This window comes from Streptosporangium sp. NPDC006930, assembly GCF_040635605.1.
Classification (GTDB): domain Bacteria; phylum Actinomycetota; class Actinomycetes; order Streptosporangiales; family Streptosporangiaceae; genus Streptosporangium.
This window is the reverse complement of the sequence record NZ_JBEYID010000021.1, coordinates 69,192-125,813: the sequence shown is the minus strand read 5'-3', so window position 1 is coordinate 125,813 and position 56,622 is coordinate 69,192. Positions and strand designations below refer to the sequence as shown.

Genomic DNA, 56,622 nt, shown 5'->3' with positions numbered 1-56,622 from the left:
GCCGCGGGCAGCGTCCTGGCGTGCGTGCTCGCCGCGGCGGCCGCGCTCGCCTTTCCCGAGCGTCGCGTACGCCCCGAGGAGGAACGCGGGGAACGCGAGGAGGCCGACGATGAGGAGACACCGGCCGGTGGCTACGCCGCGATCCTGCGCGAAGGGTTGCGGGCCGCGCGCGTCGACCGGCCGACGCGCCGGGCGCTGCTGCTGGTACCGGCCGTGACGGCCCTGTGGGGTTCGCTGGAGGAGTACACCCCGCTGCTCGCGGTCGGCACCGGCGTCGCCACGCACGTCGTGCCGCTCCTGGTGCTTCTGGTCTCCGTGGGTGTCGCGGCAGGTGGCGTGCTCGCGGCGGCCGGGCGGAGCTTCACCGACCGGGAGTTCGCCGCGCTTCTCGCGTTCGGTGCGCTCGCGCTCGGCGCGGGCGCGCTCAGCGGCGTCGCGGCGGGGTTCGTCGCTCTCGCGGTGGCCTTCTGCGTCTTCCAGATGGCGACCGTGCTGGCAGACGTGCGGCTCCAGGAGAGCATCGCGGGCCCGGCGCGCGCCACCGTCACCTCGCTGGCCGGGCTGGGCACAGAGCTGGGCGCCGTCCTCGTCTACGGCGCGTACGCCGCGGCCTCGGCGCTCGTCGGCCATGCCGCGATCTTCACCGCCTCCGCGGTGCCGTACGCCGTCCTCGCCCTGCTTCTGTTCCTCGGCGGGTCTCGTTCGAGGAACGCGGTGACCACCCGGCCCCCGCTCGGCGGTCCATGAGGCGGGCCGCTCCTGTCGGATCGGCCGGGATCGGCATCCATGAGGCGGGCCGGTCTCGTCCGATCGGCCGGGACCGGCGATCCTCGCCGGTGAGGATCGCCGGTCCGTGCCGGTGCCGCTCGGTGCGGACGGCCCCGTCGGATCCCGGTCTGGCGAGTTGGGCCGAGGTCAGCGCTTGGTGAAGCGGGGCAGGCCCAGCTCGGCGAAGACCGGACGATGGTCGGTGTGCGGGAGGTGGTGGACGCCGAAGGTCCTGATCGCCATGCGTGAGTCGGCGAGCACGTGGTCGATCGTCACCCCGGGGACGGGCTCCCAGCCCTGCCGCGGCCAGGTGGGCGTCAGGCCGTGCCCGGTGACGTCGGCCGCGTCGCGGTAACCGCTGTCGAGCAGGTCGCGTACCGGCCGGTGGTCGAGGGTGGCGTTGAAGTCTCCGGCGAGCACCCGCAGCTCGCCGCCCGCCCTGGGCAGCGCCCGCAGTCCCTGCTCCCAGCACGGCACCCTGTCGCCGTACCGGGGCGCGCAGGGGTGGACCGAGACGACTTCGATCTCGTGGCCGCTCGGGTGCTTGATCACCCCTCGCGCCTGCCGGAACCTGCCCAGCGCGATCAGCGGCTTCTCGGTGATGGGGTTCTTGGAGTAGATGCCCGAGCCCCACACTCCGTCGACCGCGCGGTCCACGACGTGGGGCATGTACCGGCGCAGCCCGGCCGCCTCCAGACGGTCGCGCGCGGCCGGGGTGACCTCCTGGAGGGCGAGTACGTCGGGGCCGAGGGAGCCCACCAGCCTCATCAGGACGTCGGTGTCGCCCGCGCCGACGGCGAGGTTCGCGGCGAGCACCCGGAGCCGTCCTCCGTCGGCCGAGGGCTGGTCGTCGTCGCCGAAGTGGCGGGGGAGCACGACCGTCGCCAGCGTCGCGCTCGTGACCAGGGCGAGGGCCGCGGCCGCCCAGCGGCGCAGTCCCAGGGCGAGGAGCAGCGGGATCGCCGAGGCCGCCGCCACGTACGGGGTGAACGCCACCAGGGCCACCCACTGCCAGACCGGGGTCCAGCCGCCGGCCCTGAGCAACGCCCAGGCCGCGAAGGGCAGCACCGCCAGCCAGACCAGCGGGCCCACCCATCTCGATCTGATCATGCTCCCGGAGCGTAACGGCCTTCTGTGCAGTTTCGGTGGAGATTGAGGTCTTTACCGGCGCAGATACGCAAAAACCAGGCGATGCGCGTGCTCCGCGCCCCAGCCTGGTCAGGAGCCGCCGATGAGGTCGTACGCCTGCGCGATGAGCTCGTAGGAGCGGATCCGGGCGGCGGAGTCGTGGACCATCGTGGTGATCATCAACTCGTCGGCCTCGGTGCGCTTGCGAAGATCCTCGAGCCCCTGCCGCGCTCCGGCGGCGTCCCCCAGCACCAGCTTGGACAGGTAGTCGTCGAGGAAGTCGCGCTCCATCGGGCTGTACGGGTGGTTCTCCGCCTCCTCGGGCGTGGGGATCGGCTGCGGGGCCCCACGGCGCAGCCGCAGCATGGACAGCCCGCCGGAGCGGGCCAGGCGCAGTGCCTGCTCGGGGGTGTCGGCGGCGACCGCGGAGACGCCGATCATCGCGTACGGCCGGTCGAGGACGGCGGAGGGCTCGAAGGACGACCGGTACAGCTCCAGAGCGGGGATGGTGTTCTCACCGCTGAAGTGGTGCGCGAACGCGAACGGCAGGCCGAGCCTCCCGGCGAGCCGCGCGCTGAAGCCGCTGGAGCCGAGCAGCCAGATCGGCGGGCGGCCCGACTCGGGGGAGCGGGGCACCGCGACGACCCGCTCCAGAGGGTGGCCGTGCGGGAACGCGCCGTCCAGGAAGGCCGTCAGCTCGGCCAGCTGCTCGGGAAAGTCGTCGGCGTCCAGGCCGTGCCGCCCGCGCAGGGCCCTCGCCGTGGCGGGGTCGGTGCCGGGGGCCCGGCCGAGCCCGAGGTCGATGCGGCCCGGATGCAGCGCGTGCAGGGTGCCGAACTGCTCGGCGACGACGAGCGGGGCGTGGTTGGGCAGCATGACACCGCCGGACCCCAGCCGGATGCTTCTGGTCGCGGCGGCGAGATGGGCGATCAACACGGCGGGCGAGGAACTGGCCACGGACGGCATACCGTGGTGCTCGGCCACCCAGATCCGGTGATAACCCCACTTCTCCGCACGCCTGGCCAGTTCGGTGCTCGCTCGCAGGGTCTCGGTGGGTGTCACGCCGGAACCGACGGTCGCCAGCTCCAGGATCGACAGGGGCACCTCGGAAGAGCCGCGGGCCGTCCCGCGGATGTCGTCATCAGCCATGTAGGCGGCAACCGGGCGAGGCGGAGGTTTATTTCTGCCGGTCATCCGGCATTGCCGCCAGGTTCCGCCGGTCGGCTCGTCTCATCGCACCACGGGATCGCCTACCGCACCTGGGATGACCGTCCCTCGGGCAGGCCCAGCGAAACCGATCGTCCGGGGGCGGGGGAGACGAGCAGGTGGCCGAGACCGGCCTCGGAGAAGGCGGCGAGCACGTCCGACTGGTTCTCGGTGAAGTGGGTCCAGCCCTCGACGTGGAGCGGCACGACCTGCCGGGCTTCCAGCAGGCGCGCGGCGGTCACCATCTCGGCGGCGTTCAGGGTGAGGCGATCGTCGATCATGGGCGTGCGGACGGCGCCGCCGAACAGCAGGGCGACGTCGACGGCGGGAAACCGCCCGGCGATGAGTTCCACGCACTCCAGCGACGCGTTGTCCCCGCTGACGTAGACGGTGGGCAGCCCGTCGCCGTTGAGCACGAAGCCGGTGACCTGACCGACGAAGGGCTCGCATCCCGGCGGGCCGTGCAGGGCGGGAACGGCGGTGACGCGGAGGCGGCCGACATCGTGGTGCTGCCAGGGGCGCAGCGGGGTGACCCCGGTGCGCTCGGCGGCCTCGGGCGTGCTCAGGGTCAGCGGCGCCGCGGACATCACCTGACGGCCCAGCCTGTCCAGGTTGTCGGGATGCTGATCGTGACTGAGCAGCACCAGGTCCACCCGGCCGACGTCGGCGGGGGAGAGGGCCGGGCCGATGGTCTTGGTGAGCGTGAGCGGCCCGACGGGGTGGTCTCCCGGCGGATCGAAGGTCGGATCGGTGAGAATGCGCAGCCCGCCGAACTCCAGCAGGGCCGTGGGGCCACCGATCACGGTGATGGTGGTCGTCATGGCGCTCCGTTCGTCGCGCGGCCGGGCATCGTCTCGATCACAGCCCCGATCACGCGGGCCGAACGGGACGCGGGCCGATCTCCGATCAAGCGTATCTCCCAGGGCGCGGCCTTCCCAGCAGGAAGGCCGCGAGGATCTCGCGTGTCCCGCACCCGCCGGCCATGGCCGCCGCCCGGCGACCATGACCTCCCACCTTCACTCTCCGGCACTCTCGCGGGGCCACATCGCGCTCGCGACCCCGCAGAGGGTCAGACGGGCAGGACCCGCAGGGCGGGGTAGCGGGGCGAGTTCAGGTACAGCTTGTCGGTGCCGTGCTCCTTCTCCAGCTCCAGGACGAATCGGTAGCGGTAGAGGCCCGGCCGGGCTTCGCTCATCACCGCCCCGGCCCAGTAGTAGTAGACGGCGGTGTACTGGTCGCGCATCCGGTCGGGGGCGCCGTAGACCTTGAGCTCGGTCATGATCCGGCGTTCGGCGACGTCGTCCTCGTCACCCTTCTCGATATCGAGGAAGACCAAGTTGTTGATCTTCGGCATCGGAGGCCAGGTGCCGTCCGCGCGGCGGTGCATGTCGATGGGGCGGATGATCCAGTTGACCACCTGCCCCTGCTTGCAGATGGTCTCCAGGTGATCGGTGCCCTGCCCGACCCCGCCGACGCTGTTGTCCATCATGTAGAGACAGCCGTCCAGGGACTTCGTCGCGGCGGCCCTCTCCATGTCGACGAGGGTCACCACGTTCAGCTGGACGGAGTTGAGCTGGCCACGATCGGTGAAGTCGGTGGCCGCGTACGCCTGGGTCATCGGCCCTCCTTTTCCTCGGTGACGGGACCGGCCAGGGCCGGTCGGGCGGTGGCGGTGAACGGTGTGCTGACGGTGCCAAGCAGGAACAGGAGCCGGTACGGGACCGGTTCGGTGAGGTCCTGCTTCACCTCGGCGGTCCAGAACACGATGTCGGTGCCGGGATACACCTTCTGCGTGGGTTCGGCGACCCGCGGGTCGATCTCGATGCCGGCGAGGGAGACGTAGGTCTCGCACTCCAGCGGGATCACGTTCCACAGCAGGGTGTCGCCCTTGCGCACCCGGCTGTGCAGCTCGGGGGTGCCGAAACCGGTGGATCCCGCGGTCTTGTTGGTGTCGTAGAAGTAGAGGCTGTCGTCGAGGCTCTCCGACGCCAGCGCGGCCACGGGGTCGACCACCGCGGTGATCGTCACGGGCCGGGTGGGCTTGGCGGTCCGGCTTTCTGGCTGCTTGTTCCTCGGGGGCATGCGGTTCCTCCGCTCGAAGGTGTTCCGACTCGGACAGGTCAGCCGGCGGCGGGGACGGGCGGCAGGGGGAGCGCGCCCAGTCCGGCGCCGGTGAACCCGTTGCGCTTCGGATCGTTGATGATCTTGAGGCTGGACTCGCAGGTCAGGTCCACCGACTCCCAGACCATCTCGCCGCCCCGCTCGACCAGCTCGTGCAGCTGGATGTGCATCGTGTACGGATAGACCCCGGGCCGGCTCGTGTCCACGGTCGCGGCCCAGTACCAGCCGTCGTAGATCATGTCGGGGGACCCGTACTGGGCCGGATACATGATCTTCTCGCTCACGGCCTGGCCGGTGATGTCGGTGATCACCGGGGCAGGGTAGTTGTAGGCGCCGGAGCCGCTCGTGGTCTTGCCGGTGACGTCCAGCAGCTTGGCGTCGGTGAGGCCGCGCCCGCCGCCGCGCTTTTCTGCGTGCTTGCCGACCCGCCGCTGCAGCCGCTTGAGATCGCCCTCGCTCACGCCGCCCTCGGCGTTGAGCGAGGCGAGCTCGTTCAGCGTGCGCTGGTCGTCGGCGCGCTCCTGCTCGGCGAGGTAGTTGCGTGGCACCGTCGGCGGGATCGAACCCAGCGCCGCGGGCAACCAGTTGAGCACCTGCTCGGTCGCCTGCGACCCGTCGAGGAAATGGGTGCCGGGCACGATCGTCACCAGCCGCTCGGTGCCCACCCCGGTCGAGCCGAACAGCTTCATGTTGTCGAACCAGTACGTGTTGCCGTCGAGCGATCGCGTCTTGAGCGCGTTCTCGACGTCGAAGAGCACGATGATCCCGTGTTGCTGGGCCATGAGACCGCCTTTCGCGAAACGTGGCTCACACGCGCAGCAGCGCGGGCGAGTCGATGGACAGCACGCTGTTGGGTCCTTCGTGGAGCCTGACGGAGAGCCGGTAGCGGTACGGGACACCGGGCGTCATGTCGTAGGGCACGACGCCCTCCCACACCAGCAGGTCGTGGTTCTCGTATCCGTTGGAGCCCATGGCGTCGACCGCCGCCCCGGACACGACACCGGGTGCCGGAACGACGGAGTGCCCCACCGGGTGCGGTGACGCGGCCTGGCCGGCCGCGGGCGGGGCCGGGGCACCGGACAGGAACTCGATGGCCTGGATCTCGACCGGGGTCTGCACGTCCACGTGGATGGGCGTCCACTGGACGATCTGCCCCGGGGTGACCACCGTGACGAGGTCGGGGGTCCCCTTGTGCCTGCTTCCCGCCGCGCTGTCGTCGATGAGCGAGATATTGCCGTTGTGCAGCGTCCGGTCGGACAACGCCCCGACGGCGTCGACCATCACGACGATGCTGATCCTGTCTTGCATCGATCCTCCCTTGTCGGATGTGATTGCGGTCTGCGGGCCACCACTCAGCCCCGGTCCCTGACCAGCGGTGTCTTGCCGACGGTGGTCCGCTCGATCTGTGGTGAGGAGCGGGGCACGAACACCAGCCGGAACCCGTATCCGGTCTGCTCGATCGCCGCCGCGGTCGCCTCCCGGTCGTTGAAGAGCGACAGGGAGCTCGGCAGAGCCTGGGTGAACAGCTGCCGCGTCCCGCTCGGGCCGAGGGCGTGCTCGACGGCGGCGGCCGTCCCCTCGGCGTCGTCCACCGCGACCAGCAGGGTGAGGGTCCGGTCCTCGCGGTGGTTGTGGAACTGGACCTCGTGCGCGACCAGGTCCAGGTCGACACCGGTCGTCGAGCGCAGCCGCCCGCGCAGGGCCGCGTACGCGAGCGTCGCCGAGTACTGGCTGTCGTTGAGGTGCAGCACGTCGGCGGTGCGCCCGGCGAACTCGAACCGCTCGGTGCGCAGCCCCGGCCCGTTCAGGGCGGGGCGGCGGATCATCCGATCGCCGAGCTTGAGCCGGAGCAGCGGCGTCTCGTCGGAGTGCAGCCGGGTGACGACCAGCTCGCCCTCCTCGCCCTCGGCGACGGCACGGCCGTGCTCGTCCACGATCTCCACCAGGTGCAGCCCCGGCACGGCGGAGAGCGCCGGTGAGGCGTGGTCGAGCTGGAGCCCGACGCACTCGGCCTGGGTCGCGGCGAAGTAGCTGAGGATCGACACGTTGGGGAAGAACGCCTGCAACTCGTCGCGCTTGCGCTGGGGCAGGGAGCCACTGCCATACATCGCGACCCGGAAGCTCGCCCTGGCCTGCGGGGACAGGCCCGCGCCCAGCTCGGGCAGGAGCGCGATGCCCGCGGTGATGCCCATCAGCGCCTTGTGGCCCGGGTAGGAGAACATGTGCTCCAGCACCGGCGCGCTCACCGGACCCGCACCGATGTAGTTGACCTCGGGGACGTGGGACAGGACGCCGCCGACCATGGTCCCGCTGCTCCACATCTGGTAGTCGGCCAGCGTGGTGAACAGCCAGCGCGGCGCGGGGCCACGCAGGTAGCGGCCGAGCTGGTAGGCGCCCATGAACGCCCCGGAGATGCGGTAGGTGTCGCGCAGCTCCCGCAGGGAGTACACGATCTCCAGGGGCATGCCGTCACCGGTGCCGCCGCTGGCCACCACCTCGAACCCGCCGCGGTCGAGCGGCACGACCATCCCGGCCCGCGCGCCCATGAACATGTCACGCTGCACGGTCTTGTCCGACAGGGGGATCCGCTCCCACTCGGACATGTCGGCGGGGGCGTCGCGGATCCCGAAGTAGTGCAGCCGCTCGCGCCACAGCGGGTTGAGCAGGGCGATGCCGACGAGCTGCTGAAGCCGGCGGAACACCAGCGCGTTCTGGAGGTCGAGCGGGGACTCGCAGTACGGGGCTCCGGTGAGCCGCCCGCACTCCTCCAGCTTGCCCGCGAACGACGGCAGCCCGATGACGTCGTCCACCGAGCGGGGCCGCAGCTCCTCCTCGGGGATCAGCCGTGCCGCCAGCTCCACCGAGCTGGCGAGGTCCACATCCGTCATGGTCATGAATGGCTCCTGTTCCGCTGGTCGTCGCGGGTCGCGGTGCTCGCACGCAGCACCCGTTGCCCGATGTCCCTGATCTCGTCGATGAGCATGGTCAGGTGGCCCGTGTCGATCAGGTGGTTCATCACCACCACGCGCAGCGCCGCCACCTTGTCGATGTCGACCTTGGAGATGAAGAAGCGCCCGCCGCCCCGGATCCGGTTGCGGATCTCCAGCTGCAGCCGGTGCGCGGTCGCCGGTTCCAGGTCGTCCGGCAGGTATCGGAAGCACAGGATGTTGGACTCCGGCTCGTGCGCCACGGCGAAGTCCGGTTCGGCGGCGAGCATCCGGTGCGCCTGCCGGGTCACCTCGCACAGCCGGTCGATCCGCTGTGCGAACAGCGCCGGGCCGTAGACCGACCAGACCGTCCAGAGCGGCATGATCATCGGGCGTTTCGTGCACTCGAGGTTCTTGTCCGCGCTGTCGTAGGCGCTGTAGACGTCGGGCTCCTCGTCGAAGACGTAGCTGGCCCGCTGCCGGAACGCGCCGCGCGCCGCCGCGCCGTCGCGGTAGAAGAGCAGCGTGCACGGCGACGGCATGAACAGCATCTTGTGGGCGTCCCAGGTCAGGGAGTCGGCCTGCTCGATGCCGCGCAGCCGGTGCCTGTGCCGGTCCGACAGCAGCAGGCTCGCCCCGTGCGCCCCGTCCACGTGGAGCCAGAGCCCATGCCGGCGCGCCACGGCGGCGAGCTCCTCCAGCGGATCGAAGGCGCCCACCGAGGTGGTCCCGGCCGAGGCCACCAGGCAGAACGGCCGCAGACCGCGCCGGTAGGCCTCGTCCAGCGCCGGGCCGGCCAGCTCCGGGCGGATCCGCCCGGCCTGATCGACGGGGAGACGGATGATCTGTCCTTCTCCGATGCCGAGGACCCCTGCCGCCCGGGTCACGCTGTAGTGGGCCTCCTCACTGACCGCGATGGCCGGGGGACCCGGCAGGGCGCCCACACCGCGGGTCCAGATCTGCGGGAAGGCGCGGTTGCGGGCGGCGAGCAGCGCGGTCAGGTTGGCGAGGGAGCCCCCCGAGGTCGTCACCATGGCGAACCGGTCACGGTCCCAGCCGATGAACCCGTTGAGCTCCTCGGCCATGAGCCGCTCGGCGACGCTGGGGAGCTGCCCTGCCTCGTAGAAGGAGGAGGGCTGGTTGACCACCGAGCCGACCAGGTCGATGAGGCTGGCCAGCGGCACCACGCCGGAGAACTGCCGTCCCATGTAGCCGGGTGAGTAGACGGGGATGCCGGTCCCCGTGTACAGGTCGACGATCTGGTTCACCCGCTCGGCGTCGAAGTCGGCGATGCGCCGCCGTTCCGGGGTCATCAGCCCCCGCGCGGCCTTCAGCAGCACCGCGGGATCGAGGAGATCGAGTCCTCGGACCGACCGGTCGCCCAGATACGTCGTCAGACGGCCGACGATGTCCATGGCGCCGTCGTGGAAACGCTCGGGGTCGAAGGCCGCGGTGAGGCCGGGCATGGGTGAACGGGAGCCTTCGCCGGTCGCCGGCTCAGGAGCCGACGGCTCGGGAAAGGAACTCTGGACATCGGAAAGCGAACTCGTCATGGAGGGGCCTCCAAATGACCCGAGGTCGAGAACACCTAAATGTTCGTGCTGAATGAGAGTTCGGAGACGGTGAATTGAACTCCCGGGCGATCACGCACGTGAGGGTTCTCGCGAATAAACGCGTGGTCTTCGGTGATGCGTCGATCGAGAAAGAGGTCCTCGACGTCCGGGGACGCGAGGCGGCATTCGTGCCGTCACCGGCCGTTCCCGATCGATGGAACGGTCCAATATCGAGGGATGTCGATGAGTGATGGTGGGAGATGGTGCGAGAACGCCTCGCCACCCCTGATCAAGTGGTTGAGGTCGGTCTGGCGATCAGGGTCTGGAGGAGGGTCGTCGTGGACGAGTCGCGGCTAATTCGCCCTGAATTTCAATCGCCGTATATGTTGGCACGCCCTTCATGTAAGCGACCTAATCATTGTTCACGGCAGGGGCGCAAGACCTCGGATGCAGGTGGAGTGGCAGATTGCGGCCACGGTTAACGCGCGTGGTGATCGGTGTGAGGAGATGGTCGGCGATTCTCGACTGTTTTGGGTCTTATAGGTTTTTTCTCATTAAATTCCATTTAACTCGGCATTCGGGACATCCGCCCCCGTGAGTCGTGCAGCGTCGTGTTGCGCCGTGTCGGGTGGGTTCGTGCCGTACGGTCCCGGGCGGCCGTCGTCTCGACGCCCCCCTTCGCACACTCGTGACCCGGCGGAAAGGCGAGGCGGGCGGGCGCGAGAAAACCCGGGAGGCGTTCCACAGGCCGAAGGGGGAGGCGTGCGGGGTGTTCACGAGCCGCTCGCGGAGGCGTGCGCGGGTGCGGGGACATGGAGGTCCTGGCCAAAGGAGGAGTCGAGCCGTCGGGCGGTGGCGGTGAGCCGGGCGGTCAACTCCGGGAGCCGGTCGTCACCCAGCCGTACGGCCGGGCCCTGGATGGCGAGCGCGGCCAGCATGTTGCCGAGGGCGTCGCGGACCGGGACGGCCACGGCCCGGACCCCGGCGACGCGTTCCTCGAAGTTGACGGCCGCACCCCGGGCACGTATGCGGTCGAGTTCGCTCTCCAGGCCGGCGCGGGTGGTGATCGTGGTGTCGGTGTAGCGGGCGAAGGGCTCCTCCATGCCCACCCTCGGATCCCCGAAGGCGAGCAGGGCCTTGCCCATCGCGCACACGTGGATCGGGTTGCGCTGGCCGGGCTCCTGCTCGTAGCGGAGCGGCTGTCTTGAGGGGACCTGGAGCAGCACGGCCACCTCGTCGCCGATGCGCACCCCCAGATTGACGGCCTCTCCCGTCAGGTCGCGCAGGGACTCGAGCTCGGGGAGCATCGTGGTCGCGCCGAGGCGTTCCAGGGCGAGGCGGCCCAGCGTGGCGGTGGTGATCCCGAGGTGGTAGCGCTCGGTCACCGGGTCCTGGCCGAGCATGCCCGCCGCGTGCAGGGCGCGGACGATGCGATGGGCGGTGCTGACCGGCAGGTGAAGCCGCTGCGCCACCTCGGTGGGGGAGAGGGTCGTCGACCGCTCGAACGCGCGCAGCACCGCGATGGCGCGTTCGATCGCCTGGGTACCCCTGCGGGCGGCGTCTTCAAGCTTCGGCTTCATCGGGTCCACCGTTCCAGCTTAGGGCGGAGAGCTATTTCCTACACTCTTGACGGGTTTTTAGGGAATTACTACTATGTGGAATGAAGATCTTGCCATGTGGGATCTGGCTCGTTTCCCTGAGAGGACCCCCGTCATGCCTGTCCGTCGGCTTCTGCGACCACTGGCCCTGCTCATCTCGGTCGTTCTCGCGTTGACCGCCTGTGGCGGCGGCACCCAGTCGGTGGGCACCGCCTCCGGCGCGGAGGGAGGCACCCTCAAGTGGGGCTGGAGCCTTCCCACAACGTGGGATCCCGTCACCTCCAGCGCCGGTAACGACGTCAACGCCCTGTCCCTCGTCTACAGCGCCGTCACCCGCCTGGACGACAGGGGCGACGCCGTCCCCGGCCTGGCCACCGCCTGGAAGTACGCCGACGGCGGCAAGAGGGTCACCTTCACCCTCAGGGCCGGGCTGACCTTCCCCGACGGCTCCCCGCTCGACGCCGAGGCCGTACGCAGGAACCTCCTGCGCGGCCGGGACCAGAAGGACTCGCTCATCGCCTCCCAGCTGCGCGGGGTGAAGGACGTCGAGGTCGTCTCGCCGACCGAGTTCGGGATCCTGCTCGACCGGCCCGACCACCAGATCCCCAACCTGCTCGCGGGAAAGACCGGGATGATCGTCAACCCCCGGGCCTTCGAGGCGGACGCCAAGGCCGTCAGCGCCAAGCCCGCGGGCGCGGGGCCCTTCACCCTCACCCAGCTCGTTCCCGGCTCGCACGCCAACCTGGACCGCAACCCGTCCTACTACGACGTCGCCAACATCCACCTGGCCAAGTTCGAGCTGAAGACCGTCTCCGAGCCCGCCACCGTCGTCGCCGGACTCCAGTCCGGCCAGTTCGACGTCGCGATACTGCCCGCCGCCCAGATCGACGCGGCCAAGGCGGCCGGGCTGAAGGTCGACCTCATCCCGTCGCTCATGGTCCGGGTCCTGGACGTCAACAACAAGATCGCGCCGTTCGACAACCCCAAGGTCACCGAGGCGCTGAAGTACGCGGTCGACCGTGAGGCCCTGCTGGAGACCTCGGGCTTCGGCGTCGGCGAGGTGAACACGCAGCCGTTCCCCAAGGGCCACCTCGGCTACAACCCCGAGCTGGAGAACCTCTACCCGCACGACCCCGCCAAGGCCAGGAGGCTTCTCGCCGAGGCGGGGTTCCCCGACGGCATCGACGTCCCGCTGACCACCTCCACCCCCGAGGGCCTGCCCGAGCAGGTCCAGGAGCAGCTCAAGGCCGCGGGGATCAGGACCACGATCAAGCTCATCGCCCCGGCGCAGCACACCCAGCTCGTCTACGTCCAGCACAACGTGGCTCTCGCCCCCGACGCCTTCGTCGGCCGCGAGTCGCCGCTGCAGGCGCTCGGCGTCGTCTATGGGCCGGAGGGCCTGATGAACCCCGGCCGCAACACTCCCAAGGCGCTGCTGGAGCAGTTCGACAGGATCCGCGTCACGCCGCCGGACGACCCCGGGTACGCCAAGGCCGTCCAGGACGCGGTCGCCATCGGGGTCAGGGAACTGCCCAACGTCTGGCTGTTCTCCACGCCGCGCATCTTCGCCCGCAGCCCCGGGGTCTCCGAGCTTCCCACCAACCTCGCGGTGCAGCGCTTCGACGGCGTACGGGTGACGAACCCGTGACCGCGCTGGGATCACGCGCCCCCGCGTCCGCGCGGGGAGCGGGGGAAGACGGGGAAACCGGGGGAGCCGGGAAGGGCGGAGGGGACGAAGAGGTCGGCCGGTCCGTCGTGACCGCGCCCTCGGCAAGACCCTCCCGGGTCCGCCGGAGCGCGGGGACCGCCCGGTGGCGCGCGGTGGCGCGCGGATCGGCCGCCCTGGTGGTCGTGGCGCTCGTCTCCACCTTCATCACCTACGGGCTGGGCGCGCTGGGCGACGCCAATCCGGCGGCGGCAGTGCTGGGGGAGACCGCGACCCCCGAGGACATCGCCAGGATGAGCCACGAGTTCGGGCTCGACCGCCCCTTCCTTGAGCAGTACGTCACCTGGCTGGGCAACGCGCTCACCGGAGACCTGGGCCGCTCCTGGTTCACCCAGCTCCCGGTCGCCGAGAGCATCGCGCAGCGCCTGCCCGTCGACCTGTCGATCACCGGCCTCGCGGTGCTCATCGCGATCCTCGCCGGGGGCGCGGCGGGCGTCGGCGCGGCGGTGAGCAACGGCGGCAGGTTCGACCGGATCGTGACCGCCGTCTGCGCTGTCGCCTCCACCCTGCCCGCGTTCGTCGTCGGCATCGGACTGATCGTGCTCTTCGCCGTGATCGTCCCGGTCTTTCCCTCGGGCGGGTACGTGCCGCTCACCCAGGATCCCGTCCAGTGGCTGAGGCTGATCACCCTCCCGGCGATCGCGCTCAGCCTCGACGCCGCCGCCGACCTCGCCAGGCAGCTCCGTACCGGCCTGGTGGCCGCCCTGCGGGAGAACTACGTGACCGGCGCGGTGGTCCGCGGGCTCCCGGCGCGGCGGGTGCTGTTCCGGCACGCGTTGCGCAACGCCGCGGGCCCGGCGCTCACCGTGCTCGGGATGCACATCCCGCGCCTGATCGGCGGCGCGGTGGTCACCGAGGCGGTGTTCGCCCTGCCGGGTCTCGGCCAGCTCACCGGCGAGGCGGCGCTCAAGCACGACGTCCCGGTGATCCAGGGCGCGTTGCTCGCCACCATCGCGCTGGTGCTCGTCTCCAACGTCACCGTCAACGTGGCCGTCGCCAGGCTGCGGGGTGCGCGATGAGCTCCTTCCGCAGGGCGTGGCGGCTGCCCTCCGTCAAGCTGTCCGTGGCGATCCTCACCGTCGTGCTCCTCGTCGCGGTGTTCGGCGGCCTGCTCGCCCCGCACGACCCTCTCGCGCAGAACCCCCGTCTGCGCCTGCTCGGGCCGTCGGGAGAGCACCTCCTCGGCACCGACTACCTCGGCCGCGACGTGCTCAGCCGGCTGCTCGCCGGGACCGGTCTCTCGATCGCCGCGGCGACGGAGGCGGTCGCCATCGGGCTGCTCCTGGGCGCGATCCCCGGCCTGGCCTCGGTGTTCTTCGGCAGGGTCTTCGAGTGGACGACGATGCGGCTGGTGGACGCGCTGCTCACGCTGCCGTTCGTCATCTTCGCCATCGCCGTCGCCGGGATCCTCGGCAACGGCCCGCACCAGGCGATGGCCGCCATCGGACTGCTGCTCGCGCCGGTCTTCTACCGGGTCACCCGCACGGCCGCGCTGGGTTTCACCCGCGCACAGTACGTCGAGGCGGCCGAACTGCTCGGCGCGTCCCGTTCCCGGATCCTGCGCACCCACATCGCGGGCAAGGTGCTGCCGACGGTCGCGGTGACCGCGGCGGGGGCGTCCGCCGCGGCGCTGCTGGTGGTCTCCTCACTCGCCTTCCTCGGCATCGGTGTCGAACCCCCCGCCCCCACCTGGGGCGGGATGCTCGCCAGCGACCTGGGCTACCTCCACCAGCGGCCACTCGCCCCGCTCGCGCCCGCCATCGTGATCATGCTGACCGTCGGCGCGCTCAACGCCCTCGCCGACGCCGTACGCGACACCACCGGCCTGCACACCGACGGCCACCGTATCGACGAGAGCGAGGAAGTCCATGCCCGCTGAAGCGCTGTTGAGCGTGCGCGACCTGCGCGTGACCGTCTCCGGAGGCCGGGCCGAGGCCGTGCGCGGGGTCTCCTTCGAGGTCGCCCCCGGTGAGGCCGTCGGCCTGGTCGGCGAGTCGGGCAGCGGCAAGACCCTCACCTGCCGCGCGGTCCTCGGCGTCCTCGCCCCCGGCTGCTCGGTGAGCTCCGGCGAGATCGAGTTCGGCGGCCACGACCTGACGGGGGCGAGCCGCGGACAGTGGCTCGGGATCCGCGGGAGCAGGATCGGCGCGGTCTTCCAGGACCCCGCCTCCTACCTGAACCCGTCCCTGCCGGTCGGCGACCAGCTCGCCGAGGTGCTGCGGGTCAAACTCGGCCTGCGGCGGCACGCCGCCCGCGAGCGCGCCGTGGAGCTGCTGGGCACGATGGGCCTGCACGATCCGGCCCGGGTCCACGGCCAGTACCCGCACGAGCTGTCCGGCGGCATGCTCCAGCGCGTCCTCATCGCCATCGCCGTCTCCTGCGATCCCGAACTGCTGATCGCCGACGAGGCCACCACCGCCCTCGACGTGACCGTCCAGGCCGAGGTGCTCGAACTCCTCGCCCGGCTGCGCGCCGAGCGCGGCCTGTCGGTCGTCTGCGTCTCCCATGACCTGGCGGTCATCGCGACGCTCTGCGACCGGATCGTCGTCTTCTACGGCGGCGAGATCGTCGAGTCGGGGCCGACGAGGGAGGTTCTGGAGCGGCCGGCGCACCCCTACACCGAGGCTCTGCTGCGGGTCGCCTCGGTCGGGGACTGGGGCAGGCGGACGCTGGAGGTCATCCCCGGCCAGCCGCCGCCCGCGGGTGCCTCGCTGCCGGGCTGCCGCTTCGCCGGCCGCTGTTCCTTCGCCCAGGAGGCCTGCTCGGCGGCTCCCGTTCCCCTCGCCGCACATCCCCGAGGGCGCGAGGTTCGCTGCCTGCGACCGCAGTCGGCGGGGCGCGACGCGGTGAGCGTCGGTGCCGGAGCGCGGGGGAGTGACCTGTGAGCGGCCCCGAGAGCACCCCCGCGACCGGTTCCGCGCGGACTCCCGCGACCGCGGACGGTCCCGCGAACACCTCCGCGACGGGTACGGCGACCGCGGACGGCTCCCTCACCGGCCCAGCGGGGGCGCCGCTGCTGGCCGTGCGGGGCCTGAACGTGTCGCTCGGCAGACCCGCCGTGCGGATCCTCAGCGAGGTCGACCTCACCGTCAGGGCCGGGGAGATCGTCGGGATCGTGGGGGAGACCGGTTCGGGCAAGACGACCCTGGCCAGGACCGTCGTCGGCCTGGTCAGCCCCGACTCCGGTTCGGTCGAGGTGGAGGGTGTCGAGATCTCCTCGCTGAGGGGCAAGGCGCTGCGGGCGCATCGCCGTACGGGAAAGGTGCGGTTCGTCTTCCAGGACCCGCTCCGCTCGCTCGACCCCGACCACAGTGTGGGAACCGTCGTCGGCGAAGGGCTGGCCGTACGGCGCGTGCCCCCGGCCGAACGCGCGGCCAGGGTGCGGGCGGCGCTGGAACTGGTCGGCCTGGACCCCGCCCTCGCGGCCAGGACGCCCGGCCAGATCTCCGGCGGGCAGCGGCAGCGCGTCTCGATCGCCCGCGCGATCGTCGCGGAGCCGTCGCTGCTGATCTGCGACGAGCCGGTCAGCGCGCTGGACGCCTCCAACCGCAACCACATCCTGCGCCTCCTGGACGATCTGCGCGGCCGGCTCGGCGCCGGTGTCGTCGTCATCTCCCACGACCTCAGCTCCCTGGCGGGCGTCGCCGACCGGGTCGCGGTCCTCTACCGGGGCCGGATCGTCGAGGAGGGCCCGATCGGCGAGGTCTTCGACGACCCCCGCCACCCCTACACCGCGCTGCTCGTCGCCTCGGCCCCACGCGTCGCCGGCGCCGCCCGCCACAGCCTGGAGCGGCTGCGGGCGACGCCCACAGGCGCGGCCGGCGCGGCCGGCGCGGCCGGCGCCATCGGCGGCTGCGTCTTCGCTCACCGCTGCCCGTTCGCCACCGAGACCTGCGCGGTCGTTCCCGAGCCGGTCGTCAGGGGCGGTCGCGCGGTCGCCTGTCACCACACCGGCACCTGGCCCGCACGGGCCGCCGCGTCGACGTCCGCCCTCGATCCTGTCCCGGTGGCCGTGGCCGTTCCCGGTCTCGGCTCCGTCCCCGAAAGGCCTCTCCCCGAAAGCCTTGTCGCCGAAAGCCCTGTTCCCGACTCCGTTTCCGTCCGCGGCTCCACGTCCGGGTCCGTGGGTGGTCCCGGCCCGAACCTCGCCTCCGCTCCCGTCCCCGATCCGGCCTCCGGTTCCGTTCCCCGCTTCGTCGCCCGCTAAGGAGTACACGCATGTCCATCGAGATTCTCGGCATGGTCGGTACGAAGGACTTCTCAGAGACCCACGGTTCCTTCGTCGACGGCCCGCCCATCGACGTTCCCTACCTGGCCACGTTCGCCCGCGCCCACGAGGCCGCCGGGTTCGACCGGGTGCTGATCGGCTACGGCTCTTCCTCGCCCGACGGGTTCGCCGTAGCCGCGTCGGTGCTGCACGCCACCGAGCGGCTGCGCGTGCTGATCGCTCATCGGCCCGGCTTCGTCGCCCCGACGGTGGTGGCGAGGAAGCTCGCCACCCTCGACCAGCTCACCGGGGGCGGCAGGGTCGCCATCCACCACATCACCGGCGGCGACGAGGCCGACCAGCGCCGCGACGGCGACTTCCTCGACCACGGTGGCCGCTACCGGCGTACCGGCGAGTTCATGTCCGTGCTGCGCCGTACGCTCACCTCGGCCGAGCCGTTCGACCACGAGGGCGAGTTCTACCGGTTCGAGGGCGCCTACAGCTCGGTCAGGGCCGACATCCCGCTCTACTTCGGCGGAGCCTCCCCGGCGGCCGTCCAGACCGGGGCCGAGCACGCCGACGTCTACATGCTGTGGGGCGAGCCGCTGGCCGAGACCGCCGAGCGGATCCGGCGCGTCAGGCAGGAGGCGGTCAGGCACGGCCGCGAGATCACCTTCAGCCTGTCCACCCGGCCGATCGTCGCCGCGACCGAGGCCGAGGCGTGGGAGCGGGCCGAGCGGATCAGGGCCGCGACCGCCGGGCGCGTCTCCGGTGGCGGCCTCGGCTGGAGCAAGGGGAAGAGCGAGTCGACCTCCGTCGGGGCCGCCAGGCTCCAGGAGCAGGGCGCCGAGCGGGAGGTGCACGACGAGCGGCTCTGGTACGGCGTGACCAACCTGATCGGTCCCGGCGGCAACTCCACGGCCGTGGTCGGCACCGCCGAGCAGGTCGCCGAGGCGCTGCTGAAATATCACGACCTCGGTGTCACGACCTTCCTCATCCGCGGCTTCGACCCGGTGGACGACGTCGTGCGATGGGGTGACGAGCTGGTGCCGCTGCTGCGGCAGGGGGCCGAGCGGCGCGAGCCCGCGGGCGTGGGCGCGTGAGCGCGACACGCGCGGCCAGGGGTGCCGGCCCCGAGCAGCCTGGGCGCGTCCGGCCGGGCAGGGCCGGGCACTCGCGGCGAACCGATCATCAGGGACACGGCACGGGAGGTGGCACGATGAGCGCCGAGGCGGTCGGCGGCGGGCAGCCGCGTGATGTCTTCCTGTCCGCCTTCCGCAGGCACGCCGCCGGGGTCGCCGTCGTCACCGCCCCGGGGCCCGCCGGTTTCACCGCGACCTCGCTGACCTCGATGTCGCTCGATCCGCCGCTGCTGTCGTTCGGCATCTCGGTCGGCTCGTCGAGCTGGCCGGCGATCCGGGACGCGGACGGGTTCGTCGTCCACATCCTCGCCGGAGACCAGCGGGACGTGGCGGAGCTGTTCGCCAGGAAGGGCGCCGACCGGTTCGCCGACCGGGACCGCTGGGAACCCCTTCCCGGAGGAGAACCCCTGCTGTACGGGGTGGCCGCGTGGCTGCTCTGCCGCACCCAGGAGCGGTTCATCGCGGGGGACCACCGGCTGGTCGTCGGCCGGGTCGTGGAGGGGCACACCGACCCCGCCCACCCTCCGCTGCTGTACCACGATGGAGGTTTCGGCGCGCTCGCGCCGCACCCTTCCGACCGAGCCAGGAGTGACTGATGCCGATCGTCCTTCCCGAAGACCCTTTCCACCGCCGCCTGCACCACATCGCGCCCGGCGGTCTCACCTCCGAGACCGCCCAGACCGGTGGCATGCGCCGCCGCGCGGCCATCAGCGGAGCCACCGTCGGCTCCAGCCGCCTGTGGATGGGCCAGACCCACGTGGCGCCCGCCACCGCGTCGGCGAACCACCACCACGGCGAGTCCGAGACCGCCATCTACGTCGTCAGCGGCAACCCCTCGTTCGTCTTCGCCGACATCGAGGGGGAGGAGCCCGTCGAGGTGCGCATCGACACCGAACCGGGCGACTACATCTTCGTGCCGCCCTTCGTTCCCCACAGGGAGGAGAATCCCGACCCCGATCTGGAGGCGATCGTGGTCATCGCTCGCAGCACCCAGGACGCCATCGTGGTCAACCTGGACGATCTCACCTGGACGGGGCCGGTTCTGACCTCGCGGTGACGACGGTCCGTCACGGGCCGTCGTCACCGCGAGATCATCCTGAAGTCATCGTCTGTCCGCCCGCCCGGCACGCCGGGCGGCTCCCAGGCAGAGCGTCCCGGCCGGTCGCTTTTCGCCCACCGGCGCACCCTCCGCGCCGGTGCTGAGGAGATCGCAGGTGTGTCCGAGGCGCCGGGCGGTGTCCGACCGGCCGTTCACCTGCCGGTCTCTCCGGCCGCCAGGCCGCCGGCCGCATCCCCGGCCAGCCGATCATCCGCCACGACCCCGGCGTACACCAGGGCGGGAGGTACGTTGCGCCAGATCGGCCCCAGGGTGTCGACGGTGGCGAACGTGCTGTTCATGAGGCCGCGGAAGTGCCGGGAACGCTGGAACGGCATCACGGTCAGTGTCGTGATCGTGCTGAAGGCGCCGCCGGGGGCGAGACAGGCCGCGATCTCCTCCAGAACGCGTTTCTGCTGGGCCTCCTCGAACAGGGTCCAGGGGAGCGAGGAGACGATCGCGTCGGCGTGGGACAGACCGGCCTCCCGCAGTATCTTGCCGAGGTCACCCGCGTCCCCGGAGATCACTTCCAGCCAGGGCCTGCTGCGCCGCAGGTGGTTCACCATGCCCTCGTTGAGCTCTATGGCGAGCTGCCGCCCTCCCATGGGGAGGCGGTCGCGGATCGCGTCGCTGATCACTCCGCCGCCGGCGCCGAGTTCGACGACCGTGGCTCCGGGGGTTGTGGGAACGATCGAAGCCGCCAGGCGTGCGACGGCCTTCGAGCTGGGAGCGATTGCCCCCAGCTGGTGGGGATTACGCATGATCGCACCGAGGAATGTGAACGTGTCACTACCGGCAGGACGATTTTGAGAGAGCATCGACAGCTTATTCCCCCTGTTGAGGGGGTTATGCCAGATAACGGGCTTCGATGATCGGGCTTCCGTCGCCCTACGGTCGCCGTACAGGTGCCGGTCCGCGGGGCGAAGGAAACGGGTGTCCCGGCGGTGGGGTGGTTCACCGTCGGTGACGGTCGCGACCCTCCCCTGCCCCGGGAAGGCGGGGCGAGGTACCGTCGTCTTATCGGATCCCGGTCATGAGGGGAGCCGCCATGCCAGACGATTCCGATCACGTGCTCGACTCCATCGACGGTGCCGTCGACGAATGGCTCGCCATGAGCGACGACTCGATGCGCTGGACACCGCCGGAGAAGGCACGGCCGAAGCCCCAGCTCGGCCTGCCGGTGCCGCCGCTGCCGCAGGTGCTGGAAGACTTCATTCAGGAGGTCGGCGCCCGCCTCGGCCCGCCCGCCCAGGCCGTGGTCGACGCGTTCCGTCCTTTGGGGGAGGGGGTGGTCGACGCGGTCTCCACGTTCCTCGACAGCCCGCCCGTACGGCAGCTTCTCGATCCGCCCGACCCGTCGGGCGACCGGCCGGAGGCACTCGGGGTTCACGCGTTTCCCGACACGTTCGGGACGCCGCCGGAGGACGCGTCCAGGCCGCCGCGTATGATCGAGTCACGGCTGGAAGAGGTCGAGCCGCCCGCGGACCCATCCGATCACGAGGATCCGCTCGGGCCGCCGGATCGGTCCGGGGCGTCTCCCGTGCGGGAGCGGCCGGACGCAGGGCCGTCAGGAGACGGGGATTTTCCGGCCGGGTCACCGCCGGCGTAGGTTCCGGGGACTTCCCGGTCGTCTCCGGTCATCGAGCCGGGGATGATCGGGGCAGGGCCGCATCCGCTCCCGCAGGGAGCCTTTTGGACAGGGGCCCTTGGAAGGCACCCCTTGGCGAAGGCCGCTTGGACGGACCCTCACCGTGGCCGGTCGCCGACGGTGCTTCGTCCGAAACTCCCGTGAGATCTTTCCGCGGAAACAGGTGAGTCTTCCCGCCGGAGGGGAAGCGGGTCTGTCCCGATCGCGGGGAGCGGGCTCACAGTTTCACTTTCGCCCAAAGTGTGCGGTGAAGTGCGAAACTCCCTTTTTCGGGCAAAGAACAAAAAACGCATTAATCGGCGTAGTTCAGGGGTGATGAGGCAATGGCGGGTCTGGCGGGGCCGATCGCGGTCGGCGTCGAAGAGGAGTTCCACGTTGTCGATGTCGACACCCGGCACCTGGTCCCACGGGCCGGTGTCCTGCTGGAACAGCTGCCGGCGGAACGCTTCACCCATGAGCTGCAGCGTTCCGTGGTCGAGGCCAACAGCAGGCCCTTCATGCACCTGGAGGACCTCGGGCACGACCTGACCGCGCTACGCCGTACGGTGATCCAGGCGGCGGACGGACTCGGCCTGGGAATCGTGGCGGCGGGCAGCGTGCCGATGGTGGATCTGGAGGCGCTGAAGATCTCCCCTGATCCCCGCTACGAGCAGATGCTCGCCGACTACCAATTGCTCACCCGCGAGCAGCTGATCTGCGGGACGCAGTTCCACGCCGACGTCGAGGACCGCGACCTGGCCGTGGCCGTCGCCCACCGCCTCGCCCCCTGGCTGCCCCCGCTGCTCGCCCTCAGCTCCAGCTCGCCGTACTGGCTGGGGTCCGACACCGGGTACGCCAGCTACCGCCCGCTGCTGTGGCAGCGCTGGCCCACCGCCGGCCCCGTGCCCAGGTTCGAGTCGGCCGCCGAGTACGACCAGGTGGTGCGCGACCTCGTCGCCTCCGGGGTGATCACCGACCCCGGCATGATCTACTTCGACATCCGGCCCTCGGCGCACCTGCCCACCATCGAGCTGCGGGTCTGCGACGCCTGCCCCCGCGTGGGCGACATCGTGCTGATCGCCGGACTGTTCAGGGCCCTGGTGGCCAGGGAGCTGGACGCGGCGCAGAACGGCCCCGAGCGCACGGTCCGCCTGGAGATGGTCCGCGCCGCCTCCTGGCGGGCCTCACGCTCCGGGCTGGAGGGCGACCTCGTCGACCCGGTCGAAGGCACCCCGCGACCGGCCGCCGAGGTGATCCGGCGGATGGTGAACAGCCTGCGCCCGCAGCTGGAACAGCACGGCGACTGGGAGCTCGTCACCTCCCTGGCCACGGAGTCGCTCGCCAGGGGGAGTTCGGCGGCCCGCCAGCGGCAGGCGTACGCCCGCGGCGGCCAGCTGTCCGACGTGGTCGACCTCGTCATCGCCGAGACGCGCTCACAGGAGTGGGAGACCGCCTTCGGCGGGCCGATGCCGAGGATGCACACCAATCTCCTCGACGGCTACGAGGCCCCGGGTGACGAGGCGATCATCGAGGGCACGGTGCGCGAGTCCTACCAGCCGGTGCTGCGGGTCCTCGACCGCCTGGGCGTCGAGGGACTGCGCGAGCGTGAGGAGAGGCGCGACGCCTACCAGCGCGGCAACGGCATGACCTTCCAGGTCGAGGGAGGCGGCGAGAGCCGGATCTACCCGTTCGACATGGTTCCCCGGCTCGTCCCGCCCGGCGAGTGGACGGGGATCCAGCGGGCGCTGCCACAGCGGGTGCGCGCGCTGGAGGCGTTCCTGCACGACATCTACGAGGGACGCGAGATCATCAGGGACGGCACGATCCCCGCGTGGGTGGTCGACGAGTCCCCCGGCTACCGCAAGCCGGGCCGCAGGGTGCCGCAGGGCACCGTGCGCTGCGCCGTGGCCGGACTGGACCTGGTCCGCGACAACGTCGGCCGCTGGGCGGTGCTCGAGGACAACCTTCGGGTGCCCTCCGGGCTCGGATACGCCGTGACCAACAGGCGGCTGATCAACGAGCTGATGCCGGAACTCGCCCCCGGCGAGGAGGTCGCCGACCCGAGCGCGGGCCTGCGGATACTGCGGGAGGCGCTGCTCGCGGCGGGCTCCGGCGACCCGTCGGCCCTCGCCGTCGTCTCGGCGGGCCCCGAGGACTCCGCCTACTACGAGCACAGGATGCTCGCCGAGGAGCTGGGGGTGGTCCTCGCCGTACCGGCCGACCTGTCCTTCAAGAACGGTCATCTGGAGATCGACGGGCGCAGGATCGAGGTGCTCTACCGCAGGATCGAGGAGAGCGCGCTGCTCGGCGGGCGCCTCGGGCTGGAGATCATGGACGCCGTCGAGCGTTCCGCGCTCGTCCTGGCCAACGCGCCGGGCAACGGCGTGGCCGACGACAAGTGCCTGTACCGGTACGTGCCGCGCATCATCGAGTACTACCTCGGCGAGCGACCCCTCATCGACAACGTCCCCACCTACCTGTGCCGCGACGCCGTCGATCGCGAGCAGGTGCTCGACCGGCTGGCCGAGCTGGTCGTCAAGCCGGTGGACGGGTTCGGCGGGCAAGGCGTGGTCGTCGGCCCCGACGCCTCCGCCGACGAGCTCGAACAGGTCAGGAAGACGATCCTCGCCGCCCCCGAGGGCTGGGTCGCACAGGAGACGGTCCGGCTGTCGACCCACCCCACCTTCGACGGAGACCGGCTGAGCCCGCGCGTCGTCGACCTTCGGGCCTTCGTCTGCTTCGGCGAGACCGCGAAGGTGCCGCCGACCGCGCTGACCCGCGTCGCCCCGGCCGGCAGCATGATCGTCAACTCCTCCCAGGGAGGTGGTTCCAAGGACACCTGGCTTCCGAGTGGGGACGTCGAGGCGGGGCTTGAGCGATGAGCTCAGGCGCGAGTCCAAGGCGTGAGATGTGCGATCTAAGCGGTGAGCTCCGGCGTGAGCCGGTCACCGGGGGGTTTCGATGTGTGGTTTGAGCGGTGAGCTCCGGTTCGACGGCCGCCCGGCGGACGTCGCCGCCGTGGCCCGGATGAACGATGTGATGCACGACAGGGGCCCCGACGGGGCCGGCCTGTGGTCGCTGGGGCCGGTCGCCCTCGGCCACCGGCGCCTGAGGATCATCGATCTGTCGGACCGGGGTGCCCAGCCGATGGTGGACAGCGACCTCGGCCTGGCGGGAGTCTTCAACGGATGCCTGTACAACTACCGTGAGTTACGGCGCGAGCTGGAGGGCCTGGGCTACCGCTTCTTCTCCACCTCCGACACCGAGGTGCTGGTGAAGTCCTTCCACCGCTGGGGGAGCGGCTGCGTCGACCGCTTCAGGGGCATGTTCGCCTTCGCGGTCGCCGAGCGCGACACCGGCAGGCTCACCCTCGGCAGAGATCGGCTGGGGATAAAACCGCTGTACGTCACCCAGGACGCCGGAAGGCTGCGTTTCGCCTCGTCGCTGCCCGCGCTGCTCGCCGGGGGCGGGGTGGACACCGGAATCGACCGGGTCGCCCTGCACCATTACATGACGTTCCACTCGGTGGTGCCCGCCGAGCGCACCATTCTCGCCGGGGTGCGCAAGCTCCCCCCGGCGACCGTACGCACCGTCGAGCCCGACGGCACCGTCACCGACCACCTCTACTGGCAGCCGCTCCACACCCGCTCGGCCCTGCCCGAGTACGCCGGGCTCACCCCGGACGAGTGGTGCGAGGCCGTGCTCGACCAGCTGCGGACGGCCGTACGCAGGCGCATGGTCGCGGACGTGCCCGTGGGCGTGCTGCTGTCGGGGGGCCTGGACTCCAGCCTGATCGTCGCGCTGCTGGCCGAGGAGGGGCAGGCGGGCCTTGCGACCTTCAGCATCGGTTTCCCGTCGGCGGGAGGGGAGCGTGGGGACGAGTTCGCCTACTCCGACCTGGTCGCCAGGGAGTTCGGCACCGATCACCAGCGCATCCTCATCGACGACACCCGCATGCTGCCCGCCCTGGAGCACGCGGTGCTCGCCATGAGCGAGCCGATGGTGAGCCACGACTGCGTCGCCTTCCACCTGCTGTCGGAGGAGGTCTCCGAGCACGTCAAGGTCGTCCAGTCAGGCCAGGGCGCCGACGAGGTGTTCGCCGGCTACAGCTGGTACCCGCCGCTCGCCGGCGTGTCGCGCGAGGACGCCGCCGCCACCTACGAGAGGGAGTTCTTCGACCGCTCGCACGCGGCGCTGGCCAAGATCCTGTCCCCCGAGTACATGCTGGACGAGGACGTCAGCGGCGACTTCGTCCGCCGTCACCTCGCCAGGCCCGGCGCGGACACCGCGCTCGACGCGGCGCTGCGCCTGGACACGAACGTCATGCTCGTCGACGACCCGGTCAAGCGCGTGGACAACATGACCATGGCCTTCGGGCTTGAGGCCAGGACCCCGTTCCTCGACCACGAACTCGTCGAGTTGGCGGCGGCCTGCCCGCCCGAGCTCAAGCTCGCCTCCGGCGGCAAGGGCATCTTGAAGGGCGCCGCGCGCAAGCTGCTGCCCGCCGAGATCATCGACCGGCCCAAGGGATACTTTCCGGTCCCGGCCATCCGGCACATCCACGGCCCGTATCTGGAACTCGTCAGGGAGGCGCTGACCGGCCCCGCCGCGAGGGCCCGCGGCCTGTTCGACCAGCCATATGTCGACAAGTTGCTGGCAGCTCCGGACGAACACCGCACTACCCTGGGTGCGAACGCGTTGTGGCAACTCGGACTCCTGGAGCTGTGGTTGCAGGCACAAGGAGTTTGATGACCGAAATTCTCGGCGCCCGTTCCCGCCCCTCGATGGGCACGGGCCTGACCGCCTGGAGTTGCCGGGCGCCCGCCCTGGCGCCCGATCTGAGCGCCGTCGCCTTCATCGGCGACAGGGACGGCTCACCGAGGGTCTGGATCCAGCCCCTCGGAAGAGACCTGGAGGCGTGGCCTCCGGGAGAGCTCGAGGATCTCCTGGATCTCCAGGAGGAGGATCGAGGGGCCTGGCCGATCGACACGGGGGCCGAGCCCGTCGCCGACGTGAGCTGGTCCCCCGACGCCCGGCGGCTCGCCGTCCTCGTCGTGCCGGGTGGCGGGGAGCACACGCAGGTCTGGACGGTGAGGTCCGACGGAGGCGACCTGCGCCCGCTGGCCGCGCCCGAGGGCGGGTCGGCGTCGTTCGTGCGCTGGACGGGCCAGGGGGAGGTCCTCCTCGTCGCGGAGGTCTCCTCGTCGGGCCGTACGGACGCGGTGCTGATCGACGCGGGCTCGGGAAGCCGGGAGGTGATCGCGGAGGGGGCACTCATGCACCCGGCCGCGGTGAGCCGTGACCACCGGCGGATGCTGCTGCGGCGCGGCCCGCGCGGTGTGCGCCGGATGTACGTGGCCGATCTTCCGGCCCTCGCGGGCGACCCCACGGGCCACCCGCCCGCCCTCGCCGGCGATCCCGCGGGTCCCGGCGCTCTCGTTCCCGGCCTGTCCCATCCCGGGGATCTCGCCGCGGACCCGTCCGGTGACCTCTCCGCCGACCTTCCCGCCGGGATTCACCTCGACCTGCCCACCGAAGATCTCTCCGATCTCTCGCCCGGCCTGCCCGCCGACCCTCCGGCCGGGATTCGCGTCGACCTTCCCGCGGGCCATCTCGCCGACGTCCCCCCAGGCCTGCCCGCGAGCCTTCCCGACGAGGCCGCCGGTGACCTGCCGGGCCACGGGGAGCTGCCGCTGCTGGCCGGCCTGACCGGCACCACCGACTACGGCATCCTCTCTCCGGACGGGAGCACCGCCTACCTGCTGTCCGACGTCGGCCGCGACCGGGCCGCGCTGGTCGCGGTGGGCGAGGACGGGGTGGGCGTCGTGCTGGCCGAGCGCTCGGACGCCGAGCTGGACCAGTTCGCGCTGAGCTCCGACGGCCGCCGCGCGGTGCTGGTGTGGAACGACTCCGGCCGCTCGGGGCTGGAGGTGATCGAGCTCGACACCGGCCGGACGCGTCCGCTTCCGCCCCTGCCCGCCGAGGTGGTGTCCTCGATCAGGGTGTCCCTGGACGGCAGTCTCGCCGTCCTGGCGGCGGAAGGACCCGGCCACCCCTCCCACGTGCTGCTCTGCGACCTGGAGGTGGGCGGCTACCGGCGGATCGCGGGATCGGGTCGGATCCCCGAGGCGGCCGGAGCGGAGCTGATGCGCTTCCAGGCGGGCGACGGCATGGAGCTGACCGGCTGGCTCTACCGGGTCCCCGGCGTCCCCGGCCCCGCGCCCTTCGTCGTCTACCTGCACGGCGGCCCCGAGAGCCAGGAGAGGCCCACCTTCAACCCGCTGTTCCAGAACCTGCTGGCCGCCGGGATCGGGGTGTTCGCGGCGAACATCCGCGGCTCGTCGGGTTTCGGCCGGGCCTTCCGCAACGCCGACAACCACGCCCTCCGCTTCGACGCGATCAACGACGTCGCCGACTGCGCCCTGGAGCTGGCGCGGGAGGGCATCGCCGACCCGGCCAGGATCGCCTGCATGGGCCGCTCCTACGGCGGCTACCTCACGCTGGCCGCCCTCGTCACCCACCCGCGCCTCTTCCGCGCCGGAGTCGACGTCTGCGGCATGGCCGACTTCGAGACCTTCTACGAGCGGACCGAGCCGTGGATCGCCGCGGCGGCGGTCAGCGAGTACGGCCACCCCGTCACCGACCGCGACCTGCTGCGGGCCCTGTCACCCCTGCACTCCTTCGACCGGCTCGCCGCCCCGCTGCTGGTCGTGCACGGTGCCCAGGACACCAACGTCCCCCTGTACGAGGCCGAGCAGGTGCTCCAGGCGGCGCGGGCCCGTCAGGTGCCCTGCGAGCTGTTGCTGTTCGAGGACGAGGGGCACGAGATCCGGCAGATCCCGAACCGGGTGACCTTCGTGAAGAACGTCGTCGAATGGCTCAGATGGCACCTCGCGGTCCCCGACCCGGAGTGAGGCCGCCTCCCCGGGCACCCGGCGGTCTTGGACCCGACGCGAGGCGGGTCATCGTGGCGAGGGAGGCCGTTGGCGCCTGGGGGTCCCCATGCCCGGGTTGTTGCTGTGTCGCACGACGCGGGGCCATTGGCGCCCGGGGTCCCCGACCCGGTGTGAGGGGGGCGCCTGGGGTGAGGCGGTCACCGTGGTGTGGGAGGCGCGGTCCCGGCCCCGATCCGGCCGGTCCTTTTGGCGAGCACCTCCAGGGGGTTGGCGAGTAGCTCGGAGAAGGCGAGTTCGGCCGCGCCGACCAGGGTGGCGTCGTCCCCGAGAGCCGAGACGCGCAGCCGCACCCTCTCCCGGGAGATCACCAGCACGTTCGCCTCCACCCGCCTGTGCACCTGGGCCGCCGAGCCCGGGTAGACCTCGCGCAACATCCCGCCGAAGATCACCAGGCCGGGGTTGAAGAGGTTGATCAGGTTCGCCACCCCGATGCCGAGCCAGTCGCCGATCCGGAGCAGCGCCTCCGTGGCCGCGACGTCCCCTCGACCGGCGGCCTCCACCACCGCCTGTACGCCCTCGCGGCCGGAGAGCTCGGAGGAGCGGCCGGCGGCGTCGATCAGGGCCTGCTCGCCGACCTCCGCCTCAAGGCAGCCGCGCGATCCGCACCCGCAGGGCCGCCCGTTGTACGGGTTCACCATCATGTGCCCGAGCTCGCAGCCGTACCCGCCGTCGCCGTCGAGCAGTTTGCCACCGACGATGATCCCGCCGCCCACGCCGACGTCCCCGTGCAGGTAGACCAGGTTCTGGAAGCCGACGCCCACCCCCCGTTCGAGCTCGGCCAGCGCGCCCAGGTGGGCCTCGTTGCCGACCGCCACCGGGAGCCCGAGTCCCAGCCTGAGACCGAGTTCGGTCCCGAACGCCTGGTCCACCCAGCCCATGTTCGGCCCGAAACGCACCATCCCGTCACCGGGCCTGATCATGCCGCAGTAGGCCGCGCCGACCCCGACGCACACCGAGTCCGAGGGGGCCTCGCGGTCCATCTCGCGGGCGAAGTCGGCGAGGGTGCCGACCACGTCGTCGAGGTCGGCCCCGGCGCGAGGCCGGACCGCCTCCCTGCGGTCCAGGATCGTTCCGCCCAGCCCGACCCTGGCGGCGACCAGTCGGTCCACGCGGACGTCGAAGGCCATCACGTGGAACCGGCCGGACTCCGGGCGGACCACCAGCGACGGCCGGCCCGCCTTGCCGGTGTCCTTGGGGAGCTCCTCGCGGACCAGCCCCGCCGAGGCGAGGTCCCCGGTCAGTCCCATGATGGTGCTGCGGTTCAGGCCCATCCGGTCGGCCAGTGCCGTGCGGGAGAGCGGGCCGCCCAGGTGGACGTGCCGGAGTAGAACGCCAAGGTTGTGCCGGCGAATCTCCTCCTGGGAACGACCGGCTTTCAGCATCGTGGGGATCCTGACGAGGAGGGGGCTTGCCATCGTGGTGCGCCACGACGGCGGGACAGGATTGCCACGCCGACCTGAGGCACTGCGATAGATCCTGTCACACCGGGGGAACCCCGGCCGATGGCTGCGGAAGCGTTTTCCGTCACTCCTGGCCGGCGCCTCGGGCTCGCCGTTCGGAAGGTGCCGGGTCTCGCGATCACAGATTATGAATCTACATCGTAAAGGGCGCGGGCCGGTGAAGAACTGCAGAGCGTACGGAGGTGTTCCAACTGTCGGAACTGTGAGGAGTGTGGTGCGGACAGCCACATTAATGTCCGGACGTGACGGCCGGCGATGCGGTGTCGGCACTCGTCGATCGTGCGGGCCGGCCGGGACGCGAAGAAAGGCGCTCGCGCGTTCGTCGGGCGCGGGCCTTCGGACTTCACCGATTCCTGACCATGCGGTGACATACCACCAAGCTGGAAAGGAAGACCGGTCCACCGGGCGGCGTCGGTACGGAGGGAAGGGAACAGTCACATATGTCAGGTCCTTTGGAAGGCGTCAGGGTCATCGACCTCGGCCGGGTCGCGTCGGCGCCGTTCGGAGCTCTCATACTGGGCGACCTCGGCGCGGAAGTCATCAAGATCGAGGATGTCAACGGCAGCTTCGACCGCCAGATCGGGCAGCCGAGCCGTAACGGTGTGGAGGCCTTCTTCATCAACACGAACCGGGGTAAGAAGTCCATCGCCCTGGATCTTCGTTCGCCCGAGGGGCGCGAGGCCGCACTCACACTGATCGCCGATTCGGACGCGGTGGTCGCGAACTTCCGGCCGGGTGTGCTGACGGCGATGGGCCTGGACTACGAGGCGATCCACGCTCGCAACCCGCGAGTCGTCGTCGCCGAGATCACCGGCTTCGGGGAGAGCGGCCCGTACCGGGACATGCCCGCGTTCGATCCGGTGATCCAGGGCCTGGCCGGCATGATCGCCCTGCAGCGGCCGGCCGCCGGCGGGCCACCGGACGTCATCCACAACATGATCGTCGACAAGATCACTTCGCTGTTCGCCGCCAACGCCATCAGCGCGGCCCTCTATGCGCGCGAGCGTACCGGTCTGGGACAGCGGCTGGAGATTCCGATGCTCGACTCGGCCGTCTACTTCCTGTGGCCCGAGGGCATGGCGGACCAAACGTTCGTCGGCGACTTCGAGGCCGGCCGGATGGGGGTCAAGACGCTGCGGCTCACCGAGGTCGCCGACGGCTTCGTCGTCTACATGGCCATCGCCCTGAAGCAGCGGCTCGGTCTGCTCGACGCCGTCAACCGATCCGACCTGCGCACCGACCCGCGGTTCGCCACGCAGAGCGAAATGATCAAGCGTGAGAATCTCGACGCGCTCGAAACGATCGTCCGCGAGGAGGCGCTGAAGTTTCCCAAGGAGGACTTCATCAAGCGTATGAACGACGCGGGGGTGCCCTGTGGTCCGGTGTTGGAGACCTCTCAGGTGGTTCGCAACGAACACGTCGAGCAGGTCGGTCTGCTGCGTCAGTGGACACATCCGGTCGGTGGTGAGGTGCGTTCGCCGCGCCCGCCGGTCCGGTTCAGTGACACCCCGGCCGATCCGACGCTGGAACTGCGTCCCTTGGGGGGCGACGGTCCTGATCTGTTGCGCGGCAGCGGCTACAGCGAGGAGCGCATCGCCGAACTGATCGAGGCGGGCGTGCTCAACCCGGGCGAGCCGCGGTAACGTCCGCGCGATCACGGCGGCACACCGGAGCCGCCTGCGCTGTGCCGGTGTACGAGGGCCGGATCAGGCGGTCGGGGAGGAGTCCGGGCCGAGCACCGCCGGGCGGCACAGGTAGGCGGCGCCGGCGATGACGGCGGCGGCCACGATCAGCGACGTCGGCAGTCCCGCCGTGTCGGCGAGTACCCCGGTGGCGGTGGTGGCTATCGGGCGCACGCCGAGGAAGGCGAGGAGCCACAACGCCATCACCCGGCCCCGGAACGAGTCCGATGTCCTTTCCTGGATCAGCGTCATGACGCAGATGAAGGCGAGGGTCATGCCGATGCCGCTGAGTCCGAACGCCCCCAGCGCGACCGCCGGGATCCAGGCGGCCGCCAGCGCCAGTAGCCCCACCGCCATCAGCAGCATGCTGGCACCGGTGAGACGTTGCAGGCTGACCCAGCGGCGGATCACCGCGAACAGCAGGAAACCCACGCAGGCGCCGATGCCGAACCCGGACGTCAGCCAGCCCGCCAGTGCGGAGCCGCCTCCGAGGTCGGCGGCGATCGTCGGGGACAGGGTCACCGAAGGTTCCGCGGCGGCACTGATCGCCGCCACCGCCAGCAGCAACGCCGGTAACGGCGCATGGTCGCGGACATAGCGCAGTGACGCGGTCACCGACAGGTCGTCGCTGTCGGTCCCGACGGGTGTGGTGGCCCGCCGCACCCGCAGCGCCAGGACCGCGACACCGTGGATGAGGTTTCCCGTCGCGGCCACCAGCAGTGCCGTCACCGGCCCCAGATGCAGGGCCAGGAACGCGCCCGCCGCCGGCCCGATCGCCCGGGACAACGTCATCGGCACGCTACTCAAGGCCATCGCGGCCGACATCTCGCCGGGGCGGATCAGTAGCGGAATCATCGCCTGGCTGGCCGGGCCGGTGAGCACCAGGCCGAAGCCCATCAGCGCCGCCGAGGCGCACATCAAGACGGTGCCCTCGACGCTGCCGACCGGATCGAACGCCCACAGCCAGATCGCCATCGTCAGCGGCCCGGCCGCCGACACCAGCCGGCCCAGCGCGACGAGCCGGCCGAGATGCCGGCGGTCGGCGAGTTTGCCGCTCAGCAGAGAGAAGAGTTGTGGGACGTTCTGTGCCACGATCACCAGGGCGACGACGGAGGCGGAGCCGGTCAGTTCGTACGCCAGGATCGCGGTGACGATACTGAAGATCCACAGTCCGGTCGTGGCGCACGTGGTGGCCCAGAAGTGCACCCCGTACCGCGCGTCGAACATCAGCCGGTACGAGCCCCTGGGCCGGGAGGTGCCGTGCAGTTTCGCCGTGGTCACCGTGTGCCGCCTATTCGGCGACGGCGGTCAGCAGTGCCCACGTCCCGTCGGCGCCGCCGGTGAGGGCGGCATCGGTCAGCCAGTCATCCCAGTGTCGTACCGACCCGAACTCGGAGCGCCATGCGAGGAGCTGGGTGGTGAACAGGTGCAGGTCGTGTTCCGCGGTCGTGCCGATCGCCCCGTGCACCTGGTGGGAGTTGCGCACCACCACCGACGACGCGTGCCCGACGCAGGAGCGCGCCACGGCCACCGCGAACAGGGCCTCGTCGCTCAGCAGCGACTCCGTCGCGACCCGTACGGCGGCGTCGGTCGCCGCCCGCGCCAGCGACGTCTCCGCGGCGAGATCGCTGACGAGCTGCTGCACCGCCTGCAACTTCGCCAGGGGGCGCCCGAACTGCACCCGTCGCGTGGTGTGCTCGACGCACAGTTCGACGATCTTCTCCATCGCTCCGCACATCTGCACCGTACGGGCCAGTGCTCCTCGCAGCCGGAACTCGGCGACGACCTCGTCGGCGATCGGGACCCCGGTGAGCCGGTCCGTGACCACCGTGACATGGTCGCGGGGTTCCCCGGCGATGTTGTGTCCGGGGCGCAGGGAGACCTCGGCAAGCGACACGTCCGCGGCGTACCAGGTGCCGCCGTCGGGCCAGAGCACCACCAGCGATCGCACGTGGCGAGCCCACGGTACAGCGGTGGCCGTACCGTCGGCGTTCAGCACGCACGCCGACCGCAGAGCGTTGTCGACGGGGAGCCCGGCCGTCTCGAGCAGCCAGCCGGCCAGCAGATCGTGTTCGGCCAGCGGCACCGTCGCGGCGTGTTCGGAGGCGGTGGCGAGCAGCGCCGCCGCCTCCGGCCAGCCCGCGCCACTGCCGGAGTCGGACTCGCGGCCGGTCAGCCGGGTCAGGCCCAGCGATTCCAGGGTGTTCCACAACTCGGCGTTGAAGGTGCGCTCGGTGGTCCGTGGGCCGGCGGTCCGCGCGTGATCCTTGAAGACCTGCCGCATCATGTCGAGTAGTTCGGCGTTGTCGTGGCCGGACATCAGCGCATCCCCAATCCGCGGGCGATCACGCCGCGCAGTACCTCGTTCGTGCCGCCGCGCAGTGTGAAACCGGGCCGTTGGATCAGGCTCTCGCGCAGTAGTCGCTCGTAGCGTTCGGCGCCCAGCGTGTCGTCCGAGATCAGGTCGGCGAACTCCGCCAAGTCGCCCTCGGCCGTCGTGCCGAGTAGTTTCACCAGCGCCGCAGCCGTGTCCGCGGGCTCGTCCCGTTGCAGGGCGCCCGCCACCGCCAGCGACATGCGATGCAACCCGGTGAGCCGGGCGAACAGCCGTCCCAGGTTCGCGTCGCGGCGTAGTGAGCCGTCGCGCATCCCGTCGACGACCTCGGTGAACAGCTGATAGGTCGAGAGCAGTCGCTCCGGGCCGCTGCGTTCGAAGCCGAGTTCGTGGTTGACCTGCTTCCAGCCCTCGCCGATGGTGCCGAGCACCGACTCGTCGGGGACCAGCACGTCCTGGAGGAAGACCTCGTTGAAGTGGTGTGAACCGCCCATCGACACGATCGGCCGGATGTCGACCCCCGGCGAACGCAGGTCGACGATGAACTGGCTCAACCCCTGGTGACGGTTCTTCGGGTCCTGCGGGGCAGAGCGGGCCAGTACGAAGAAGGCGTGCGAGCGGTGCGCGTTCGATGTCCACACCTTGTTGCCGGTGATCTGCCAGCCGCCGTCGACCCTGACCGCCTTGGTTCGTACGCTGGCCAGGTCCGAGCCCGAGTCGGGTTCGCTCATCCCGATACCGAAGTACGCCTCGCCGGCGGCGATCTTCGGAAGGTAGCGCTGTTTTTGCTCCTCGGTACCGAACGCGAGCAGTGACGGCGCGATCTGCCGGTCGGCGATCCAGTGCGCCGCGACCGGGGCGCCCGCGGCGAGCAGCTCCTCGGTGACGACGAACCGCTCCAGGTGGGTGCGGCCCCGGCCGCCGTACTCGGTGGGGATGGTCATGCCGATCCAGCCGAGGGCGGCCAGCGTTCGGCTGAAGTCCTCGTCCCAGCCGGTGAGCCAGGTGTCCACCCCGGGGGCGAAAACGCCTTCCTGAGCGGTTTCTCGGAGGAAACTCCGAACCTCAAGGCGGAGAGCCGTCATCTCTGACGTCTCCTCCAGAGCCGGAGGGACAAGATTGCCGAGCACCGTGCCTCCCTGATCGGTGGCAATTTTTTCGTGAAAAACGCGTGAGGATCCTCAAAGCGCGTCGCCGCCGACTACAGCACACCGTTTATCCGGGTGACAAAGACGTTCTCGTAAACAATCGGATAGGAGTGACCTATGAGAGCGCCGAATGCGTCCGCGTTCTTCGACGCCATAGGCGGCGCCTATCCGAATGTTCGACGGTTGCTCTTTGACGTTCTGGTGGCTCGTGCCATGAACTGCTGTGGAGGATGGTCGGCTGGAGAGACGTCAAGGTCTGTGCGCCTCGGCGGAAGGGAAGTGTCAGGCATGTCGAGCAGCACCGCAGCCGCCCCCGTCGGTTTCGCCGCCGTCGCCGCCGCCGATCCGGATCGTGTCGCCGTCATCGACACCGACGGCACGTCGACGACCTTCGGCGAGCTGGCGCAGCGGGTCAACCAGCTGTCCCGGGCACTGCGGGAGAGCGGCCTGCGGCCCGGAGAGTGCGTTGTGGCGATGCTGCCCAACCGGCGTGCGTACTACGAGTTGCGGCTGGCCACCTTCCAGGTCGGGCTTTACTTCACCCCGGTCAGCCACCACTTCACCGCGGCGGAGATCGCCTACATCCTGGGGGACAGCGGCGCCGGGGCCGTCGTCATCGACGCGTCACTGATCGACGTCGTCGCGCCGGCCCTCGTCGAGGTGGACCTGGATCCGCGGCGGCGCATCTCCGTCGGCGGTGCTCCCGGCTGGGTCGACTACGAGGCACTGCTGGCCGGGTACCCGACGGCGCCGCTGGAAGATCCGATCGCCGGTGAGTACATGGGCTACACCTCCGGCACCACCGGCCGCCCCAAGGGCGTCCGCAAGGGGTTGTCGGGGAGGGCGCCCGCCGTGTCGGCGTTCACTCTCGGATTCATGGGGCGCCTCGGGATCCTTCCCGGCCGTGAGGTACACCTGGCGGCCGGCCCGCTGTACCACGCGGGACCGGGCACGTTCTCGTTCATGGCCCTGCAGCTCGGGCACACCGTCGTGGTCGCCGAGCGCCCTCGGCCGGAGGAGATCCTCGCCCTCGTCGAGCGGCATCGGGTGTCGGTGACGTTCACCGTGCCGACGGTCGTGCATCGGCTGCTGCGGTTGCCCGAGGAGGTCCGCGCTCGCTACGACGTGTCCAGCATGCGTGCCATGGTGCTCTCCGGCGCGTCGTGCCCGCCGGAGGTCAAGCGGGCCGCCATCGCCTGGTTCGGACCGGTCGTCTGTGAGTTCTACGGCACCACCGAGGGGTCGGCGGCCGCGCTGAACTCCGAGGAGTGGCTGAGCAAGCCGGGGAGCGTGGGATATCCCCTGCCGGGGATGCGGCTGCGGATCCTGGACGCCGACGGCGTCGAGTTGCCCACCGGAGAGATCGGCAATGTGTACTTCATGCCGCCGGTGCCGTTCGAGTACCACAACGATCCGGACAAGACCGCCTCGGCGATGCGCGACGGGTTCTTCTCCGCCGGTGATCTGGGTTACCTGGACGCCGACGGCTGGCTGTACATCGTCGACCGGCGCGTCGACCTGATCCTCTCCGGCGGAGTGAACGTCTACCCCGCCGAGATCGAGGTGGCGCTGATCACCCACCCGGCCGTCGCCGACGTCGCGGTCATCGGCGTGCCCGACCCTGACTGGGGGCAGCGGGTCGTCGCCGTCGTACAGCCCGAGCCCGGTACGCGGGCCGGCGACGCGCTCGCAGAGGAGCTCACCGAGCACTGCCGGGCCGTGCTGGCCGGATACAAGGTGCCCAAGGCTTTCGAGTTCCGCGGGGAGTTGCCCCGCAACGGTGCCGGCAAGCTGCGGCGCAGCGAGGTGCGAGAGACGTTCCTCGCCGATGAGTGAGATTAGTGATGAGTCGCACCACACCGTCGACCGCCGCGAGGCCACGACCCTAAGGGAAGAACCATGAGAGACGCGGTGATCGTCGACGCGGTCCGTACGCCGGTCGGTAAGCGCAACGGCGCTCTGGTCGGCCTGCACCCGGGTGATCTGTCGGCGTGCGTGCTGCGTGCGATCGCCGAGCGCAACGGCCTTGAACCCACCGAGATCGACGACGTGGTGTGGGGCTGTGTGACGCAGGTGAGCGAGCAGTCCGGCAACATCGGGCGGGTGTCGGTGCTCAGCGCCGGGTGGCCCGAGTCGATCCCGGGCACCACCGTCGACCGGCGCTGCGGCTCGGGACAGCAGGCCGTGCACTTCGCGGCGGCGTCGGTGATCGCCGGGCACTACGACATCGCGATCGCCGGTGGCGTGGAGTCGATGAGCCGGGTACCGATGGGCTCCAACGTGCAAGACGGGCAGCAGTACCCGGAGTCGGTGCTGGAACGCTACGGCGTCGGCGGTTTCAACCAGGGCATCGGCGCGGAGCTGGTGGCCCAGAAGTGGAAGCTGTCGCGCGCCCGGCTCGACGAATACTCGGTGCGTTCGCACCGGCTGGCCGCGACGGCGATCGACGCGGGCGCTCTCGACGCGCAGCTCGTGTCGGTGAACGGGTTGCTCACCGCCGACGAGGGGGTGCGCCGGGGCAGCACCACCGAGGTGCTGTCCGGGCTGCGCACCGTGTTCCGCGAGGACGGCGTGATCACCGCCGGTAACTCGTCGCAGATCTCCGACGCGGCGGCGGCGTTGCTGATCACCACCGGTGAGCTGGCGGCGGCGCGAGGTCTGCGGCCGATCGCCCGGGTTCACACGGTGGCGCTGGCCGGCGACGACCCGGTGATGATGTTGACCGCGCCGATCGAGGCGACCGCGAAGGCGCTGCGCCGGGCGGGCCTGAGCATTGACGACATCGGCGTCTTCGAGGTCAACGAGGCGTTCGCGTCGGTGCCGCTGGCCTGGCAGGCCGAGACCGGGGCGAGGACCGAGCGGCTGAACCCGCTGGGCGGGGCGATCGCGGTCGGGCACCCGCTGGGCGCCTCCGGCGGGGTGCTGATGACCCGGATGGTGCACCACATGCGTGACAACGGCATCCGTTACGGCCTGCAGACGATGTGCGAGGCCGGCGGCCTGGCGAATGCCACGATCCTCGAACTGCTGTAGACGGCGCTGGAAGAGACGAGACGATGAAGAGCACCCTGTACGGCCCCGATCACGAGGCGTTTCGCGCGACGGCGCGTGAGTTCCTCAACCGGGAGGTCGTGCCGCACTATCTCGACTGGGATGAGGCGAAGATCGTTCCCAGGGGTATCTTCCACAGGCTGGGTGAGCTGGGCGTGCTCGGTGTCCAGATCCCGGAGGAGTACGGCGGGGGCGGGCAGGACAGTTTCCTGTTCTCGGCGGTCTGGATGGAGGAGACCCAGCGCGCGTACGTGAACCTGGGCGGCCTGGCCGTGCACATGAACGTCGTGCTGCCGTACTTCCTGTCGTACGCGAACGAGGAGCAGAGGCGGCGCTGGCTGCCCGGCATGGCGTCCGGCGAGTTGATGACGGCGATCGCGATGACCGAGCCGGGAACGGGTTCGGACCTGGCCGGTATCGCCACCACCGCACGGCTCGACGGTGAGCACTGGGTGCTCAACGGGGTGAAGACGTTCATCACCGGCGGTATCCACGCCGATCTGATCGTGGTGGTGGCACGCACCGGCCAGGGCGGCGGACGTCGTGACGGGTTGTCGCTGCTGGTGGTCGAGAAGGAGATGGCGGGCTTCACCCGGGGCCGCAACCTCGACAAGGTGGGTCTGCGCACGCAGGACACCGCCGAGTTGTTCTTCGACGACGTCCGGGTGCCGGTGGCGAACCTGCTCGGTGAGGAGGGCGGGGCCTTCGGCTACCTGACCGGTAACCTGCCGCAGGAGCGTCTCGGTATCGCCGTCGCCGCGCAGGGTGCGGCGGAGGCGGCTTTGGCGGCGGCGCTGGAGTACGTGGCGAACCGCAAGGCGTTCGGTGTGCCGGTGGCTTCGTTCCAGAACACGAAGTTCGAGCTCGCGTCGTGCGCGGTGGAGATCGAGGCGGGCCGGGCGCTGCTGGACAGGGGCCTGGCGGAGCACGAGGCGGGCGAGCTCAGCCCCGTCGACGCCGCCAAGATCAAGATCTTCTGCACCGAGATGCAGTCCCGTGTCGTCGACCGCTGCCTTCAACTGCACGGCGGATACGGCTACATGCGCGAGTACCCGATCGCCCGGCTCTACGCCGACGCCCGGGTCACCCGCATCTACGGCGGCACCACCGAGGTACTCAAGACGATCATCGCGAAGTCGTTCGGGCTCTGACGGTCACAAGGGGAAGACATTGACCTCCTCCCCTCCCTGAAGGGAGGGGATTCCCCACGGTCGCCCGTGAGGGTTCCTGCTTCACCGCCAGTTGCCCGCCAGGAGGATCCCCCCTTTGAGGCCTTACACCGGCTCCACAGGCGTTTTACCTCTCCGCCAGCCCGGCGGCGAGGATGTTTTTCGCGGCGTTGACGTCCCGGTCATGGGCCGCGCCGCAAGCGCACACCCAATCGCGGACGTTGAGCGGCATGGACCGCTGGAGGGTGCCGCACGCCGAGCACAGCTTGGAGGAGGGAAACCACCGGTCCACGACCAGCAACTCCCGCCCGTACCAGGCTGCTTTGTACTCCAGCATGGACCGCATCTGGCGCCAGGAGGCATCCGAGACGGCGCGGGCCAGGCTGTGGTTTTTCACCATGTTGCGCACGGTGAGGTCTTCGATCACGACCGTTTGGTTCTCACGGACGAGACGCGTGGTGACCTTGTGCAGATGATCACGGCGACGGTCGGCGATGCGGGCATACACGCGGGCGAGGGCGAGTTTCGCCTTGGCCCGGTTCGCCGACCCCTTCTCTTTGCGGGAGAGGTTCCGCTGAGCCTTGGCGAGCTTCTTGCGGTCGGCCCGCTCATGCTCGGGGTTGACGATCTTCTCTCCGGTGGAGAGCGTCGCCAACGCCGTGATGCCCGCGTCCACCCCGACCGCATTGGTCGTCGGGTCAAGCGGCCGGACGGTGTCTTCGCACAAGATGGAGACGAACCAGCGGCCCGCCGCGTCCTTCGACACCGTCACCGTGGACGGCTGTGCTCCTTCGGGCAGTGGGCGCGACCACACGACGTTCAGCGGGTCGTTCGTCTTCGCGAGGGTGAGCTGCCCGTTCTGCCATCGGAAGGCGCTGCGGGTGTACTCGGCGCTGAGGCGGGACTTCTTGCGGGACTTGAACGCCGGGTACTTCGCCCGCTTGGCGAAGAAGTTCGTGAACGCCGCCTGAAGGTGGCGCAATGCCTGCTGAAGCGGCACCGAGGAGACCTCGTTCAAGAACGCGAGGTCGTCGGTTTTCTTCCACTCCGTGAGCGCGGCCGACGACTGCACGTAGGAGGTCTTCCGGCCTTCCAGCATGTAGGCGCGGGTGCGTTCTTCGAGGGCTTTGTTGTAGACGAGGCGTACGCAGCCGAACGTCCGGGCAAGCTCTTCGGCCTGCTCAGGGGTCGGGTAGAAGCGGAACTTGAACGCCCGCTTCACGGTCTGCGCCATGCCTCACATTCTAGCGCAAGATCAGCTAACAGTGGACGTGTGTTCGATTCCAGGTTCGTGCGGCATGGTGCCGCGTTTCCTCTCCGGCCTGAAGGCCGGAGTATCCACGCTGGAGGTATTTGATGAATCTCGATGGACTCAACACGGCCGTCACCGGGGGTGCGTCCGGCCTCGGTCTGGCCACCGCCCGCCGGCTGATCGCCGCCGGCGGGACGGTCACCGTCATCGACCTGCCCACCTCCGACGGGGCCGCCGTCGCCAAGGAGCTGGGGGAGCGGGCGCACTTCGCGCCGGGCGACGTGACCGACCCGGAGTCGTTCGCCGCCGCCCTCGACGCCGCCGACGCGCGCGGCGGGCTGCGTGGGCTCGTGCACTGCGCCGGGGCCTCCCGCAAGGTGCGCGTCATCGACAGGGAGGGCCGCCCCGGCAGCCTGGAGGACTTCGAATGGACGATCAGGCTCAACCTGATCGGCTCGTTCAACGCGTTGCGCCTTGGCGCGGAGCGCATCGCCCGCCAGGAGCTCGTCGACGGTGAGCGCGGCGCGATCGTGATGACCGCCTCGGTGGCGGCGTTCGAAGGTCAGATCGGCCAGATCCCCTACACCGCTTCGAAGGCCGGCATCGTCGGCATGACCATCGTCGCCGCCCGCGACCTGGCCGGCCGCGCTATCCGGGTCTGCACCATCGCCCCGGGCATCATGGACACGCCGCTGCTGGCCCGGTTGCGCGACGACGTCAAGAAGTCGCTGGAGGCCACCGTGCCGAACCCGGCCCGGCTGGGTCGCACCGACGAGTTCGGGCAGCTCGCCGCCGCCATCCTGGAGAACGGCTACCTCAACGGAGAGACCATCCGCCTCGACGGTGCCATCCGGATGGCACCCCGCTGACGTGCCGGCTCACCGTGGTGGGGCGCGTGCCGGACAGTAGGGTTCTCGGAGTGGACCTGCATAACCTTGAGTACTTCCTCGCGGTCGTCGACCATCAGGGCATCAACGCCGCCGCGGAGAGCCTGCACCTGTCCCAGCCGACGATCTCCCAGTCGATCCGCGGCCTCGAACGCGAGCTGGGCACCGAACTGTTCCACCGTATCGGCCGGGGCATGGTGCTGACCTCGGCAGGGCACTCCCTGGTCGGCCCTGCCCGGCAGATCCTGCGCGACGTCGTCGCGGCCGAGAGCTCTGTGGTCGACGCGGCGGGCCGGCTGCGCGGGCGGCTCGACATCGTCGCGTACGCCACCCTGTCGGCCGGGTCGCTCGCCGAACTGATCGGCCGGTTCCGGGAACGTAGTCCCCAGGTGCACATCCGCATCGGTGACCTGCAGGACGAGGAGGCCGCCGCATCGCTGATCGTCGACGGGCATTGCGAGATCGTCGTCTGCTATCTGCCCACGGCGACCGGTGGGTTGGACACCTTGCCGCTGGGCGTACAGGAGTTCTGGGCGGTCTTCCCGCCCGGCACCGAGGTGTCGCGGGCCGATCCGCTGCCGAGGGCCCAGTTGCCCGACGTACCCCTGATCGTCGTGCCGCCGGGCAGTTCCTGGGCGACCGAGATCGAGCGCGCGGTGACCGCGGCGGGGCGGCTGCGCCGGCCCGCCGCGATCATCGCGCACCGGGAGGCTCGGCTCGCGTTCGTGCTGGCCGGGCTCGGCGGAACCTTCATGGAACGATCCATGGCCGAAGCCGCCGCCGCCCGTGGGGCGGTGGTCCGGGCGGTCGACCCCTGTTTCAGCCGCCCCTACGGGCTGCTGTTCAACCCGGAGGCGCTGTCGCCGGTCGGACGGGCCTTCATCGAGCTGGTACGGGAGCAGGTGGCGGATACAGCCGCCGCACACAGTCGATGAACGCCTGCGCGGCGGGTGACAGCGCTCCCGGCCGGAACACCAGGCCTACCGGACGCTCCAGACGCGGCGTCGTCGAGCGCACCACGACCCCGGTGACCTCCTGTTCGGCCACCTGGCGCGGCAGCAGGGTCGCCCCGGCGCCGTTGGCCACCAGCGCCCAGATGGCCTGCCGGTGGACGCACTCCACCACGACCTGCAACGTCACCCCGGCCGGTACGGCGTGGGCCGCAGTCCGGTTGGGCCCCGCCGCCCCCTCCAGGACGAGCGGGATCTCAGCGATGTGGGCCACCGGCACCGGATCGGGCAGCCGCTGTGCCAGTGCGGGCGGCAGCACCAGGCAGATCTCCTGGGTGAACAGCTCCATGGACCGCAGTGTGTCGCTGCGCACCGGCAGCTCGGAGAGTCCCAGCTCGACGCCTCCCTGGCGGACCATGGACACCACCCCGGCCGGACTGCCCGGGTCGCTGACGCTGACCAGCACTCCGGGATGCTCCCGGTTGAACGTGCTGACCAGCCGGGGCAGCGGTTCGACGGCGAGGGTGGAGAGCGCGGCCATGTCGAGGCGTCCGCTGCGCAACTCCCGCACCGCCGCCACCCGCTGCCGGGCCCGGACCACATCGGCGAGGATCCGGCGCGCCGACACCGTGAACGCCTCTCCCTCGTCGGTCAGCCGCAGTTGCCGTCCGGCCCGGTCGAACAACTGCACGCCGAGCCTGCGTTCCAGGGTGCGGATCGCCTGTGACAGCGACGGTTGCGCGATGTAGAGCGCCTGCGCGGCCCGAGTGACCCCACCGTGATCGACGACAGCGATGAAATACTCTATGAGCCGGAGATCCACGCTGACACCCTACTGTCGCCTGAGGCCTGAATCCCGTCGGCATCCCGTCGGCATCCCGTCGGCATCCCGTCGGCATCGCCGAGTTCCGTCCGGCGGTAACCGGCGCCGTGCGCTTCAGGAAATAGCGCGCCATCTTGCCGGAAGTGCGACAGGGAAATCCGTTCCAGTCGTTGGAACAGAAACACGGCCCCCGCTACGTCGGCAACTAGTTTGCATTCGAGTCACCAGTCCGGCCACCGGGAAACGCCATGTCGACGTTCCCGGCCGGCCCGTGCCGTGCATGTGTTTGCGGGCGCCGAAAGAGCAAGGGCGTTGCGATGGAGATCTGGCAGGTCAATTTTCCCATTCCAGGTCGTACCGGCCGGATGGCCAAACGGGCCGAGGACGCGGGCTGGGACGGTCTGGCCTTCGGCGACACCCAGTGCCTCACCGGCGACGTGTTCGTCGGCATGGCGCTGGCCGCGGAGGCCACCGAACGGCTGCTGGTGGCCCCGGGTATCTCCAACCCGGTGACCCGTCACCCGTCGGTGATGGCGGCGGCGGTGCAGTCGGTCCACGAGGCCTCCGGCGGCCGGGCCGTGCTCGGCATCGGCCGTGGTGACTCGTCGCTGACCTACATCAACCGCAAGCCCGCGAAGCTCGCTGACTTCGGCACGTATGTGCGCCAGGTACGCGGTTACCTGCGCGACGAGATCGTCGACCTCGACGGCTTCGAGAGCCGCTCGGAGTGGATCGGCAGGTCGACGCTGCCGCCGGTGCGCGTCGACGTGGCCGCCAGCGGCCCCAAGGCCATCGCGATGGCCGCTCGTGAGGCCGACGGCATCATGTTCGCCCTCGGCGCCGACCCGGAGCGGATCGCCGCCGCGATCGCCTGGGCCCGGCAGAGCCGCGCCGAGGCGGGCAAGGATCCCGCCGACCTCACCTTCGGCGCCTACATCAACGTGATGACCGGCTACGACGTCGAAGCGGCCCGTTCGATGCTGGCCGGCGCGGTGCTGACCATCGCCCGCTTCTCCGCCACCGCGCGGTTCGCCACCGAGGACCCCGCGCTCCAGGAGCAGTACCGGCGGGCCGCCGAGGCGTACGACCGGATCCACCACGCGAGCAGTGGCAGCGGACACGGCACGGTGCTGGAGCCCGAGTTCATCGACCGCTTCGCCGTGGCCGGGCCACCACAGGCGTGTGTCGACCGCCTCCAGGCACTCAAGGCTGTCGGACTCGACCGGGTGGTGGTGCTGATGGGCGCCCGCGACGGCGACCGCGAGGTGGTGAACGCCGGTTTGAAGCTGTTCACCGAGAAGGTCCTGCCGAACGCGCGGTGAGCAGCCGTCGGCCGGTCTCCGCTTGAAGAAAGGTTCTCCATGTTTGTTCTTTCCTCGTCCGCCGAGGACCAGCTCATCGCCGAGACGGCGCGCCGGCTGGCACTCGGCCCCGTGGACCAGGCGGCACGTGAGGTGGACAGGACCGGCGCCATCGCGGAGGGGCTCTGGCGCCGGCTGCGCGACTTCGGCTTCACCGCCCCGGTGGCCGAGCACCTCGGCGGCACTCCGAACGCGGTCACCCAGCTGCGCGCCGTCGAGAACCTCGCCTACGGCGATCCGGGCATCGTGGGTACCGCCGTCCTGGCCGGTGGCTCCACGTTGATCATCGACGCCGCCGGTACCGGGGAGCAGCGGAACCGCTGGCTCGCCGGGGTCGCGGACGGGGCGCGTGCGGCGCCCGCACCGGCCCTCTACGAGCGCTACGGCCTGCCGCCCGAGGAGTACGACACCACCATCACCGCCGAAGGCGACGGCTGGCGGGTGCGCGGCACCAAGTACGCGGTGGCGCTGCTCGACGGTGTCACCGAACTGCTCGTCGTCGGGGTGGACCCGCAGGGCGGTCTGCGCGCCGCCGTCGTCGGCCTCGACCGGGAGGGCGTCGACACGAAGCGTGTCTCCGGCACCTCGCACATCGCGCTGAGCGCGGCGCGACTGTCCAGGGTCCACCTCGATGTGCTCGTCGCGGCGGACGACCTGCTCGGCGGCGTGGACGCCGACGCGCGGTCACTCGCGTTCGCCGTCGCCCGGACTCGGCTGCTGGCGCCGGCGGTGGCGCTCGGTGGCGCGAACCGGGCCCGGGAGTACGCCACGAAGTACGCGACGGAACGCATCGCGTTCGGCAGGCCGATCTTCGACTTCCAGGGAATCTCCTTCACCCTCGTCGACGATCAGATGCGGCTCGACGCGGCCCGGCTGGGCCTGCTGTCGGTGGCGAGCGGGCTGGACCGGGGGCGCACGGAGGCGCTCGCCGACGTCAGCCGGATCGTCAACGAGACGCACGCCGCGGCGACCGAGGCGACCCGCAACGCCATCCAGGTGCTCGGTGGCCACGGATTCCTCACCGACCACCCGACGGAGCTGTGGTACCGCGCTGCCGCGCTGCTTTCGACCCTGGACGCCGACCCGTATTTCGCGAGCTTCGCGCCCGCGGTCTGAGAGGTACCCACAGTGACGCTCGCCTTTGAATTCAGTCCGGAGCTGCAGCGCTACGAGCGCGAGCTCAAGGAATGGTCGGTGGCCCAGATCCGGCCGCACGCGCGCCAGGCCGACGCCGACCATCGGCCGCCCGCGAACTACCGGGAGATCTTCGAGACCTGCCCGGTGAAGATCAGTAAGCACGTCGCCAAAGGCCGCGACAACGACCTGCCGCAGTTCCCCGACGGTGAGCTGATGCGGGTGATGGCCCAGTATGAGGGCCTCAACTACGGCGACACGTGGGCGCAGAGCTACGTGAGCGGTGGTATCGGCCACGTCGTCGTCAGCCTGCTCGGCACGCCGGAACAGATCGACCGCTGGTACGAGCCGGTGGTGCGCGGTGGCGGCGTCACCGGGTTCGGTCTCTCCGAGCCGGGCGCGGGCTCCGACACCAGCGGGCTGGCGACCCGGGCCGTCCGTGACGGCGACTCGTGGGTCATCAACGGTTCGAAGATCTTCTGCAGCCACGCCGCGTCCGCCGAGTACGTGGTGGCGTTCGCCGTCACCGATTCAGAGAAGGGCATCGCCTCGGCCGAGGCGTTCGTCATCGAAAGGGGCACCCCCGGCCTGGTGATCCTCAAGGAGAACGAGGACAAGCTGGGTCTGCGGGCGTGGGAGACCACCCATGTCGGATTCGAGGACTGCGTCGTGCCGTTGGAGAACCGGCTCGGCCACGACCCGTCGGCCGGCACGAACGGCGCCGGTGGCGCCCGCCTCAGTGCGCTGTCGGTACTGAACCAGAACCGGCCCAACGTCTCTGCCTTGTCGACGACGGTGGCGCAGGCCGCCCTCGATCTGACCGGTGAGCTGCTGCACGAGCAGCGGCTGGGCTTCCGCGCCGACCGCTGGTCGCTGATCCAGCGCGAGCTGGAGGGCATGGCCGCGGCCCTGACGCGTAACCGGCACCTGAACCGGCACGCCCAGTGGATGCGGCAGCACGACCTGCAGAACCGCGTCGAGGCATCGATGGCGAAGGCGTTCGGCCCGCCCACGTCCGAGCGGGTGGTGCGGCGCTGCATGCAGCTGCTCGGGCCGGAGGGCACCAGCACCGAACTGCTGCTGGAGAAGTGGTACCGCGACCTGAAGATCCTGGACATCTTCGAGGGCACGGGGCAGATCCAGCGCGTCATCGTGGCCAAGGATTTCGCCAAGAAGGCTCGGGGCTGACCCGGCGCGACGCGAATCGGCCGGTTCCCCGCCCTGGGGAACCGGCCGATTCGCGTTGTCGCGCCGGGTCAGTTCTTCAACGTCGGGGTCTTCGTGTCATAGCCGGCCTTCAGGAAGCGGCGCAGCAGGTCCCGATCGCCGACGACGCGCCGGAACCGTTGCACCTCCCGGTCGAGCCGTCGTGGATCGTCCATGTTGAAAACGAACTGCTTGAACTCCGACGACAGCGGTGAGGCGTGCTCGGTGAACGCCTGGCGGCGCAGCTGTGAGTAGCGGTCCAGCACGGCCGGGTCGTCGGCGTCGATGATCACCCGGGTCAACGTCTCGATCAGCGTCCACACGTCGAAGAACCCGCCGGCGAAGCCGACCGCCGACGACGGGTTGGTGACGTGGGCGGCATCGCCCACCAGTATGCCCCGGCCGACGCGGAAGCGGTCGGCGACCCGCTCGTGCATACGGAACGCCGACCAGGCGTGCACCTCGATGTCGTCACCGCCGGGCAGTGCCCGTTTCAGTGCCGCGGGAATCCGCTGCGCGATCTCCTCCACGGGCAGGCGCAGCGATTCGGCGTAGGTGTAGCGCCACAGGCCCTCACCGTCGATCTCGGCGACGAGCGCGCCGTCGACCGGGTCGATCATGCCGGTGCAGCGCTGGACACCGAGGCCGGCGAAGTCGTAGGTGATGTTGGTGGCGACGAAGCTTTCCGGCCAGGTCATGCCGGGGAAACCGAGGCCCATGCCGCGCCGGACGACACTGTGGGCGCCGTCCGCCCCGATGACCCAGGAGGTGCGGTGTCGCAGATTCCCCTCGGGGCCGCCTGCGACGATGGTGGCGCCGTGCTCGTCGAGGGTCACCTCGGTGGCCCGGCTACCCCAGTGCACGGTGACATTGGGCAGCTTGGTGGCATGCCTGAGCAGGATCTCGGCCAGCCGGTCCTGTTCCAGGTGCAGGTTGAAGGGCCGGTTCACCTCGTCGCCGAGGACCCCGAGGTCGAACCGGAACGTCTCGCCGGTGGCGGTGACCCGCAGTGACCAGGAGTCCTGGACGAGGCCGGCGCTCAGTACGTCGTCGAGGATGCCCAGCCGGTCGAGGCCGTCGAGGACCGACCAGTGGATGATCATCGCACGGGGGGCTCGGACGACGTTGCTCGCGGCTTCCAGGACGGTCACGGGGATGCCTGCCTGTGCCAGGCCGAGTGCGGCGAGCAGCCCGATCGGGCCACCGCCGACTACGGTCACGTCATCGCGCGTCATCGCGTTTCTTCTCCACTGTCGAGTCCACTGTCGAGTCCGCTGTTGAGGGATCACCGCTCCGCCCGGCGAGCAGGGCGACCGCGTTCGCCGAGCGCAGCGCGCCTGACTCATCGTCGGTGATGGTCCCGTCGCGACGGGCCGTCTCGATCTCTTCGGTCGCGGTATGGATCTGGCGGGTGATGAACGGGTGGTCGGTGCCGGTCATCACCCGGTCGGCACCGAACCGGTCGATGATCAGACGCAGGTGCCCGGGATCGAAGGTGAGCGAGTCGACCCAGAACCGGCGGATGGTGGCGGCCAGGTCGATGGTGTGGTCGACGTCGCCGAGGCGGGCGCCCCTGGCCAGCCGGGGCCAGGCCCAGGGCAGGGTGCCGCCACCGTGCGAGAGCATCACCCGCAGCCTGGGGAAGCGCTGCATGACCCCGCCGAAGATGAGCGCTCCGGCGGCCATCGCCGTGTCGGTGAGCATGCCGAGGCCGAAGTCGTAGGGCTGACCGCGTCGGCGGATGGCGCCGCCGCCGCCGTCCATCGGGTGGACGAACACGATGGTGTCGGTGGCTTCGGCCGCCGCGAAGAAGGGGGTCAGCGCCTCATCGTCGAGTTCGAGGCCGTTGACGGTGGTGCCGATCTCGACACCGGTCAGTCCGAGCGTGCCGGAGAGGTGTTCGAGTTCCCTGACGGCGGCGGCGGGATCCTGCAACGGTACGGTGCCCCAGGCGGTGAGCCGCCCGCCGGAGGTCCCGGCGGTCTGGGCGAGGGCCTCGTTGAGGGCGCGGGCGTAACGGGCCGCGGGTTCCGGCTCGGCGTCGTAGACGAGGGTGACAGGTACGGGGGAGATGACCTGGTGGTCGATGCCGGCCTCGTCGAGTTCGCGCAGGCGTTCGGTGACGTCCCAGAGGCTGGGGCGTACGCGCCGGAAGAGCGAGTCGCCGATCAGGATCTGACCTTCGGTGTCGCCGGTCCGAAGGCGTGGCCACCGGGGTCCCGCGGTCTCGCCCGGCCAGCCCGGCAGGTGCCCCGGGAGGAAGTGCGCGTGGACGTCGACAGTATGCTGGCGTCCCTGCCCCATGGTGCCTCCTCCGCTGCGGGCGCGAGCAGGCGATGGTCGTCGCCGGGAGCCGGTTCGGCTCCCGGGGGTCGCACTGCTGATTGATCTATTTACATCCGGGCATGTTAGGGCATCCGGAAATCGGTTGCGGAGATTTGTTCCAACCACCGGAATCTCTCCGGGGCCGGGTAACGTGCGTCACACTCTCCGCAGGATCTGCTGTGACTGTGTTATCCTCCACGAAACGTGTAGGAAACAATGCGGGATTTTTGTGGAAAAAAGGGTCTCGGCGTAGCTCTACCAGGCCGGATCAAGCTCGACGGGGGTGCCGATGGCGGAATTCGAATCGGTGGATCCCGTCGATGGGGATTCCCCTTCCATTCTCACCAAGGCATTCGATATTCTCCGGGCTTTCAGCGCCGACGACCGAGTAATGACCTTGAGTGAACTCGCGCGTGCGGCCGGATTGCCGAAATCCACGGTGCACCGCATTATCGCCCGCCTCATCGACCTGGGCGCCATCGAGCAGCACCGGCGCGGCTACAAGATCGGCCTTGGCCTCTTCGAGATGGGTGTGATCACGCCGGCCGGCAGCATGCGGGACAAGGCGATGCCGTTCCTCGCGGCACTGCACCGGTGGACCGGGCTGACCGTGCACCTCGCCGTGCTGCGCCAGTTCGACGTCGTCTATCTGGAGAAGTTCGCGTCCGCGAACTCGCCGGTCACCGTTTCCCGGGTCGGCGCGCGACTCCCCGCGAACTGCACCGCGATCGGTAAGGCGATGCTCGCATGGGAGAACTTCGAGGATCTCGAGGCGTTCCTTCCCTCGCCGCTGCCGCGGCTGACGCCCGCGTCGGTCGCCACGATCGACGAACTGATCGTCGAGCTCCGTAAGATCCGAGCCGAGAAGAGCGCGCACGAATCGAACGAGTCGCAGGCCGGTGTCGCCTGCATGGCCGTTCCCGTCATCGTCCAGGACGCCGCCGTCGCCGCCGTATCGGTCGCCTACGACTCGGCCACCCGGCTCGACTTCAAGGTCGAGGGCGCGTTGCGGCAGACCACCGCCCGGATCGCCGCGGCCTGCCGCATGGGTCTGGCCAACGGTCACTCACACTGGTTCCCCCGCGACTACTGAAGCAGCCCCGGGCGGGGTTCTTCGGCACGGATGTTCCGGTTGCCGGGACACGCTGTCGGAGTCGGCACCCATGGTGCCCGACAATCGGCGGCGTAGTAGACGGTGAGCGGCGACAAGGGGGACTGATGGAGTGGCGCTTGGCCTGTGGTGTCGATGATCTGGAGCCGGGGACGTCCATGACGTGGAAAGGCGCGGGGGAGGAGCCCATCGCGATCTACCGCACCGAGGACGGCGAGTTCTACGCCACCCACGACGTCTGCACGCACGACAGATGGTCGCTCGGCGAGGACTCCGACCTCGAAGGCGCCGAGATCGTCTGCCCGCTGCACATGGCCCGCTTCGACATCCGCACCGGTGTGGCGCTGTGCCTGCCCGCGACCATCGGCCTGAAGACCTACGAGGTCCAGGTCGAGGACGGCAAGGTCTACGTCCGGTGCTGAGGGTTCCGGTGGCTGGCACCGGCACTTCCCGGTCATCGTGCCCTGCACGACGATGTCCGCCATGGGAATCCTGATCGTCGGGGCGTCGATCGCCGGAGTGCGAACCGCACAAAGCCTTCGCAAGTCCGGATTCGCCGACCCCGTCACCATCGTGGGGGCCGAACCGTACCGTCCGTACGACAAGCCCCCCGTGTCCAAGGACATGATCCTGCCGGAGACCGACGGCGCCCCGGTGCCCCTGCTCGGCGCCGAGGAACTCGACGCCCTCGGCGTCGACCTGCGCGTCGGGGTACGCGCGGTGGCGCTTGATCCGGTGGCCCGCGTCGTCGTCACCGACACCGGTGAGGAACTGGGCTACGACATCCTGGTGATCGCCACCGGTGTCTCCCCGCGGACCCTGCCCGGTGCCGAGGGACTGACCGGCGTGCACACCATGCGCACCGTCGAGGACGCCCTCGCCGTGCGCGCCGCGCTGCCCGCGGCCCGGCACGTGGTGGCGATCGGGGCCGGATTCATCGGGGCCGAGTTCGCCTCCGCGGCGAGGTCGTACGGCGCCGACGTGACCGTCGTCGAGGCTCAGCCCGTGCCGCTCGCCCATCTGCTCGGCGCGCAGGTCGGGGCGCTGCTGGGCGGCCTGCACGAGGCCAACGGCGTCACCCTGCTGACCGGAACGCAGGTCGAACGCTTCGAGGGCATCGGCCGGGTGACCGGGGTGACCCTCGCCGACGGCCGGACCCTGCCGGCCGACCTCGTCGTCGTCGGCGTCGGCGCGACCCCGGCCACCGGCTGGCTCGCCACGTCGGGGCTGCCCGTCGACGACGGCGTCGTCTGCGACGAGCGGCTGCGGGTCCGTGGCTTCGACGGCGTCTACGCCGCCGGTGACGTCGCCCGGTGGCCGCACCCGATGTACGGCGTCGAGATGCGCATCGAACACTGGACCAACGCCAACGAGCACGCCGAGATCGTCGCGGCGGCGGTCACCGGTGCTCCCGCGCCCCGCGTGCAGCCGCCGTACGTCTGGTCCGACCAGTACGGCCATCGGATCCAGATCGTCGGCCGACCCGGCCTCGGACGAGCGGTGCGGGTGCGTCCCGCCGCCGACGACCACCAGGTCGCCGCCGTCTACGCCGACGAGGACGGCACGGTCGTGGCGGCCGTCGTCGTCGACGACCCCCGGCTGCTGATGAGGTTACGCCGCGCCGTCATGGCGCGCACACCGATCGACGCGCTCGACGCACCCTTCTGACACCGACCCGCATCGCCTCGCCGACCGGCGATCGGCGGCGCCCCACCATGTCGCACGCGTGTTCCCACCCCCTGCGAGGCGGCGGATCACGTGACGGGCAACCGAGAGGAGACAACGAGATGGCACTGACAGAGGAAGGCATCATCGAGGTTCCCGGCATGCACAGCCGCTGGGTACGGCTGGCCAGTGGCGCACGGGCGCACTACATGACCTCCGGTACCACCGGTCCTGCCGTGGTCCTGTTGCACGGAGGTCTGCCGGGCTCCTCCGGCACCGCGGGCTGGCGGTTCATGGCGCCGTTCCTCGGCGAGAACGGATTTCGGGTCTACTGTCCCGACATGCCGGGTTTCGGGCTGTCCGACACCCGCGAGGAGCACTGGCCCACCGGCCTGGAGAGCCACGTCGACTTCGTCCACGAGTTCGTCCAAGCGCTCTGCCTTGACCGGTTCCACCTCGCGGGAAACTCGATGGGGTGCATGAACACGGTCAACTACCTGGTCGCGCACCCGGAGAAAGTCGTCAGCTTCGTGCTGATCGCCGGTGACGTCGGCGATGTGGTGCCCGATGACGCCGTCAAGCCCTCGGCGAAGGTCGCGATCCCGAAGTACGACGGTACCGAGGAGGGCATGCGCGCCCTCATGGGGGCGATCATCCACCGCGAGGCGGCGATCAGTGACGACCTGCTGAAGATGCGCCACGCCGCCGCGGAACGGCACCGTGAGGCGCACGCCCGGCTCTGGCCGAGCGTGTTGCAGTACGGCCGACGTATCCCGTGGCAGGACCAGAACATCGCCGCGAGGCTCACCACCCGGGGCCGCCTTGACCGGCTGACCATCCCCGGCGTCTACCTCTACGGCACCGAGGACGTGCTCACCCCCGTCGAGTGGGGTTATGAGCAGGAGAAGGTCCTGCCGAACATCCAGTTCTTCTATCCGGGGGAGTGCGGTCACCAGGGGCAGACCGACCGCCCGGATCTGTTCAACCCGCTGTTCCTGGAGTTTCTCCGGGACGGCCGGATCACCCGCGCCACCGCCGACGCGGCCGGGATCTCGAAGAACCGCCCCGAGATCGCGTCGCTCGTCGAGCAGTCCTGAGATCCGGGCCGTTCAGAGATCCGGACTGCGGGGCGGTGAGATCAAGCCCGTCCAGCGGTCCGTCCGGCGATCCGGCCGGTGTTTCACCTCAGAGTCAGCACGGGAAGGAGCGCAGTGGTTTGACCGCCGAGACCGCGATCCGCTGGGAACGCGACGACCAGGGCGTGGTCACGCTCACCATGGACGACCCACATCAGAGGGTCAACACCCTCAACGAGCTGTTCGTCCGGTCGTTCGCGGCCGTGATCGACCGGCTGGAGGCCGAACGCGACACCGTCATCGGTGTCGTGCTCACCTCAGCCAAGAAAGGCTTCCTCGCCGGTGGCGACCTCAAACGGCTCGTCGGGATCGGCCCCGCCGACCGGCAGGCGTTCCTCGACGATCTCGAACTGCGCAAGTCCCGGATGCGACGGCTGGAGAGGCTGGGACGCCCCGTCGTCGCGCTCGTCGAGGGTGGCGCCTTCGGCGGTGGCCTGGAACTCGCCCTGATCTGCCACCACCGGATCGCGCTGGACTCCACCGAGGTGATGGTGGGACTGCCCGAGGTGACGCTGGGGCTGCTACCGGGAGGTGGCGGCATCACCCGCACCACCCGGCTGATCGGCCTGCCGCGCGCCCTGCGACTGCTGGTCGGCGGCACCAGGCTGAACGCCCGCCAGGCTCACGAACTCGGCCTGATCGACGACCTCGCCACCTCGCGCGCCGAGGCGCTGGAGAAGGCCCGCGCCTGGATTCTGGCCAACCCCGACGCGGCCCAGCCGTGGGACCGGGGCCGACCGGCGGCGTTCGGTGACGAGGCCGGTGAGGACCCGGTCGTGCTGCAACCGGTGCGCGACCTCGCCCCCGCCGTCGCCACCATCCGCGAGGTCGCGGCGATCGCGGCGAGTGCCGACGTCGACACGGCCCTGCGTGCCGAGAGCGAGGGACTGGCCGACCTCGTCGTCTCCGACGCGGCGCGGGCGACCATCGCGGTGGCCTTCTTCGACACGGTCCGGACCCGATCGCGGCTGCGTAAGGCCGCCGGGAACGCGCCGGCCCGCACGCCGGTGCTGGTGGTCGCCGGGCCGGTGGGCCGCCGGACACTCGCCGCCGGCGGAATCGCGTCGGTGGCCGTCGTCAGCGACGGTGACGCCGCAGGGCTGTCCCGGCTGCGCGCCGAGGAGGGCAACGTCGTGCTCACCGTCGCCGAGCCGGGCGTCGAGCCGCCCGCCGGCGATCCGGTGCTCTGGATAGCCCCGGACCGGCTGGGCGACGGCGGATACGTCATCGAGTACGCGGCCGCGGACGAACCGGTCGACGACGTCGTCGCGCGGCTCGCGCGCACCGGAGCACTGGCGGTGCCGCTGGCCGACGGGGAGCGCGAGGGGTTCGGAGGTCGCGTCGCGGAGGCCGTGAGGGCCGCCGCCGACGAGGCGCGCCGTGCCGGGGCCGACCCGGCCGTGATCGAGCGGGCGCTGGTCGTGGCGGGACTGCGGCCCGCGCCGCTGACCGCTGCCCCCTGCGCGCGAGAGCCGGTGGCGACCGAGGAGGCGGCAGGTCTGGGCAGGCGTTTCGTCGCCGCGGCGGTGGCCGCGGCGGTGAGGCTGTGTGATGAGGGTGTGCTGCGCCACGCCGACGACCTGGACGTGGCCTCGGTACGCGCCGGAGGTGTTCCCGCCTGGACGGGAGGCGCCGGCCGCTGGTCGGCGGACGCCCGACAGAGAAGCAGAGAGAAGGAAGAAGAACGATGACCGAGTTCACGAAGCTCACGGCCGACGGCCCGATCCGGCACCTGATGCTCGACGCGCCGCAGCGGCGCAACGCCCTCAACCTGCCGATGCTGCGGGAGATCGCGGAGGCGGTCCGGACGGTGGCCGCCGACGACGAGGCCCGCGCGCTGGTGGTGAGCGGCGCGGGCAAGGCGTTCTGCGCCGGCGCCGACCTGAACACCATGTTCGGAGACATCGACCGGAGACCGGCGGAGATCCGCGAGGACCTCAAGCGGGTGTACGCGTCGTTCCTCGGTATCAAGGATCTGACGATCCCCACGATCGCGGCGGTAGGCGGGGTGGCGGTAGGCGCGGGCGTGAACATCGCCCTGGCCTGCGACATCGTGATAGCCGGCCCACGGGCGAAGTTCGCGCTGACCTTCGCCGAGATCGGGCTGCACCCGGGGGGCGGGTCGAGCTGGTTCCTGACCCGCAGGATGGGGACCGGGCGGGCGATGTGCGCACTGCTGGGTGCGGAGGTGCTCGACGCCGGGCAGGCGTACGAGACGGGCCTGGCGACCCGGCTCGCGGACGATCCGCTGGCCGAGGCGACGAGCCTGGCCCAGCTTTACGCGCGGCGTGACCCCGCGCTGGTGCGGGACTTGAAGCGGGCCGTCCAGATGTCGCAGGCCGCGGATCTGGACACGGTGCTGGAATTCGAGTCGTGGGCCCAGGCGTCGGCCGTGACCAAGCCCCGCTTCCAGGAGTACATGGCGGACTTCCTGAGATAACCGGCTGAGACGACGCGGGGAGCACCGGATGAGTGAGACCACCGCGCTCACCGGTCCTCGCGGATTCGTTCCGGGAACCGGAACGGTGGCTTGAGGCCTGGCACGCACTGCCCGCACCCTGACCGGGAGCCACCCGGCAGCACGTTACGAGGAGATGACATGGCATTCCCCCGTACCTCGTCGGAGATCACTCTGCCCTGGCTGGCCGAGCTGCTCCGCGAGCACCATCCGGACGCGGCGGCGCCGGTGGCGTTCGAGACGACCCCCCTGAAGTCCGGGGTCGGCGAGATGGGAACCCTCGTTCGTGTCGGTCTCGGCTACGCCGACGGAGACCGGGGCGGACCCGCGAGCCTCATCGCCAAGTTCGCCACCGACAACGAGCACCACCGCGAGCGGGCCCAGAGCATCCGGCTCTACGAGCGCGAGGTGCGCTTCTACCGGGAACTCGCCGCGCATGTGCCGGCCCGGGTGCCCCACGCCTACCTCGCCGCCGTCGATGACGACAGCGCCCGCTACTGCCTGGTCCTGGAGGACTTCTCCGACCATATTCCCGGCGACGAGGTGCGCGGCTGCACGCCAGGGGAGGCGGCCCTGGCGGTGGCCGAGGTCGCCAAGGTCCACGCCGCGTTCTGGAACCGCACCGATGGCCCCGAACTGGCGTGGGTCCCCCGCCACGACGGCGTCTTCGCCGCCAACCGCCACCGGGCCGTCATCCAGGGATGGCCGAACATGATCGCTAATCATGAGGCGCGGTTCGGTGACCAGGTCCGCGCCTACGAGCAGGCGTACGTCCAGGCCTTCCCCCGGTTGCTGCGTCTGATGGCGCGGCAACCGGTCACCTTCGTCCACGGCGACCTGCGAATGGACAACCTGCTGTTCGGCCGATCCGGCCGGCCCGATCCGGTGGTCCTGCTCGACTGGCAGGGCAGTGTCGTCGGCCGCGGCGTCCAGGACGTCGCCTACCTGGTCACCCACAGCATGACCACGAACGACCGGCGCGCCGCCGAGAGCGGGCTGATCGACCTCTACGTGCGCACCCTCAACGACGCCGGGGTCGACTACCGCCGTGACGAGGCCGAGGAGCACTACCGCCTCGCCATGCTGTTCGTCTTCTCCATCGTCGTCGGTATCACCGGGGGCATGAACAACAAGGACCCGCGCGCCATCGCGCGCAAGAAGGGACTGGTCGACCGCGCGTTGACGGCGATGGACGACTGGAAGGTCTGGGATCTGCTCTGAGCGCTCCCAGCACGGCAGGACCACTCACCACGAACCGAAGGACCATCCATGCTGCTTCCCGCCGACGAGTCGATCCACGAACCCCCCCAAAGCGAGGCCTGGCAGGAGAACTACCTGTTCCACGGCTGGGACGAGGCGTTCGGCAACGGGGTCTACCTGCATCTCCAGTACATCCCGGCCGAAGGTCTCGTGG

At 70.4% G+C, this 56,622-nt stretch carries 49 protein-coding genes (2 of these 49 running past the window's edge); 30 read left to right on the top strand and 19 right to left on the bottom strand.

Annotation, left to right across the window (positions count from 1 at the left end):
• Positions 1–747, top strand: the 3' portion of a protein-coding gene (locus tag ABZ664_RS30485) for an MFS transporter (protein WP_362517235.1). The gene continues 522 nt to the left of window position 1, outside the view; 747 of the gene's 1,269 nt are visible here — the last part of the coding sequence; its start codon lies beyond the left edge, outside the window; the stop codon is at positions 745–747.
• Between the two features lie 168 nt (positions 748–915).
• Here ABZ664_RS30485 and ABZ664_RS30480 read toward each other — a convergent pair whose 3' ends face one another.
• From ABZ664_RS30480 to ABZ664_RS30435, 10 genes are all read right to left on the bottom strand, one after another.
• Positions 916–1,878: an endonuclease/exonuclease/phosphatase family protein gene (locus ABZ664_RS30480; RefSeq protein WP_362517232.1), complete on the bottom strand. Its 963-nt coding sequence runs from the start codon at positions 1,876–1,878 to the stop codon at positions 916–918.
• 108 nt (positions 1,879–1,986) lie between these two features.
• Positions 1,987–3,045 (bottom strand): LLM class flavin-dependent oxidoreductase, encoded by a 1,059-nt coding sequence (locus tag ABZ664_RS30475; protein WP_362517229.1) that lies wholly within the window; start codon positions 3,043–3,045, stop codon positions 1,987–1,989.
• A 101-nt stretch (positions 3,046–3,146) separates the two neighbouring features.
• Positions 3,147–3,923, bottom strand: coding sequence for an MBL fold metallo-hydrolase (locus ABZ664_RS30470; RefSeq protein WP_362517226.1), 777 nt, complete (start codon positions 3,921–3,923; stop codon positions 3,147–3,149).
• Positions 3,924–4,171: 248 nt separating this feature from the next.
• Positions 4,172–4,720: a hypothetical protein gene (locus ABZ664_RS30465; RefSeq protein WP_362517223.1), complete on the bottom strand. Its 549-nt coding sequence runs from the start codon at positions 4,718–4,720 to the stop codon at positions 4,172–4,174.
• Positions 4,717–5,184, bottom strand: coding sequence for a hypothetical protein (locus ABZ664_RS30460; RefSeq protein ID WP_362517220.1), 468 nt, complete (start codon positions 5,182–5,184; stop codon positions 4,717–4,719). The genes ABZ664_RS30465 and ABZ664_RS30460 overlap by 4 nt, the downstream gene beginning before the upstream one ends.
• Before the next feature lie 38 nt (positions 5,185–5,222).
• Positions 5,223–6,005: a hypothetical protein gene (locus tag ABZ664_RS30455; RefSeq protein ID WP_362517217.1), complete on the bottom strand. Its 783-nt coding sequence runs from the start codon at positions 6,003–6,005 to the stop codon at positions 5,223–5,225.
• Positions 6,006–6,030: 25 nt separating this feature from the next.
• The gene (locus ABZ664_RS30450) at positions 6,031–6,531 is read right to left on the bottom strand and encodes a hypothetical protein (RefSeq protein ID WP_362517215.1); all 501 of its coding nucleotides are present in this window, start codon (positions 6,529–6,531) and stop codon (positions 6,031–6,033) included.
• A 44-nt stretch (positions 6,532–6,575) separates the two neighbouring features.
• Positions 6,576–8,117, bottom strand: a complete 1,542-nt coding sequence (locus ABZ664_RS30445) for a hypothetical protein (RefSeq protein ID WP_362517212.1) — start codon at positions 8,115–8,117, stop codon at positions 6,576–6,578.
• The gene (locus ABZ664_RS30440; RefSeq protein ID WP_362517209.1) at positions 8,114–9,616 is read right to left on the bottom strand and encodes a pyridoxal-dependent decarboxylase; all 1,503 of its coding nucleotides are present in this window, start codon (positions 9,614–9,616) and stop codon (positions 8,114–8,116) included. The genes ABZ664_RS30445 and ABZ664_RS30440 overlap by 4 nt, the downstream gene beginning before the upstream one ends.
• An 860-nt stretch (positions 9,617–10,476) precedes the next feature.
• Positions 10,477–11,283, bottom strand: a complete 807-nt coding sequence (locus tag ABZ664_RS30435; RefSeq protein ID WP_362517205.1) for an IclR family transcriptional regulator — start codon at positions 11,281–11,283, stop codon at positions 10,477–10,479.
• 133 nt (positions 11,284–11,416) lie between these two features.
• Between ABZ664_RS30435 and ABZ664_RS30430 the strand changes: the two genes are divergently transcribed.
• The 8 genes from ABZ664_RS30430 to ABZ664_RS30395 all read left to right on the top strand — a co-directional run bounded on the left by ABZ664_RS30430 (position 11,417) and on the right by ABZ664_RS30395 (position 19,433).
• Positions 11,417–12,949, top strand: coding sequence for an ABC transporter substrate-binding protein (locus tag ABZ664_RS30430; RefSeq protein ID WP_362517202.1), 1,533 nt, complete (start codon positions 11,417–11,419; stop codon positions 12,947–12,949).
• A 173-nt stretch (positions 12,950–13,122) separates the two neighbouring features.
• On the top strand, positions 13,123–14,046 hold the full coding sequence (locus ABZ664_RS30425) for an ABC transporter permease (RefSeq protein WP_362517199.1): 924 nt from the start codon (positions 13,123–13,125) through the stop codon (positions 14,044–14,046).
• On the top strand, positions 14,043–14,906 hold the full coding sequence (locus ABZ664_RS30420; protein WP_362517195.1) for an ABC transporter permease: 864 nt from the start codon (positions 14,043–14,045) through the stop codon (positions 14,904–14,906). Before ABZ664_RS30425 ends, ABZ664_RS30420 begins: the two co-directional genes overlap by 4 nt.
• A complete protein-coding gene (locus tag ABZ664_RS30415; RefSeq protein WP_362517192.1) occupies positions 14,896–15,912 on the top strand; it encodes an ABC transporter ATP-binding protein in 1,017 nt (338 codons plus the stop codon). The genes ABZ664_RS30420 and ABZ664_RS30415 overlap by 11 nt, the downstream gene beginning before the upstream one ends.
• Complete coding sequence (locus ABZ664_RS30410; RefSeq protein ID WP_362517190.1) at positions 15,909–17,234, top strand: ABC transporter ATP-binding protein; 1,326 nt, start codon at positions 15,909–15,911, stop codon at positions 17,232–17,234. The genes ABZ664_RS30415 and ABZ664_RS30410 overlap by 4 nt, the downstream gene beginning before the upstream one ends.
• 11 nt (positions 17,235–17,245) lie before the next feature.
• On the top strand, positions 17,246–18,337 hold the full coding sequence (locus ABZ664_RS30405; protein WP_362517187.1) for an LLM class flavin-dependent oxidoreductase: 1,092 nt from the start codon (positions 17,246–17,248) through the stop codon (positions 18,335–18,337).
• Positions 18,338–18,453: 116 nt separating this feature from the next.
• Complete coding sequence (locus ABZ664_RS30400) at positions 18,454–18,972, top strand: flavin reductase family protein (RefSeq protein ID WP_362517184.1); 519 nt, start codon at positions 18,454–18,456, stop codon at positions 18,970–18,972.
• The gene (locus tag ABZ664_RS30395; protein ID WP_362517181.1) at positions 18,972–19,433 is read left to right on the top strand and encodes a cupin domain-containing protein; all 462 of its coding nucleotides are present in this window, start codon (positions 18,972–18,974) and stop codon (positions 19,431–19,433) included. Before ABZ664_RS30400 ends, ABZ664_RS30395 begins: the two co-directional genes overlap by 1 nt.
• A gap of 194 nt (positions 19,434–19,627) precedes the next feature.
• Here ABZ664_RS30395 and ABZ664_RS30390 read toward each other — a convergent pair whose 3' ends face one another.
• Positions 19,628–20,233 carry a methyltransferase domain-containing protein gene (locus ABZ664_RS30390; RefSeq protein WP_362517178.1) on the bottom strand — a complete coding sequence of 202 codons (606 nt, stop codon included), beginning with the start codon at positions 20,231–20,233 and terminating at the stop codon, positions 19,628–19,630.
• 287 nt (positions 20,234–20,520) lie between these two features.
• Here ABZ664_RS30390 and ABZ664_RS30385 point away from each other — a divergent pair, with 287 nt between their 5' ends.
• From ABZ664_RS30385 to ABZ664_RS30370, 4 genes are all read left to right on the top strand, one after another.
• Positions 20,521–21,081, top strand: a complete 561-nt coding sequence (locus ABZ664_RS30385) for a hypothetical protein (protein ID WP_362517174.1) — start codon at positions 20,521–20,523, stop codon at positions 21,079–21,081.
• Positions 21,082–21,443: 362 nt separating this feature from the next.
• Complete coding sequence (locus ABZ664_RS30380) at positions 21,444–23,981, top strand: carboxylate--amine ligase/circularly permuted type 2 ATP-grasp protein (protein ID WP_362517171.1); 2,538 nt, start codon at positions 21,444–21,446, stop codon at positions 23,979–23,981.
• A gap of 79 nt (positions 23,982–24,060) precedes the next feature.
• Entirely contained in the window at positions 24,061–25,848 is a 1,788-nt protein-coding gene (locus ABZ664_RS30375) for an N-acetylglutaminylglutamine amidotransferase (protein ID WP_362517168.1), read from the top strand.
• On the top strand, positions 25,848–28,013 hold the full coding sequence (locus ABZ664_RS30370) for an alpha/beta fold hydrolase (protein WP_362517165.1): 2,166 nt from the start codon (positions 25,848–25,850) through the stop codon (positions 28,011–28,013). The genes ABZ664_RS30375 and ABZ664_RS30370 overlap by 1 nt, the downstream gene beginning before the upstream one ends.
• A gap of 179 nt (positions 28,014–28,192) precedes the next feature.
• Here ABZ664_RS30370 and ABZ664_RS30365 read toward each other — a convergent pair whose 3' ends face one another.
• On the bottom strand, positions 28,193–29,470 hold the full coding sequence (locus ABZ664_RS30365; protein WP_362517162.1) for an ROK family transcriptional regulator: 1,278 nt from the start codon (positions 29,468–29,470) through the stop codon (positions 28,193–28,195).
• Between the two features lie 485 nt (positions 29,471–29,955).
• Here ABZ664_RS30365 and ABZ664_RS30360 point away from each other — a divergent pair, with 485 nt between their 5' ends.
• Complete coding sequence (locus tag ABZ664_RS30360; protein WP_362517160.1) at positions 29,956–31,158, top strand: CoA transferase; 1,203 nt, start codon at positions 29,956–29,958, stop codon at positions 31,156–31,158.
• A 63-nt stretch (positions 31,159–31,221) separates the two neighbouring features.
• Here ABZ664_RS30360 and ABZ664_RS30355 read toward each other — a convergent pair whose 3' ends face one another.
• Genes ABZ664_RS30355 through ABZ664_RS30345 form a run of 3 tightly spaced genes read right to left on the bottom strand, consistent with a single transcriptional unit; the run spans position 31,222 to position 34,617 of the window.
• A complete protein-coding gene (locus tag ABZ664_RS30355) occupies positions 31,222–32,478 on the bottom strand; it encodes an MFS transporter (protein ID WP_362517157.1) in 1,257 nt (418 codons plus the stop codon).
• A 10-nt stretch (positions 32,479–32,488) separates the two neighbouring features.
• Positions 32,489–33,517 carry an acyl-CoA dehydrogenase family protein gene (locus tag ABZ664_RS30350; RefSeq protein WP_362517154.1) on the bottom strand — a complete coding sequence of 343 codons (1,029 nt, stop codon included), beginning with the start codon at positions 33,515–33,517 and terminating at the stop codon, positions 32,489–32,491.
• Entirely contained in the window at positions 33,517–34,617 is a 1,101-nt protein-coding gene (locus ABZ664_RS30345; protein ID WP_362517151.1) for an acyl-CoA dehydrogenase family protein, read from the bottom strand. Before ABZ664_RS30345 ends, ABZ664_RS30350 begins: the two co-directional genes overlap by 1 nt.
• Positions 34,618–34,968: 351 nt before the next feature.
• On the opposite strand from ABZ664_RS30345, the gene ABZ664_RS30340 reads away from it, so the two are divergent.
• The 3 genes from ABZ664_RS30340 to ABZ664_RS30330 all read left to right on the top strand — a co-directional run bounded on the left by ABZ664_RS30340 (position 34,969) and on the right by ABZ664_RS30330 (position 38,882).
• Positions 34,969–36,516, top strand: coding sequence for an AMP-binding protein (locus tag ABZ664_RS30340; RefSeq protein WP_362517149.1), 1,548 nt, complete (start codon positions 34,969–34,971; stop codon positions 36,514–36,516).
• A 63-nt stretch (positions 36,517–36,579) separates the two neighbouring features.
• Entirely contained in the window at positions 36,580–37,713 is a 1,134-nt protein-coding gene (locus ABZ664_RS30335) for an acetyl-CoA C-acyltransferase (protein ID WP_362517146.1), read from the top strand.
• A 23-nt stretch (positions 37,714–37,736) separates the two neighbouring features.
• A complete protein-coding gene (locus tag ABZ664_RS30330; protein WP_362517143.1) occupies positions 37,737–38,882 on the top strand; it encodes an acyl-CoA dehydrogenase family protein in 1,146 nt (381 codons plus the stop codon).
• 145 nt (positions 38,883–39,027) lie between these two features.
• Here ABZ664_RS30330 and ABZ664_RS30325 read toward each other — a convergent pair whose 3' ends face one another.
• Positions 39,028–40,134, bottom strand: coding sequence for an RNA-guided endonuclease TnpB family protein (locus ABZ664_RS30325; RefSeq protein ID WP_362517140.1), 1,107 nt, complete (start codon positions 40,132–40,134; stop codon positions 39,028–39,030).
• Between the two features lie 122 nt (positions 40,135–40,256).
• Between ABZ664_RS30325 and ABZ664_RS30320 the strand changes: the two genes are divergently transcribed.
• Positions 40,257–41,021, top strand: a complete 765-nt coding sequence (locus ABZ664_RS30320; RefSeq protein WP_362517137.1) for an SDR family NAD(P)-dependent oxidoreductase — start codon at positions 40,257–40,259, stop codon at positions 41,019–41,021.
• A 50-nt stretch (positions 41,022–41,071) separates the two neighbouring features.
• Positions 41,072–41,974, top strand: coding sequence for a LysR family transcriptional regulator (locus tag ABZ664_RS30315; protein ID WP_362517134.1), 903 nt, complete (start codon positions 41,072–41,074; stop codon positions 41,972–41,974).
• On the opposite strand, the gene ABZ664_RS30310 is transcribed toward ABZ664_RS30315, so the two are convergent.
• The gene (locus tag ABZ664_RS30310) at positions 41,919–42,812 is read right to left on the bottom strand and encodes a LysR substrate-binding domain-containing protein (protein WP_362517131.1); all 894 of its coding nucleotides are present in this window, start codon (positions 42,810–42,812) and stop codon (positions 41,919–41,921) included. The two genes, ABZ664_RS30315 and ABZ664_RS30310, sit on opposite strands and share 56 nt — an antisense overlap.
• A gap of 317 nt (positions 42,813–43,129) precedes the next feature.
• On the opposite strand from ABZ664_RS30310, the gene ABZ664_RS30305 reads away from it, so the two are divergent.
• Genes ABZ664_RS30305 through ABZ664_RS30295 form a run of 3 tightly spaced genes read left to right on the top strand, consistent with a single transcriptional unit; the run spans position 43,130 to position 46,495 of the window.
• The gene (locus tag ABZ664_RS30305) at positions 43,130–44,134 is read left to right on the top strand and encodes an LLM class flavin-dependent oxidoreductase (RefSeq protein ID WP_362517128.1); all 1,005 of its coding nucleotides are present in this window, start codon (positions 43,130–43,132) and stop codon (positions 44,132–44,134) included.
• Between the two features lie 39 nt (positions 44,135–44,173).
• Positions 44,174–45,289, top strand: a complete 1,116-nt coding sequence (locus tag ABZ664_RS30300; protein ID WP_362517125.1) for an acyl-CoA dehydrogenase family protein — start codon at positions 44,174–44,176, stop codon at positions 45,287–45,289.
• 12 nt (positions 45,290–45,301) lie between these two features.
• Positions 45,302–46,495 (top strand): acyl-CoA dehydrogenase family protein, encoded by a 1,194-nt coding sequence (locus ABZ664_RS30295; protein ID WP_362517122.1) that lies wholly within the window; start codon positions 45,302–45,304, stop codon positions 46,493–46,495.
• A gap of 68 nt (positions 46,496–46,563) precedes the next feature.
• Here ABZ664_RS30295 and ABZ664_RS30290 read toward each other — a convergent pair whose 3' ends face one another.
• Positions 46,564–47,748: an NAD(P)/FAD-dependent oxidoreductase gene (locus ABZ664_RS30290; RefSeq protein ID WP_362517119.1), complete on the bottom strand. Its 1,185-nt coding sequence runs from the start codon at positions 47,746–47,748 to the stop codon at positions 46,564–46,566.
• The gene (locus tag ABZ664_RS30285; protein ID WP_362517116.1) at positions 47,735–48,817 is read right to left on the bottom strand and encodes an amidohydrolase family protein; all 1,083 of its coding nucleotides are present in this window, start codon (positions 48,815–48,817) and stop codon (positions 47,735–47,737) included. Before ABZ664_RS30285 ends, ABZ664_RS30290 begins: the two co-directional genes overlap by 14 nt.
• Positions 48,818–49,127: 310 nt before the next feature.
• Here ABZ664_RS30285 and ABZ664_RS30280 point away from each other — a divergent pair, with 310 nt between their 5' ends.
• The 8 genes from ABZ664_RS30280 to ABZ664_RS30245 form a co-directional block, all read left to right on the top strand.
• Positions 49,128–49,931 (top strand): IclR family transcriptional regulator, encoded by an 804-nt coding sequence (locus ABZ664_RS30280; protein ID WP_362517317.1) that lies wholly within the window; start codon positions 49,128–49,130, stop codon positions 49,929–49,931.
• Positions 49,932–50,056: 125 nt separating this feature from the next.
• Entirely contained in the window at positions 50,057–50,371 is a 315-nt protein-coding gene (locus ABZ664_RS30275) for a non-heme iron oxygenase ferredoxin subunit (protein WP_362517113.1), read from the top strand.
• A gap of 61 nt (positions 50,372–50,432) precedes the next feature.
• Positions 50,433–51,617 (top strand): FAD-dependent oxidoreductase, encoded by a 1,185-nt coding sequence (locus ABZ664_RS30270; RefSeq protein WP_362517110.1) that lies wholly within the window; start codon positions 50,433–50,435, stop codon positions 51,615–51,617.
• 119 nt (positions 51,618–51,736) lie between these two features.
• Positions 51,737–52,711 (top strand): alpha/beta hydrolase, encoded by a 975-nt coding sequence (locus ABZ664_RS30265; RefSeq protein WP_362517107.1) that lies wholly within the window; start codon positions 51,737–51,739, stop codon positions 52,709–52,711.
• Positions 52,712–52,830: 119 nt separating this feature from the next.
• Complete coding sequence (locus ABZ664_RS30260; protein ID WP_362517104.1) at positions 52,831–54,441, top strand: enoyl-CoA hydratase-related protein; 1,611 nt, start codon at positions 52,831–52,833, stop codon at positions 54,439–54,441.
• Positions 54,438–55,190, top strand: a complete 753-nt coding sequence (locus ABZ664_RS30255) for an enoyl-CoA hydratase (RefSeq protein WP_362517101.1) — start codon at positions 54,438–54,440, stop codon at positions 55,188–55,190. The genes ABZ664_RS30260 and ABZ664_RS30255 overlap by 4 nt, the downstream gene beginning before the upstream one ends.
• 159 nt (positions 55,191–55,349) lie before the next feature.
• Positions 55,350–56,429 carry a phosphotransferase gene (locus tag ABZ664_RS30250; RefSeq protein ID WP_362517098.1) on the top strand — a complete coding sequence of 360 codons (1,080 nt, stop codon included), beginning with the start codon at positions 55,350–55,352 and terminating at the stop codon, positions 56,427–56,429.
• Between the two features lie 48 nt (positions 56,430–56,477).
• Positions 56,478–56,622 carry the 5' end (the start) of a hypothetical protein gene (locus tag ABZ664_RS30245; RefSeq protein WP_362517095.1) on the top strand. It continues 836 nt past the right edge of the window, so the window shows 145 of its 981 coding nt (coding positions 1–145); it begins with the start codon at positions 56,478–56,480; its stop codon lies off the right edge, out of view.

What these genes read in the sequence shown, in the direction of transcription:
- ABZ664_RS30440 (WP_362517209.1), bottom strand. Translation starts at nt 9,616, where the DNA reads ATGCCCGGCCTCACCGCGGCCTTCGACCCCGAGCGTTTCCACGACGGC.
- ABZ664_RS30320 (WP_362517137.1), top strand. Translation starts at nt 40,257, where the DNA reads ATGAATCTCGATGGACTCAACACGGCCGTCACCGGGGGTGCGTCCGGC.
- ABZ664_RS30265 (WP_362517107.1), top strand. Translation starts at nt 51,737, where the DNA reads ATGGCACTGACAGAGGAAGGCATCATCGAGGTTCCCGGCATGCACAGC.
- ABZ664_RS30305 (WP_362517128.1), top strand. Translation starts at nt 43,130, where the DNA reads ATGGAGATCTGGCAGGTCAATTTTCCCATTCCAGGTCGTACCGGCCGG.
- ABZ664_RS30365 (WP_362517162.1), bottom strand. Translation starts at nt 29,470, where the DNA reads ATGGCAAGCCCCCTCCTCGTCAGGATCCCCACGATGCTGAAAGCCGGT.
- ABZ664_RS30480 (WP_362517232.1), bottom strand. Translation starts at nt 1,878, where the DNA reads ATGATCAGATCGAGATGGGTGGGCCCGCTGGTCTGGCTGGCGGTGCTG.
- ABZ664_RS30390 (WP_362517178.1), bottom strand. Translation starts at nt 20,233, where the DNA reads ATGCGTAATCCCCACCAGCTGGGGGCAATCGCTCCCAGCTCGAAGGCC.
- ABZ664_RS30420 (WP_362517195.1), top strand. Translation starts at nt 14,043, where the DNA reads ATGAGCTCCTTCCGCAGGGCGTGGCGGCTGCCCTCCGTCAAGCTGTCC.
- ABZ664_RS30475 (WP_362517229.1), bottom strand. Translation starts at nt 3,045, where the DNA reads ATGGCTGATGACGACATCCGCGGGACGGCCCGCGGCTCTTCCGAGGTG.
- ABZ664_RS30270 (WP_362517110.1), top strand. Translation starts at nt 50,433, where the DNA reads ATGGGAATCCTGATCGTCGGGGCGTCGATCGCCGGAGTGCGAACCGCA.
- ABZ664_RS30435 (WP_362517205.1), bottom strand. Translation starts at nt 11,283, where the DNA reads ATGAAGCCGAAGCTTGAAGACGCCGCCCGCAGGGGTACCCAGGCGATC.
- ABZ664_RS30345 (WP_362517151.1), bottom strand. Translation starts at nt 34,617, where the DNA reads ATGACGGCTCTCCGCCTTGAGGTTCGGAGTTTCCTCCGAGAAACCGCT.
- ABZ664_RS30300 (WP_362517125.1), top strand. Translation starts at nt 44,174, where the DNA reads ATGTTTGTTCTTTCCTCGTCCGCCGAGGACCAGCTCATCGCCGAGACG.
- ABZ664_RS30465 (WP_362517223.1), bottom strand. Translation starts at nt 4,720, where the DNA reads ATGACCCAGGCGTACGCGGCCACCGACTTCACCGATCGTGGCCAGCTC.
- ABZ664_RS30375 (WP_362517168.1), top strand. Translation starts at nt 24,061, where the DNA reads ATGTGTGGTTTGAGCGGTGAGCTCCGGTTCGACGGCCGCCCGGCGGAC.
- ABZ664_RS30250 (WP_362517098.1), top strand. Translation starts at nt 55,350, where the DNA reads ATGGCATTCCCCCGTACCTCGTCGGAGATCACTCTGCCCTGGCTGGCC.
- ABZ664_RS30450 (WP_362517215.1), bottom strand. Translation starts at nt 6,531, where the DNA reads ATGCAAGACAGGATCAGCATCGTCGTGATGGTCGACGCCGTCGGGGCG.
- ABZ664_RS30470 (WP_362517226.1), bottom strand. Translation starts at nt 3,923, where the DNA reads ATGACGACCACCATCACCGTGATCGGTGGCCCCACGGCCCTGCTGGAG.
- ABZ664_RS30395 (WP_362517181.1), top strand. Translation starts at nt 18,972, where the DNA reads ATGCCGATCGTCCTTCCCGAAGACCCTTTCCACCGCCGCCTGCACCAC.
- ABZ664_RS30340 (WP_362517149.1), top strand. Translation starts at nt 34,969, where the DNA reads ATGTCGAGCAGCACCGCAGCCGCCCCCGTCGGTTTCGCCGCCGTCGCC.
- ABZ664_RS30350 (WP_362517154.1), bottom strand. Translation starts at nt 33,517, where the DNA reads ATGTCCGGCCACGACAACGCCGAACTACTCGACATGATGCGGCAGGTC.
- ABZ664_RS30400 (WP_362517184.1), top strand. Translation starts at nt 18,454, where the DNA reads ATGAGCGCCGAGGCGGTCGGCGGCGGGCAGCCGCGTGATGTCTTCCTG.
- ABZ664_RS30280 (WP_362517317.1), top strand. Translation starts at nt 49,128, where the DNA reads ATGGCGGAATTCGAATCGGTGGATCCCGTCGATGGGGATTCCCCTTCC.
- ABZ664_RS30455 (WP_362517217.1), bottom strand. Translation starts at nt 6,005, where the DNA reads ATGGCCCAGCAACACGGGATCATCGTGCTCTTCGACGTCGAGAACGCG.
- ABZ664_RS30290 (WP_362517119.1), bottom strand. Translation starts at nt 47,748, where the DNA reads ATGACGCGCGATGACGTGACCGTAGTCGGCGGTGGCCCGATCGGGCTG.
- ABZ664_RS30335 (WP_362517146.1), top strand. Translation starts at nt 36,580, where the DNA reads ATGAGAGACGCGGTGATCGTCGACGCGGTCCGTACGCCGGTCGGTAAG.
- ABZ664_RS30255 (WP_362517101.1), top strand. Translation starts at nt 54,438, where the DNA reads ATGACCGAGTTCACGAAGCTCACGGCCGACGGCCCGATCCGGCACCTG.
- ABZ664_RS30405 (WP_362517187.1), top strand. Translation starts at nt 17,246, where the DNA reads ATGTCCATCGAGATTCTCGGCATGGTCGGTACGAAGGACTTCTCAGAG.
- ABZ664_RS30445 (WP_362517212.1), bottom strand. Translation starts at nt 8,117, where the DNA reads ATGACCATGACGGATGTGGACCTCGCCAGCTCGGTGGAGCTGGCGGCA.
- ABZ664_RS30460 (WP_362517220.1), bottom strand. Translation starts at nt 5,184, where the DNA reads ATGCCCCCGAGGAACAAGCAGCCAGAAAGCCGGACCGCCAAGCCCACC.
- ABZ664_RS30330 (WP_362517143.1), top strand. Translation starts at nt 37,737, where the DNA reads ATGAAGAGCACCCTGTACGGCCCCGATCACGAGGCGTTTCGCGCGACG.
- ABZ664_RS30275 (WP_362517113.1), top strand. Translation starts at nt 50,057, where the DNA reads ATGGAGTGGCGCTTGGCCTGTGGTGTCGATGATCTGGAGCCGGGGACG.
- ABZ664_RS30370 (WP_362517165.1), top strand. Translation starts at nt 25,848, where the DNA reads ATGACCGAAATTCTCGGCGCCCGTTCCCGCCCCTCGATGGGCACGGGC.
- ABZ664_RS30360 (WP_362517160.1), top strand. Translation starts at nt 29,956, where the DNA reads ATGTCAGGTCCTTTGGAAGGCGTCAGGGTCATCGACCTCGGCCGGGTC.
- ABZ664_RS30380 (WP_362517171.1), top strand. Translation starts at nt 21,444, where the DNA reads ATGGCGGGTCTGGCGGGGCCGATCGCGGTCGGCGTCGAAGAGGAGTTC.
- ABZ664_RS30325 (WP_362517140.1), bottom strand. Translation starts at nt 40,134, where the DNA reads ATGGCGCAGACCGTGAAGCGGGCGTTCAAGTTCCGCTTCTACCCGACC.
- ABZ664_RS30385 (WP_362517174.1), top strand. Translation starts at nt 20,521, where the DNA reads ATGCCAGACGATTCCGATCACGTGCTCGACTCCATCGACGGTGCCGTC.
- ABZ664_RS30430 (WP_362517202.1), top strand. Translation starts at nt 11,417, where the DNA reads ATGCCTGTCCGTCGGCTTCTGCGACCACTGGCCCTGCTCATCTCGGTC.
- ABZ664_RS30415 (WP_362517192.1), top strand. Translation starts at nt 14,896, where the DNA reads ATGCCCGCTGAAGCGCTGTTGAGCGTGCGCGACCTGCGCGTGACCGTC.
- ABZ664_RS30285 (WP_362517116.1), bottom strand. Translation starts at nt 48,817, where the DNA reads ATGGGGCAGGGACGCCAGCATACTGTCGACGTCCACGCGCACTTCCTC.